At 69.1% G+C, this 54,650-nt stretch carries 55 protein-coding genes (2 of these 55 cut by a window edge); 33 read left to right on the top strand and 22 right to left on the bottom strand.

Annotated elements, in window-relative coordinates:
* Positions 1–102: the 3' end of an adenosylhomocysteinase gene (gene ahcY / locus QOZ99_RS14675; protein WP_306890729.1), read on the top strand. The gene continues 1,320 nt to the left of window position 1, outside the view; 102 of the gene's 1,422 nt are visible here — the last part of the coding sequence; the start codon falls outside the window, past its left edge; it ends in the stop codon at positions 100–102.
* Positions 103–212: 110 nt separating this feature from the next.
* On the opposite strand, the gene QOZ99_RS14670 is transcribed toward ahcY, so the two are convergent.
* Positions 213–368 carry a hypothetical protein gene (locus QOZ99_RS14670; RefSeq protein WP_306890728.1) on the bottom strand — a complete coding sequence of 52 codons (156 nt, stop codon included), beginning with the start codon at positions 366–368 and terminating at the stop codon, positions 213–215.
* 88 nt (positions 369–456) lie between these two features.
* On the bottom strand, positions 457–945 hold the full coding sequence (locus QOZ99_RS14665; protein WP_306890727.1) for a GNAT family N-acetyltransferase: 489 nt from the start codon (positions 943–945) through the stop codon (positions 457–459).
* Between the two features lie 176 nt (positions 946–1,121).
* Between QOZ99_RS14665 and QOZ99_RS14660 the strand changes: the two genes are divergently transcribed.
* Positions 1,122–1,433: a hypothetical protein gene (locus QOZ99_RS14660; protein ID WP_306890726.1), complete on the top strand. Its 312-nt coding sequence runs from the start codon at positions 1,122–1,124 to the stop codon at positions 1,431–1,433.
* 3 nt (positions 1,434–1,436) lie between these two features.
* Here QOZ99_RS14660 and QOZ99_RS14655 read toward each other — a convergent pair whose 3' ends face one another.
* Positions 1,437–2,210: a ferredoxin--NADP reductase gene (locus tag QOZ99_RS14655; RefSeq protein WP_306890725.1), complete on the bottom strand. Its 774-nt coding sequence runs from the start codon at positions 2,208–2,210 to the stop codon at positions 1,437–1,439.
* A 243-nt stretch (positions 2,211–2,453) separates the two neighbouring features.
* Between QOZ99_RS14655 and QOZ99_RS14650 the strand changes: the two genes are divergently transcribed.
* The gene (locus tag QOZ99_RS14650) at positions 2,454–2,879 is read left to right on the top strand and encodes a VOC family protein (RefSeq protein ID WP_306890724.1); all 426 of its coding nucleotides are present in this window, start codon (positions 2,454–2,456) and stop codon (positions 2,877–2,879) included.
* 42 nt (positions 2,880–2,921) lie between these two features.
* Here QOZ99_RS14650 and QOZ99_RS14645 read toward each other — a convergent pair whose 3' ends face one another.
* Together QOZ99_RS14645 and QOZ99_RS14640 are read right to left on the bottom strand one after the other, a co-directional pair.
* Positions 2,922–4,400: a sensor domain-containing diguanylate cyclase gene (locus tag QOZ99_RS14645; protein ID WP_306890723.1), complete on the bottom strand. Its 1,479-nt coding sequence runs from the start codon at positions 4,398–4,400 to the stop codon at positions 2,922–2,924.
* A 187-nt stretch (positions 4,401–4,587) separates the two neighbouring features.
* Positions 4,588–5,871 (bottom strand): Hsp70 family protein, encoded by a 1,284-nt coding sequence (locus QOZ99_RS14640; RefSeq protein WP_306890722.1) that lies wholly within the window; start codon positions 5,869–5,871, stop codon positions 4,588–4,590.
* Positions 5,872–6,225: 354 nt separating this feature from the next.
* On the opposite strand from QOZ99_RS14640, the gene QOZ99_RS14635 reads away from it, so the two are divergent.
* A complete protein-coding gene (locus QOZ99_RS14635; protein ID WP_306890721.1) occupies positions 6,226–6,888 on the top strand; it encodes an exopolysaccharide biosynthesis protein in 663 nt (220 codons plus the stop codon).
* 133 nt (positions 6,889–7,021) lie between these two features.
* Here the strand turns inward: QOZ99_RS14635 and QOZ99_RS14630 are convergent, their stop codons facing one another.
* Positions 7,022–7,240: a hypothetical protein gene (locus tag QOZ99_RS14630; RefSeq protein ID WP_306890720.1), complete on the bottom strand. Its 219-nt coding sequence runs from the start codon at positions 7,238–7,240 to the stop codon at positions 7,022–7,024.
* A gap of 286 nt (positions 7,241–7,526) precedes the next feature.
* Here QOZ99_RS14630 and QOZ99_RS14625 point away from each other — a divergent pair, with 286 nt between their 5' ends.
* Entirely contained in the window at positions 7,527–7,934 is a 408-nt protein-coding gene (locus QOZ99_RS14625) for a DUF983 domain-containing protein (RefSeq protein ID WP_306890719.1), read from the top strand.
* Here the strand turns inward: QOZ99_RS14625 and QOZ99_RS14620 are convergent.
* Complete coding sequence (locus QOZ99_RS14620; RefSeq protein WP_306890779.1) at positions 7,917–8,750, bottom strand: ChbG/HpnK family deacetylase; 834 nt, start codon at positions 8,748–8,750, stop codon at positions 7,917–7,919. The two genes, QOZ99_RS14625 and QOZ99_RS14620, sit on opposite strands and share 18 nt — an antisense overlap.
* Before the next feature lie 190 nt (positions 8,751–8,940).
* Between QOZ99_RS14620 and QOZ99_RS14615 the strand changes: the two genes are divergently transcribed.
* From QOZ99_RS14615 to QOZ99_RS14585, 7 genes are all read left to right on the top strand, one after another.
* On the top strand, positions 8,941–10,023 hold the full coding sequence (locus QOZ99_RS14615) for a glycosyltransferase family 2 protein (RefSeq protein ID WP_306890718.1): 1,083 nt from the start codon (positions 8,941–8,943) through the stop codon (positions 10,021–10,023).
* Positions 10,020–11,831 (top strand): ArnT family glycosyltransferase, encoded by a 1,812-nt coding sequence (locus tag QOZ99_RS14610; RefSeq protein WP_306890717.1) that lies wholly within the window; start codon positions 10,020–10,022, stop codon positions 11,829–11,831. Before QOZ99_RS14615 ends, QOZ99_RS14610 begins: the two co-directional genes overlap by 4 nt.
* Before the next feature lie 29 nt (positions 11,832–11,860).
* Positions 11,861–12,358, top strand: a complete 498-nt coding sequence (locus tag QOZ99_RS14605) for a GtrA family protein (protein WP_306890716.1) — start codon at positions 11,861–11,863, stop codon at positions 12,356–12,358.
* Between the two features lie 96 nt (positions 12,359–12,454).
* The gene (locus tag QOZ99_RS14600; protein WP_306890715.1) at positions 12,455–13,321 is read left to right on the top strand and encodes an ImuA family protein; all 867 of its coding nucleotides are present in this window, start codon (positions 12,455–12,457) and stop codon (positions 13,319–13,321) included.
* Positions 13,254–14,813 carry a Y-family DNA polymerase gene (locus QOZ99_RS14595; RefSeq protein ID WP_306890778.1) on the top strand — a complete coding sequence of 520 codons (1,560 nt, stop codon included), beginning with the start codon at positions 13,254–13,256 and terminating at the stop codon, positions 14,811–14,813. The genes QOZ99_RS14600 and QOZ99_RS14595 overlap by 68 nt, the downstream gene beginning before the upstream one ends.
* A gap of 222 nt (positions 14,814–15,035) precedes the next feature.
* The gene (locus tag QOZ99_RS14590; protein ID WP_370876864.1) at positions 15,036–18,605 is read left to right on the top strand and encodes an error-prone DNA polymerase; all 3,570 of its coding nucleotides are present in this window, start codon (positions 15,036–15,038) and stop codon (positions 18,603–18,605) included.
* Between the two features lie 192 nt (positions 18,606–18,797).
* A complete protein-coding gene (locus QOZ99_RS14585) occupies positions 18,798–19,073 on the top strand; it encodes a hypothetical protein (protein ID WP_306890713.1) in 276 nt (91 codons plus the stop codon).
* Positions 19,074–19,169: 96 nt separating this feature from the next.
* Here QOZ99_RS14585 and QOZ99_RS14580 read toward each other — a convergent pair whose 3' ends face one another.
* Both QOZ99_RS14580 and QOZ99_RS14575 read right to left on the bottom strand, forming a co-directional pair.
* Complete coding sequence (locus tag QOZ99_RS14580) at positions 19,170–20,504, bottom strand: NAD(P)H-dependent oxidoreductase (RefSeq protein WP_306890712.1); 1,335 nt, start codon at positions 20,502–20,504, stop codon at positions 19,170–19,172.
* A 180-nt stretch (positions 20,505–20,684) separates the two neighbouring features.
* Positions 20,685–21,707: a sugar-binding transcriptional regulator gene (locus QOZ99_RS14575; RefSeq protein WP_306890711.1), complete on the bottom strand. Its 1,023-nt coding sequence runs from the start codon at positions 21,705–21,707 to the stop codon at positions 20,685–20,687.
* A 164-nt stretch (positions 21,708–21,871) separates the two neighbouring features.
* On the opposite strand from QOZ99_RS14575, the gene QOZ99_RS14570 reads away from it, so the two are divergent.
* Positions 21,872–22,318: a MarR family winged helix-turn-helix transcriptional regulator gene (locus QOZ99_RS14570; protein ID WP_306890710.1), complete on the top strand. Its 447-nt coding sequence runs from the start codon at positions 21,872–21,874 to the stop codon at positions 22,316–22,318.
* Here QOZ99_RS14570 and QOZ99_RS14565 read toward each other — a convergent pair.
* Positions 22,308–23,288, bottom strand: a complete 981-nt coding sequence (locus QOZ99_RS14565; RefSeq protein ID WP_306890709.1) for a LysR family transcriptional regulator — start codon at positions 23,286–23,288, stop codon at positions 22,308–22,310. The genes QOZ99_RS14570 and QOZ99_RS14565 overlap by 11 nt on opposite strands.
* 248 nt (positions 23,289–23,536) lie before the next feature.
* Here QOZ99_RS14565 and QOZ99_RS14560 point away from each other — a divergent pair, with 248 nt between their 5' ends.
* From QOZ99_RS14560 to moaB, 4 genes are all read left to right on the top strand, one after another.
* Complete coding sequence (locus QOZ99_RS14560) at positions 23,537–24,469, top strand: ring-cleaving dioxygenase (protein WP_306890708.1); 933 nt, start codon at positions 23,537–23,539, stop codon at positions 24,467–24,469.
* Positions 24,470–24,565: 96 nt separating this feature from the next.
* Positions 24,566–25,228 carry an alpha/beta hydrolase gene (locus QOZ99_RS14555; RefSeq protein WP_306890777.1) on the top strand — a complete coding sequence of 221 codons (663 nt, stop codon included), beginning with the start codon at positions 24,566–24,568 and terminating at the stop codon, positions 25,226–25,228.
* A 149-nt stretch (positions 25,229–25,377) separates the two neighbouring features.
* Positions 25,378–26,289, top strand: coding sequence for a KPN_02809 family neutral zinc metallopeptidase (ypfJ, locus tag QOZ99_RS14550; RefSeq protein ID WP_306890707.1), 912 nt, complete (start codon positions 25,378–25,380; stop codon positions 26,287–26,289).
* 70 nt (positions 26,290–26,359) lie between these two features.
* Entirely contained in the window at positions 26,360–26,935 is a 576-nt protein-coding gene (gene moaB / locus QOZ99_RS14545; RefSeq protein ID WP_306890706.1) for a molybdenum cofactor biosynthesis protein B, read from the top strand.
* 7 nt (positions 26,936–26,942) lie between these two features.
* Here the strand turns inward: moaB and QOZ99_RS14540 are convergent, their stop codons facing one another.
* Entirely contained in the window at positions 26,943–27,524 is a 582-nt protein-coding gene (locus QOZ99_RS14540; protein WP_306890705.1) for a glycosyltransferase family protein, read from the bottom strand.
* 332 nt (positions 27,525–27,856) lie between these two features.
* On the opposite strand from QOZ99_RS14540, the gene QOZ99_RS14535 reads away from it, so the two are divergent.
* Together QOZ99_RS14535 and QOZ99_RS14530 are read left to right on the top strand one after the other, a co-directional pair.
* The gene (locus QOZ99_RS14535) at positions 27,857–28,969 is read left to right on the top strand and encodes a PA0069 family radical SAM protein (protein ID WP_306890776.1); all 1,113 of its coding nucleotides are present in this window, start codon (positions 27,857–27,859) and stop codon (positions 28,967–28,969) included.
* Positions 28,966–29,466: a VOC family protein gene (locus QOZ99_RS14530; protein WP_306890704.1), complete on the top strand. Its 501-nt coding sequence runs from the start codon at positions 28,966–28,968 to the stop codon at positions 29,464–29,466. The genes QOZ99_RS14535 and QOZ99_RS14530 overlap by 4 nt, the downstream gene beginning before the upstream one ends.
* A gap of 208 nt (positions 29,467–29,674) precedes the next feature.
* Here the strand turns inward: QOZ99_RS14530 and QOZ99_RS14525 are convergent, their stop codons facing one another.
* Positions 29,675–30,361, bottom strand: a complete 687-nt coding sequence (locus QOZ99_RS14525) for a DsbA family protein (RefSeq protein ID WP_306890703.1) — start codon at positions 30,359–30,361, stop codon at positions 29,675–29,677.
* 103 nt (positions 30,362–30,464) lie between these two features.
* Positions 30,465–31,124, bottom strand: coding sequence for a DUF721 domain-containing protein (locus QOZ99_RS14520; RefSeq protein WP_306890702.1), 660 nt, complete (start codon positions 31,122–31,124; stop codon positions 30,465–30,467).
* A gap of 158 nt (positions 31,125–31,282) precedes the next feature.
* Here QOZ99_RS14520 and mutY point away from each other — a divergent pair, with 158 nt between their 5' ends.
* Positions 31,283–32,380: an A/G-specific adenine glycosylase gene (gene mutY, locus QOZ99_RS14515; protein ID WP_306890701.1), complete on the top strand. Its 1,098-nt coding sequence runs from the start codon at positions 31,283–31,285 to the stop codon at positions 32,378–32,380.
* 88 nt (positions 32,381–32,468) lie between these two features.
* Positions 32,469–32,657, top strand: coding sequence for a CsbD family protein (locus tag QOZ99_RS14510; RefSeq protein ID WP_306890700.1), 189 nt, complete (start codon positions 32,469–32,471; stop codon positions 32,655–32,657).
* 112 nt (positions 32,658–32,769) lie between these two features.
* Here the strand turns inward: QOZ99_RS14510 and QOZ99_RS14505 are convergent, their stop codons facing one another.
* From QOZ99_RS14505 to QOZ99_RS14495, 3 genes are all read right to left on the bottom strand, one after another.
* Positions 32,770–33,957 carry a site-specific DNA-methyltransferase gene (locus QOZ99_RS14505; RefSeq protein ID WP_306890699.1) on the bottom strand — a complete coding sequence of 396 codons (1,188 nt, stop codon included), beginning with the start codon at positions 33,955–33,957 and terminating at the stop codon, positions 32,770–32,772.
* Positions 33,958–34,332: 375 nt separating this feature from the next.
* Entirely contained in the window at positions 34,333–35,322 is a 990-nt protein-coding gene (locus tag QOZ99_RS14500) for a DMT family transporter (RefSeq protein WP_306890698.1), read from the bottom strand.
* A 127-nt stretch (positions 35,323–35,449) separates the two neighbouring features.
* Positions 35,450–36,001 (bottom strand): Lrp/AsnC family transcriptional regulator, encoded by a 552-nt coding sequence (locus QOZ99_RS14495; RefSeq protein WP_306890697.1) that lies wholly within the window; start codon positions 35,999–36,001, stop codon positions 35,450–35,452.
* 218 nt (positions 36,002–36,219) lie between these two features.
* Here QOZ99_RS14495 and QOZ99_RS14490 point away from each other — a divergent pair, with 218 nt between their 5' ends.
* The 6 genes from QOZ99_RS14490 to QOZ99_RS14465 all read left to right on the top strand — a co-directional run bounded on the left by QOZ99_RS14490 (position 36,220) and on the right by QOZ99_RS14465 (position 42,732).
* Positions 36,220–39,672 (top strand): chromosome segregation SMC family protein, encoded by a 3,453-nt coding sequence (locus tag QOZ99_RS14490; protein ID WP_306890775.1) that lies wholly within the window; start codon positions 36,220–36,222, stop codon positions 39,670–39,672.
* A 293-nt stretch (positions 39,673–39,965) separates the two neighbouring features.
* On the top strand, positions 39,966–40,349 hold the full coding sequence (locus tag QOZ99_RS14485) for an AtpZ/AtpI family protein (RefSeq protein ID WP_306890696.1): 384 nt from the start codon (positions 39,966–39,968) through the stop codon (positions 40,347–40,349).
* Between the two features lie 155 nt (positions 40,350–40,504).
* Positions 40,505–41,254 (top strand): F0F1 ATP synthase subunit A, encoded by a 750-nt coding sequence (locus QOZ99_RS14480; RefSeq protein WP_306890774.1) that lies wholly within the window; start codon positions 40,505–40,507, stop codon positions 41,252–41,254.
* Between the two features lie 64 nt (positions 41,255–41,318).
* The gene (locus tag QOZ99_RS14475) at positions 41,319–41,546 is read left to right on the top strand and encodes a F0F1 ATP synthase subunit C (RefSeq protein ID WP_183191323.1); all 228 of its coding nucleotides are present in this window, start codon (positions 41,319–41,321) and stop codon (positions 41,544–41,546) included.
* A 79-nt stretch (positions 41,547–41,625) separates the two neighbouring features.
* On the top strand, positions 41,626–42,240 hold the full coding sequence (locus QOZ99_RS14470; protein ID WP_306890695.1) for a F0F1 ATP synthase subunit B: 615 nt from the start codon (positions 41,626–41,628) through the stop codon (positions 42,238–42,240).
* Between the two features lie 9 nt (positions 42,241–42,249).
* Positions 42,250–42,732 carry a F0F1 ATP synthase subunit B family protein gene (locus QOZ99_RS14465; protein ID WP_183191321.1) on the top strand — a complete coding sequence of 161 codons (483 nt, stop codon included), beginning with the start codon at positions 42,250–42,252 and terminating at the stop codon, positions 42,730–42,732.
* Between the two features lie 788 nt (positions 42,733–43,520).
* Here QOZ99_RS14465 and QOZ99_RS14460 read toward each other — a convergent pair.
* Complete coding sequence (locus QOZ99_RS14460; RefSeq protein ID WP_306890694.1) at positions 43,521–44,843, bottom strand: cell wall hydrolase; 1,323 nt, start codon at positions 44,841–44,843, stop codon at positions 43,521–43,523.
* Positions 44,844–45,023: 180 nt separating this feature from the next.
* Positions 45,024–46,040 (bottom strand): L-threonylcarbamoyladenylate synthase, encoded by a 1,017-nt coding sequence (locus QOZ99_RS14455; protein ID WP_370876861.1) that lies wholly within the window; start codon positions 46,038–46,040, stop codon positions 45,024–45,026.
* A 218-nt stretch (positions 46,041–46,258) separates the two neighbouring features.
* Between QOZ99_RS14455 and QOZ99_RS14450 the strand changes: the two genes are divergently transcribed.
* The 3 genes from QOZ99_RS14450 (at position 46,259) to QOZ99_RS14440 (ending at position 47,945) form a co-directional block, all read left to right on the top strand.
* Positions 46,259–47,188, top strand: coding sequence for a histone deacetylase family protein (locus tag QOZ99_RS14450; RefSeq protein WP_306890693.1), 930 nt, complete (start codon positions 46,259–46,261; stop codon positions 47,186–47,188).
* A gap of 67 nt (positions 47,189–47,255) precedes the next feature.
* Complete coding sequence (locus tag QOZ99_RS14445; protein ID WP_306890692.1) at positions 47,256–47,501, top strand: exodeoxyribonuclease VII small subunit; 246 nt, start codon at positions 47,256–47,258, stop codon at positions 47,499–47,501.
* 21 nt (positions 47,502–47,522) lie between these two features.
* The gene (locus QOZ99_RS14440) at positions 47,523–47,945 is read left to right on the top strand and encodes a DUF1284 domain-containing protein (protein WP_306890691.1); all 423 of its coding nucleotides are present in this window, start codon (positions 47,523–47,525) and stop codon (positions 47,943–47,945) included.
* 6 nt (positions 47,946–47,951) lie between these two features.
* On the opposite strand, the gene QOZ99_RS14435 is transcribed toward QOZ99_RS14440, so the two are convergent.
* The 3 genes from QOZ99_RS14435 to QOZ99_RS14425 form a co-directional block, all read right to left on the bottom strand.
* Positions 47,952–48,200 carry a DUF1272 domain-containing protein gene (locus tag QOZ99_RS14435; RefSeq protein WP_306890690.1) on the bottom strand — a complete coding sequence of 83 codons (249 nt, stop codon included), beginning with the start codon at positions 48,198–48,200 and terminating at the stop codon, positions 47,952–47,954.
* 16 nt (positions 48,201–48,216) lie between these two features.
* Positions 48,217–48,804 (bottom strand): protein-S-isoprenylcysteine O-methyltransferase, encoded by a 588-nt coding sequence (locus QOZ99_RS14430; protein WP_306890689.1) that lies wholly within the window; start codon positions 48,802–48,804, stop codon positions 48,217–48,219.
* A gap of 171 nt (positions 48,805–48,975) precedes the next feature.
* A complete protein-coding gene (locus QOZ99_RS14425) occupies positions 48,976–50,211 on the bottom strand; it encodes a hypothetical protein (RefSeq protein ID WP_306890688.1) in 1,236 nt (411 codons plus the stop codon).
* 254 nt (positions 50,212–50,465) lie between these two features.
* Here QOZ99_RS14425 and dxs point away from each other — a divergent pair, with 254 nt between their 5' ends.
* Positions 50,466–52,406, top strand: a complete 1,941-nt coding sequence (gene dxs / locus QOZ99_RS14420; protein ID WP_306890687.1) for a 1-deoxy-D-xylulose-5-phosphate synthase — start codon at positions 50,466–50,468, stop codon at positions 52,404–52,406.
* 87 nt (positions 52,407–52,493) lie between these two features.
* On the top strand, positions 52,494–53,258 hold the full coding sequence (locus QOZ99_RS14415) for a TlyA family RNA methyltransferase (RefSeq protein ID WP_306890686.1): 765 nt from the start codon (positions 52,494–52,496) through the stop codon (positions 53,256–53,258).
* Positions 53,259–53,291: 33 nt separating this feature from the next.
* Here the strand turns inward: QOZ99_RS14415 and QOZ99_RS14410 are convergent, their stop codons facing one another.
* A complete protein-coding gene (locus QOZ99_RS14410) occupies positions 53,292–53,831 on the bottom strand; it encodes a DUF1097 domain-containing protein (RefSeq protein ID WP_306890685.1) in 540 nt (179 codons plus the stop codon).
* Positions 53,832–54,043: 212 nt separating this feature from the next.
* Here QOZ99_RS14410 and QOZ99_RS14405 point away from each other — a divergent pair, with 212 nt between their 5' ends.
* On the top strand, positions 54,044–54,650 hold the 5' end (the start) of the coding sequence (locus QOZ99_RS14405) for a class I SAM-dependent RNA methyltransferase (protein ID WP_306890684.1). 644 nt of this gene lie beyond the right edge of the window; 607 of the gene's 1,251 nt are visible here — the first part of the coding sequence; its start codon is at positions 54,044–54,046; its stop codon lies off the right edge, out of view.

Raw genomic sequence — 54,650 nt, 5'->3', positions numbered from 1 at the left:
GACAAGCTGGGCGTGAAGCTCACCAAGCTGCGCCCCGAGCAGGCCGACTATATCGGCGTGCCGGTCGAGGGCCCGTTCAAGCCCGATCACTACCGTTATTGAGCGAGGGCCGGCTTGTCTGCCGGCTTTTCCTGCCGATGATGCGCAAAGGCCGGGCATGTGCCCGGCCTTTGTCATTCCCGCGCCGTCGCGCCGCGGCGAAGCCTGTCGCGTCAGTTGCTGGGCGGGTCGACCTTGATGCCGCTCGGGCCGAGCTTGATTTCCAGCGAGTTCTTGTCTTCTTCGTGCTGCTGATAGGCATAGACGCCCACCGCGCCAAGCGCGACGAGCAGCACGGCGACGAGCGCATAGAGCGCATTCCGGTTCATGTCCCACATCCCTCCGAGGTCGTGGGTTAGGAACGTCGGGCGGCGCTCTTTGTTCCGAGCGCGCGCGGGCGCGACGTGCGCGGGCGCCTTACAGGTCCTTCTGCATGAAGACGAGATCGAGCCGCTGGCCGAACTTGGTGCCGATGCCGGGCATGAAGGCGGTCTGCACGAAGCCGAGCCGCGCGTGCAGGGCGATGGAGGCGGCATTGCCCGCCGTGATGCCGCCGATCATCACCTTCTTGCCGAGCGCGCGGGCCGGCTCGAACAGGGCGCCGACCAGCTGGCGGCCGATGCCCCGGCCGCGCGCGGCCTGCGCGACATAGACCGAATGCTCGACGCAGACGCGAAAGCCGTCGAACGGGCGGAAATCGCCGAAGCTCGCATAGCCCAGCACCTGCTCGCCCTCCGTCGCCACCACGATCGGATAGGATTTGGCGCGGCGATCCGTGAGCCAGGCGCGCCGGTTGGCGAGGTCGGTCGGCGTGTCGTTCCAGATCGCCGTCGAATTCAGCACCGCGTCATTGTAGATGGCGAGCACGCCGGGAAGGTCGTCTTCGTTTGCGGGGCGCAGGTCCATGATCATCTCCGTCGTCGCCGTGCGGCGCCTTGTTCGGTCGCGGTTCGGCGCCAGCGCCGTGGCCACGCCGCATTTGGCCTTATAGTCGGATTTGGCGGTGCCGACGCTGGAATGCGGGCGGCGCCTGCCCATATCACATGAAGCGGGATATCCGCCGAGGAGGAAAGACCCAAGAGATGAGTTCGACCGATCCGTTCGATCGCATGCGATTCACCGTTCGCCGGGTGAGCTGGTGGCAGGTGGCGATTGTCGTCGCCGTGGCGCTTGCCGTCGGCACCGCGCTGGCGCTGGTCGCGGCCAGCGTGTTCCTGGTGGTCTTCCCCGTCGTGGCGATCGCGGGGCTGGCCTACCGGCTGTTCGGCCGCCGCCCCGCCGCCCGTCGCGAAGACGGCCCCAACGTCATCGAGGCGGAATACCGTGTGCTCTCCCCCGAGGAGGCCGCGCGCGAGGCCGATCCGCGCTGGAGCCCGGACCGGCGCCTGCGCTGACGCTCACTTCTCGACGAAGGCCTTTTCGATCACGAAGTCGCCCGGCTCCGTGGTCGAGCCCTCCTCGAAGCCGCGCTCCTTGAGAATCACGCGCATGTCGTCGAGCAGCTGCGGTGAGCCGCACAGCATGACGCGGTCATCCTCGCGGGCGAGCGGGGGCAGGCCGAGATCGGCGAACAGCTTGCCCGAGGTGATGAGGTCGGTGATGCGGCCCTGGTTGTGGAAGGGCTCGCGCGTCACGGTCGGGTAATAGACCAACTTTTCCAGCACCAGTTCGCCGAAGAACTCGTTATCGGGCAGTTCCTCCTCGATCAGCTCGCGATAGGCCAGCTCGGCAACCGTGCGCACGCCGTGGACCAGGACGACCTTGTCGTAATTCTCGTAGGTCTCGGGATCCTTGATGAGGCTGAGGAAGGGCGCCAGCCCCGTGCCGGTGGCGAGCAGGTAGAGCCGGCGGCCGGGCACCAGATAATCGACCAGCAGCGTGCCGGTCGGCTTGCGCCCGACAATCACCTCGTCGCCCACCTTCAGGTGCTGCAGCCGCGAGGTCAGCGGGCCGTTGGGCACCTTGATGGAGAAGAATTCCAGCGTTTCCTCGTAATTGGCGCTGGCGATGGAATAGGCGCGCAGCAGCGGCTTTCCCTCCACCTCGAGGCCGATCATCACGAACTGGCCGTTCTTGAAGCGCAAGGCCGGATCGCGCGTGGTCGTGAAGGTGAACAGGTTGTCGGTCCAGTGATGGACGGATAGAACGCGCTCGCGGTGAAGATTGCTCATTTACAATCCATCTAAGTGAAAACTTCCAACATCCCGGAAGTCCATGTAATTCTCGGGCCCCGGTTTACTGCGCATTCACGCCGCTGTCGACCCTTGCTTGCGGGTGCCGGGGGGCGACGCAACATGAACCCTGCGTACCGCTTCGGCCATGAGGCGGGTCAAGTGGGCGGGTCAAGCAGGGGGTCGGGCGGGCGGGTCGGGCTGGCCAGCCCGAGCGGGCGGATCGGTCGAGGGGACGGGACAATGTTCAGCCATATCATGGTCGGCGCGCGCGACATGGCGCGGATGACGGCGTTTTACGAGGCGGTGCTGGCGCCGCTGGGGCTGGTGCGCGACTTCACCTATGAGGATACCGGGCCGGCGGGCGCCACGTGGATCGTGCCCGGCCGGCCGTGGCAGCAATTCTTCGTGCAGTTCCCGTTCAATGGTCTGCCGGCCACCTGGGGCAATGGAGCGCAGGTGAGCTTCGCCGCCCCCACGCCGCAGGCCGCCGCGGCGGCCTGGCGGGCGGCCATGGAGAATGGCGGCTTCGACGAGGGCGCTCCGGGTCTGCGCCCGCATTACGGCGCGGATTATTACGCCGCCTATTGCCGCGACCCCGAAGGCAACAAGCTGTGTTTCGCGCACACGGCGGAGCTGGCGCGTTCGGGGATTGCCGCGGGAACGTGACAGGGCCGCGTGAGCGCTGCTTGAGGGCGCGTGGCGTCAGGTTCAGCTGCCGGAGGCGGCCGCCAAATCCTGCTCGCGCTTGTGGCGGTACATGGCGAAATCCGCGCGCTTGACCACCTGTTCCAGCCGCTCGCCGGCGACGCTGGTCGCCATGCCCATGGAGAGCGAGAGCGTGGTGGCGGAATAGAACTGGTTGTTCACCCCGAGCAGCTGGTCGATATTCTCCATCACCGCGAGGCCGCCGGCCGCGTCGGTGCCCGGCAGCAGCAGGGCGAATTCGTCGCCGCCGATTCGCGCGGCGCAATTGGGCCGGTCGATCGCCTTGGCAAGCACTTCGCCGGCGCGCCGCAGCAGCGTGTCGCCGGCGGCGTGGCCGAGCTGGTCGTTCACCACCTTCAGATCGTTGAGATCGACCATGATGACGGTGACGGGGAAGGGGCCCTTGCGCTCCAGCCGGTTCAGTTCGTCGGCATAGAAAGAGCGGTTGTAGAGTTTGGTGAGCACGTCGTGCTTGCCGAGATATTCGAGATAGGCCTCGGCCTTCTTGCGCGCGGTGATGTCGGTCAGCGACACCTGCACCAGCGACCAGTCCTGTTCGTGGCCAGGCAGAACCGAAAACTGCAGGTGGACGAAAAGTTCGTCCCCCGCCAGCGTGAAATTCACCACTTCGCGCTGGTGGAACAGCTTTCCGTTCCACAGGTCGATCAACTGCTCGCGGAAATGGCGGTGCATGTCCTCGCGGAACACCAGCCCGATATTGGCGATGAGTTCGCCCTTGCTGGTCGCCCCGAACAGTTCCAGCGTGTGGCGGTTCACATCCACCACGCGCACCTCGCTGATGCAGCGCTCGACGAATTCGGGGTGGACATCGGTGAACACCCGGAGGTCGGCGATGCCGCGCTGGCGCAGGTCATCGATGAGATGCTTGACGCTGGAGAAATCCTCCACCCACAGCGATACGGGGGAATGCTCGAACAGGCCGCGGGCATAGATTTCCGCCTGTGCCGCCTGGCGCCGGGCGGTCTCGCGCTCGGTCACGTCCTCGATCGACAGCAAGATCCGACCGAACGTGTTCTCATGGCCGGGCAGTACCGTGCCCTTGAGCTGGATATCGAGGCGCTGGCCGGACAGCGTGTAGTTGACCGTGTTGCTGACGAAGGTCGAGGAGCCGCTCCACAGCTGGCAAAGTTCGTCGACGAAGGTCTTGAGCATGTCGGCGCGGAACACCTGGGGCAGATTGGCGACCAGGTGTTCGAGGCTGTCGGCCTCGTAAAGGGCGAGCGTGCGCTGGTTGACCCTGAGGACGCGGATGCACTCGGCGCATTGCTGCACCTTGTGCGGATGCGCGCGCAGGAAATCGCGCAGCGAGGTCACGCCCTGTTCGCGCCAGGAATCGAACAGCGCCTTCAGCTCCGTGTAGTCCTCCAGCCACAGCGAGATCGGCGCCAGTTCGAACATCAGCGCGTAGTCGCGGCGATCCGTCTCGGTGGGCGTCATGGCCTCGTGGGGAAGATGAAGCATGCTGCAACAAGCCGTTTCTGTCGCGGTTCCCGGCAGGGAGGGGCCGTGAGGTCGGGTGGTTATATGTACAGGTATAACCGATCGCGCTCCGCTTGTGACCGCCTACTCTCGAGGGGCGCCCCCCGAGATTCGGCCCGAGAACGGCAACATGGCACCTTCGATGCCCGGCGCCGTTGCGTGAGCGCTCTCAGGCGGCGGAGACGCGGCCCTCGCTGTGGCGCGGCGCGCCATAGCGCCGGGCGGCCTCGATCGCCAGCCCGGTGCCGACCGAGCCAAACGTGTCGCCATCCACCACGCGCGCGCCCGGCAGCGCGGCGACGATGGCGGTCCGCACATGATTGAGCCGGGTGGAGCCGCCGGTGAGGAACAGCGCGTCGATCGCCTCCGGCTTCAGCCCCGCCTGAGCGAGGCAGATGGTGACCCGCCGGGCGATGCGCGCGGCAAGTTCCGAGGTGTGGCCGACCAGTTCGTCCGGCGTGAGCCCCACCGAGAGGCCCGCTTCCAGCCAGGCGAGGTCGACCTGCGCGCGCGGTGTCTCCGCGAGGGCGATCTTGGCCTCTTCCGATTGCATGGCCAGCGTATGGCCGCGCTGCTCCTCGATGACGCGAATCAGCCGTTCCACCAGCGCCGGCTGGCCCGCCTCGCGCCGCACCTCGTTGAGTTCGCGCACGGTGCGGGAGGTGTAGAGCCGGTTGATGCTCGACCAGGTGGCCAATTCGTGGAAATAGCCGCTGGGCACGTCGCGACCCGGCCGCTTCATCGGGCTGCGGTAGCCCAGCAGCGGCATCAGAGCGCCGAGGCTGAGATGGCGGTCGAAATCCGTGCCGCCGATGCGCACGCCGTCATTGGCGAGGATGTCATCCGCGCGCTCGGTGCGGGCGTGGCGGGCGGGGCCGAGGCGCACGATGGAAAAGTCCGAGGTGCCGCCGCCAATGTCGGCGATGAGCGCGATCTCCTCGCCCGCGACCTGCTGTTCATAATCGAGCGCGGCGGCGATCGGCTCGAACTGGGTCGAGACCTCGCGGAAGCCGATGCTGGCGGCGATGGAGATCAGGGCCTCTTCCGCCCGGGCGTTGGCGGCCACGTCGTCGTCGACGAAGAAGACCGGCCGGCCCATCACCACCTTGTCGAGCGCCGCGCCGGTATCCTGCTCGGCCCGGCGCTTCACCGTGGCGATGAAGTCGCCGATCACCTCGCGGAAGGCCACGGCGCGGCGGCCGATCTGGGTTTTTTCCTCGATCAGCGCGCTGCCCAGCACCGCCTTGAGCGAGCGCATGAGCCGGCCATCCTCGCCGGCGACATAGCGCGCCATGGCGGCCCGGCCGATGGTGAGCTGGCCGCGCGGATCATAGAACACCGCGCTCGGCACCGTGGTCTTGCCGTCTTCCAGCGGGGCGAGCATGGGGGCTCCGCCGCGCCAGATGCCCAGCGTGGTATTGGACGTGCCGAAATCGAGGCCGCAAAACCCCATGGGGACGCTCTCCTGCAAAAGGGGGCCTCGTTAAAGCTTCCCGCGTGATTGTTCAATTGACGTCCGGTTGAGGAGCCGGCACACGGAATGAAACAAGCGGAGGACGCGCCATGACGTTGCACAACTGGACGATGAAGCACTCGATCGCCGTCATCGTGATCACCCTGCTGGCGGTGGGCGCGTTCCTGTTCAGCTGGACCTGAGGCCCCACCGGCCGCCGCGCCTTCTGGCCCGCGCCTTCTGGCCCGCGCCTTCTGGCCAATGTCACATCCACACTCTATCTAGGGCGGATGAAACTGACGTAACGGATGCCGGGCACGTGTGCCGGCGGGCCGTGGGGGAGCAGCGTTCGCCGTGCAGCGCGATCTTTCGTCCGACGAGGACGCACCGGGTGCCGAAGAGGCGCCGCCGGACGATACGACCCGGCTGTCGCAGATCCTGAACCGGATCGCCAGCGACAGCACGCAGGAGCGCATCGCCATCGGCGATTTCCTGCGTGTCATGCAGGAGCGCGCATTTGGACCGCTGCTGCTGATCTTCGCCCTGCCCAATGTCATTCCCACGCCGCCGGGCACTTCCACGGTGCTGGGGGCGCCGCTGGTCTTCCTCACCATCCAGCTGGCTCTCGGCCGCTCGCCCTGGCTGCCGCCGCTGATCTCGCGCCGTTCCATCGCGCGCAAGGATTTCGCCGCCTTTGTCGCCAAGGCGACGCCGTGGCTCGCCCGAGCGGAGCGGCTGCTGCGCCCGCGGCTCGGCCTGTTCGCCCATCCCCCGGCGGAATATGTGGTCGGCTTCATCTGCTTCGTGCTGGCGGTGGTGCTGATTCTGCCGATCCCGCTCGGCAACATGCTGCCGGCGCTGGCCATCTGCATCCTGGCGCTCGGCATATTGGAGCGTGACGGGATCTGGATCCTGATCGGCGCGGTGGTGGCGATCGCCTCGCTCGGGCTGGTGTCCGGCGTGGTCTGGGCCTTCGTGAAGGCCGGGCTGTACCTTCTGCACAGCTTCATCGGTTGAGCGCCGGGCATGGCGCCGTCCCGTGGCGGCCGCTCAGGCGACGGCGCGCGCGGTCGTGCGGCCGCGCCGGGCATGGCGGGCCGATCGACGATCGGGAGTGCGCCGGGGGAGCTGCCGCCCGCCCGAGGAGCGTCTAGCCCCAGGCGCTGGAATTCTCCAGCGCGCGGCACAGCATGGTGAGGCATTCCTGGGCCTGCGCCTTGCCGGCGTCGTCGGCGTGCAGCCGCTCGGCGAGATCGCGCAGATCGCGAATCGCGACATCGACGGCGGTGAAGATGTCGAGATCGCCATAGGCGTCGGCCTCCGTATCGGAAGGCTCGGGCCGGGCGGGAAAGGGAATGACGTTACTCATTACCGGGAACTCGTGGTCGGAACTGCGGCGGGGGGCGAGGTGGGCGCCGGCACGCGCACGCGGGAATCGCCTGGCTGCCGGTCTGACGACCTTGCGCGGAATAGGTTAACGCCGTCCTCCCGACGGGCAATACCGGATCTGCATTCAATTTTCTAAGTGAATGCATATTGACTGCATATTTATATGCATTGATTTCTTGACATTGTATGCATTCCTGACCATTTTCCGGGGTGGCGGAGCCTCCGCCAGTGCCGGGCCGCACAAGGCTCAGATGCGGGAGACCCAGATGGCGACGTCGGATTGGCCGAAGCTTTCGCCCTTTGAATGCGGCGTGCGCGGCTGCTGCCCGCGCTGCGGACAGGGCAAGCTGTTTCGCGGCTTCCTGACGCTGGCGCCGAGCTGCGAGGTGTGCGGGCTCGATTATTCCTTCGCCGATCCGGCGGATGGCCCGGCCTTCTTCGTCATCTGTTTCGGCTGCGTGCCGTCGGTCGTGTTCGGCCTGTGGATCGAGATGGCCTATCAGGCGCCCTATTGGGTGCATCTGGTGACGACGGTGCCGTTCATGCTGCTGACCTGCATACCCCCGCTGCGGCCGCTGAAGGGCTGGCTGGTGGCAAGCCAGTATTATTACAAGGCGGAGGAGGGGCGTCTGGTCGCCCCCGAGGCGCCTCCGCCCTCAGTCCTGCGCGGCTGAGATTGCCGGAGCGCCGGTGGCGGCGAATCGGGACGGGCGCATGCTCGCGGCCCGCAGATCCTCGCCGCAGGCCTCCGAGGCGAGATAGGCGAGTTCGCGCTCGCGCGGCTCCAGCAGCGGATCGAGGCGGCGCAGTTCCTCGTCGACCGTGCCGGGGTGGCAATGCACCAGGATGCGTGCGCCCGGCCCCGCGAGGCTGGCGCGAAACACCTCGCGATAGGCCGGCACGGGCCCGAAATCATACAGGCCGCGAAAACTGTCATTGACGGCGAAGCCCGCCCGCGTGGCCGCGCGCGCGCTGCCCAGGCCGAGCGTGCCGATGATCATCGCCTTGCGCCAACCGAGGCGGCGCCGGCGCGCCCAGGTGGCCGGCTCGGTGCAGTTGCGCAGCCAGAGGGCATGGCCGGGATAGCGCGTGGCCAGTTCCGCGATCACGATATCCCTTATGCCCGGCAAGACGTGGGCATGCTGATGGCCGTCGAGAAAGTCCGGCGGGGCGTTCCAGGCATCCTCGAACGCGTCGAGCTGGGCGCGCAATTCGTCGCGGATCGCGGCGCGGGGCAGCGCTCCCGCCAGCGCGCGCGCAATCAGCCCGCCGATTTCCGGGAGACGCCCGTCGCGGGCGAGGCCGCGCGCCGGTGACAGCGCGCGCTGGCCGGTCAGGGTGAAGTGAAGGCCGACATCGGCGGGGTGGGCGCGCACCAGCGCCTTGAAGTCGCCAGCCCGCCGGCGCCAGCTGGGCAGTCCGCTCATCGCGCCGGTTGCCGAAAGCCGTCCGCGCTCGATCAGGGCTTCGATTGCATCGCAAATACCCATGCTCAAGCCGTAATCATCGGCGCAAACTACTATCGCCTTCAGGTCGTCATCCATGCGTATTAGGAAGCCAAACAAATATCACAATCGGACTATACGTGATCATGGGCTTCGATAAAGCAAAAATTGCCCTAGAAATTTCGACGGTCGCCTGTCGCCTCGGCAGGTATCAAGTAAAGATGGCCTTGCCATTATGTCGAGCGCTGCCCAAAGGTCGCCCCATCTTATTTCGGTGGTTGTGCCTGTATATAATGAGGCTGCCTGCCTGGAATCTTTGCATGCGCGCCTCTCGGCAGTGCTGGATTGTTATCCCGGGATGCAGCGTGAGTTCGTCTTTATTGACGACGGCAGCCGGGATGGCAGTTTCGATGCGTTGACCGATCTGGGTCGGCGCGATCCTGCCGTTAAGGCACTGCGTTTTGCCCGCAACTTCGGCAAGGAATCGGCCATGGCGGCTGGCCTCAGGGCCGCGGCCGGCGATATCGTCGTGCTGATGGATGCCGACCTGCAGCATCCGCCCGAGGTCATTCCCGAGATGATCGAGCGCTGGAAGGCCGGCGCCCAGATGGTCATCGCGGTACGCCGGTCGCGCAGTACCGATCCCTTGCCGCGCCGGCTGTTCTCGCGTGGCTTCTACCATTTCTTCCACGCCCTCAGCGAAGTGAACATCCCCGAGGGCGCCGGTGATTTCCGCCTGTTCGACCGTCGCGTGGTCGACGCCATCAATGCCCTGCCGGAGCGTAACCGCTTCATGAAGGGCATCACCAGCTGGGTCGGCTTCCGTCAGGAGGAGATCGAGTTCGAGGTGGCCGAGCGCGTCGGCGGGGTCAGCTCGTTCAACATGATCGGGCTGCTGCGCTACGCGATCGACGGCCTGTCGTCCTTCTCGATGGTGCCGCTGCGCGTGTGGTCCTTCGTGGGCGTCGTCCTCGCCCTTCTGTCCGGCCTTTACGGCGTTTACCTCATCGGCGAGGCGCTGTTCTTCGGCGTGCGCACGCCGGGCTTTCCGACGATCATGGTCAGCATGCTGTTCGTCTCCGGCGTGCAACTCATCAGCCTCGGCGTGATCGGCGAATATGTCGGCCGCATCTTCACCGAGGTGAAGCGGCGCCCGCTCTATCTTGTCGCGGACGAGATCGGCTTCGCGGCGCCCGCTGCGGTTTCTTCTGCGTTCGTCTCCTCCTCCGCCGTCTCTTCCGCCGCCGTCTCCCCGGTTGCCGCCCCTGCCGCCGATCGGCGCGTCCCCTCGCTCGTGCCGGATGGACTTGTCTCGTGAGCCTTCACAGTTCGCAATTTCCCGCCGTGGCGGCAGCCCGGCCCGCTCCGCTCGCGGCGCGTGCCGTGGCGCGGGCCTGGCGGTCGGTCACGCTCACGCGCGCCGTGAGCCTTGCCGTGTTCGCGGCGGTGGCGGCGTTCATTCTCCTCACCTTCCGCGATTACGGCATCAGCAATGACGAACTGGTGCAGCATACCTATGGCGAACTGCTGATCGCCTGGTACGCCAGCGGCTTCACCGACGACCGGGCGTTCCACTACATCAACCTGTTCCTCTATGGCGGCCTGTTCGACATGATCGCGGCCGGCCTGCAGCACCATGTGCCGCTGCCGGTCTATGAATGGCGTCATCTGCTCTCGGCCGGGTTCGGCTTCATGGGGCTGATCGGCGTGTGGCGGCTCGGCAAGCTGCTCGGCGGCGAGAAGGCGGGCATCGTTGCCCTGCTGCTGCTGGCCTTTACCGGCATGTATGGCGGGGCGATGTTCACCCACACCAAGGACGTGCCCTTCGCGGCGGCGATGGTGTGGAGCCTGTATTTCATCACCGTGCTGGTGGCGCGGCTGCCGGATCTGCCGAGCTGGCGCGTCATCGTCGGGCTGGGCGCGGCGGTGGGCTGCGCGCTCGGCCTCCGGGTCGGCGGCGTGTTCGCGGTGTTCTACCTGCTGGTGACGGTCGGCGCGGGCGCGCTGGTGTTCCGCAGCGTGTGGCTGCCATTCCGGCTGCTGCCGCGGCTCATCGTCTCGGGCCTCGTCGCCCTCGCCATCATGGCGGTCACCTGGCCGTGGTCGGTGCTGCCGCCCAGCAACCTGTTCAAGGCCATGGGCGCCTTCAACAATTTCTCCTTCGACCTGTCGACGCTGATCAATGGCAAGCTGGTGCCGATCGACCAGATCCCGTCGACCTACATGACGGAATATCTCCTTATCAAGCTGCCGGAGCTGACGCTGTTCGGCATCGTCGTGGCGCTGGTCGCGGCGGCGTTCGCGCTGGTGCGGCTGCTGCGCCAGGGGGCGGTCGCGGAGGCGGTGGTGGAGGCGACCGCCCTGCATCCGCGCCGGCTCGTCGCCTTCCTGCCGCTGCTGCTGGCGATCGGCACGCCGGTCGTCTTCACCCTGCTCGACGGGCCTCCGCTCTATAACGGCATCCGGCATTTCCTCTTCGTGATCCCGCCGGTGACGGTGCTGGCGGCGCTCGGCCTCACCGCCGGCTGGCGCCTCCTGTGGCCGCGCTCGCGGGCGCTGGGCGTGGGCTTCGCGGCGGTGGCGGCGGCGCTGTTCGCGCTCAATGCGGCGAGCCTTGTCCGGCTGCACCCTTACGAATATGTCGCCTATAACCAGCTGGTCGGCGGCACACCCGGTGCCTGGGGCCGTTTCGAGGGCGACTACTGGTCGTCGAGCCTGCGCGAAGCGGCGCTGGACCTGCGCAAGGGGCTGGACCACGAGGAAGCCATCGCCGCCGTGCACATGCCCCACCGCTACAAGGTGGCGGTATGCGCGGAGGACCTGCAGGTCTCCTCCTATCTCGGCCCCAATGTCGACATGGTGGATGACTGGGACGAGGCGGACTTCCTGCTGACCGCCACCAATATCGGCTGCGACGACGCCAAGGGCATGCCCTATGCGACGGTGAGCCGGATGGGCATTCCCTTCGCGACGGTGACGGACATGCGGGCGGGGCACAAGCCGGTGGGGCAGGAACTGCCGGCGGACGAGGATGGCGATGACGACATCTTCGCGCCTTCTCCCAACGCGCCTCTGGTTTCCTCGCTTGGGGAAGCCGGCCCGCAGGTGGCGAAGGCCAAGCCCTGACAGGGCGGTGTGCCGGAGATGTGACCCAGATGGAGCACGCTGTGGATAGCCGGGCCCACGGGATGCCGGAGACGAAGCCGCCGAAGCCTTCGGGCCTCGACCGGGCCGCTCTTCTGGCACGGCTGCGCCATATCCTGCTGTTCGCGGCGCTCGGGGGTGTCGGCACGGCGGCGCATTACGCGGTGCTGATCACGCTGGTACAGGGCGGCCTGGCCGGCCCGGTCGCCGGCTCGACAGCGGGCTTTCTCGTCGGTGCCCTCGTGAACTATCAGTTCAGCCGCCATGTCGTGTTCCGCTCCGCGAAGCCGCATCGCGAAGCGATGACCAAGTTCTTCCTGGTCGCCGGCGTCGGTCTCCTGCTGAATGCCGGGCTGATGGCGCTCATCGCCGGCCGGCTGGGCGTGCCCTATCTCCTCGCGCAGGTCGGCGTCACCGGGCTGCTGGTGCTCTGGCATTACGGCGCCAATGCCGTCTGGACCTTCCGCGAGAAGGGCGTGCCGGCCGCGCCGACCAATGGTGGACGCTGATACCGCGGCCCCGCGCGGGCGACTGGCGGCTTGACTCTTGGGCTGGAACGAGTCGTTTTAGCAGGAACAAAACATGAACAATCAGGAGCGCGCAGCATGGACACCGTCCGCGATATCGCCGCGCTGAGGCAGATGCTCGCCGGATTGGAGGCGGCGCGCCTGCCCGGCATGGCCGATGGTTTTTCCCTCGGTGCCGGCGGGCCGGAGCGGGCGGGCGTGACGCTGGCGCGCGGGGCGCTGCATGAAGTGCAGGCGGCACGCGGGGCCGACCTGCCGGCGGCGGCCGGCTTCACCCTGGCGCTGGCGCTGCGGGCGAGCTTTGCCGGCACGGATATGGGTACGCGGCCGCTTCTGTGGATAAGGCAGGACGCGGCCGAGGCCGAATTCGGCCGTCCCGAGGCGCGGGGCCTCCAGGCGCTCGGCCTCGATCCGGCGCGGCTCGTGCTGGTGCGCGCGCCCGATGCCACCGAGGTGCTGCGCGCGGCCGGCGACAGCGTGCGCTGCGCCGGGCTCGGCGCCCTCATCATCGAACCTTTCGGCGAGCCTCGGGCGCTCGACCTCACCGCCACGCGGCGCCTGTCGCTGCGGGCGGCCGCGTCGGGGGTGACGAGCTTCCTCCTGCGCATGAGCGCGCGCGCCCTGCCCACGGCGGTGGCGACGCGCTGGCAGGTGGCGCCGGCCGCTTCCACGCCCGGGGAGGCCAATGCGCCGGGCGCGCCGGCCTTCACCGCCACGCTGCTGCGCCATCGCGGCGGGGAGGGCGCGCGGCCGGTGGAGGGCGGCACCTGGAATCTGGAGTGGGACCATGAGACATGTTCCTTCCGCGACCTCGCCGCGCTATCTCGCGCTGTGGTTCCCGTTCCTGCCGGCCGACCGGCTGGAGCGGGTGCAGCGGATGCGGAGCGGGGGACGCGGCGCGGGGTCGGGGATGGCCTTATCGCCGCGTTCCGCCGCACCGGCTGAAGGCGCACGGGCGCCGGATCCCCTTGCCCCGCCGCCGCGCGTCTTCGTCGAGAAGGCGAAGAATGCGCTGCGTCTCGCCGCTGTCGACCGTGCGGCGGCGCGGCGCGGGCTCGCCCCCGGCCTGACGCTGGCGGATGCCCGCGCGCGCCTTCCCGATCTGGCGGTGGTCGATCACGATCCGGTGGCCGATGCCGCCTTTCTCGAGACGGTGGCCGATGATTGCGACCGCTGGACCCCGCTGGTGGCGCTCGACGCGCCGGACGGGCTGGTGCTCGACATTACCGGCTGCGCGCATCTGTTCGGTGGCGAGGCGGCGATGCGCGTGCGGCTGCTGGCGCATCTGCACCGGCACGGGCTCGGCGCCGGCGCCGTGGTCGCCGGCACGCCCGATGCCGCGCGGGCGCTGGTGCGGGCGGGGCGGGGCGGCATCGTCGCGCCGGGCGGGGAGGCGCGCGCGGTGGCGCCGCTGCCCGTCCTGCGGCTCGGCGTCGACGAAGCCGTGGTGACGGGGCTGTCGCGCGCGGGGCTGAAGACCATCGGCGACCTTGCCGAGCGCCCGGCCACGCCGCTCGCGGCGCGCTTCGGCGCGGAATTGCTGACCCGGCTCAACCGCACGCTGGGCCATGAGGATATCCGCATCGTGCCGCGCCGGCCGCTGCCGGCGGCCATTGCCGAGCGGCGCTTTGCCGAGCCGATCGCCCGGGCGGAGGATATCGAGGCGACGCTGGCGCTGCTGGTCGACGACCTCGCCTTGATGCTGGAAGCGCGCGGGGAGGGCGGGCGGGCCTTCGAGGCCGCGTTCTTCCGCGCCGACGGGGCGGTGCGCCGGCTGACCATCGAGACGGCGCGACCCTCGCGCGATGGTGCCGCGCTGGCCCGGCTGTGGCACGAGAAGATCGAGGCGCTGGCCGATCCCATCGATCCAGGCTTCGGCTTCGATCTGGTGCGCCTCGCGGTGCTGCGCGCCGAGCCGCTCACCCCCGCCCAGGTGAGCCTGGACGGGCGCGCGGTCGAGGAGGAGGAGGTGGCCGCGCTCATCGACCGGCTCGCCGTGCGGCTCGGACGCGAACGGGTGCTGCGCGTGCTGATGCGCGACACGCATGATCCCGGCCGGGCGAGCGCGCTGATCCCCGCCGCGCAGGCATCGGCCACGTCACCCACCCTCTCGCTCGCCCTCCCGGCGGATCTGCCGCCGCGCCCGCTCAGCCTGTTCGACCCGCCCCAGCCGATCGAGGCGCTGGCCGAGGTGCCGGATGGCCCGCCCTTGCGCTTCCGCTGGCGGCGCGTGGTGCACGAGGTGGCCCGCGCGGAGGGGCCCGAGCGCATCGCCCCGGAATGGTGGCGCCTGCCGGAGGGCACCGCGCTGCCCGCGACGCGCGACTATTACCGTGTCGAGAACCGCGAGGGCCGTCGCTTCTGGCTGTTCCGCGCCGGGCTCTACGGGCGTGAGAGCGGGGAGCCGCGCTGGTTCCTGCACGGTCTGTTCCCATGAAGGCACGTCCCAGGATGCCGGTCCCATGAAGGCAGGTCCCATGAAGGAACGTCCCAGGATGCCGGTCCGCGCGCGCCAGGCCTTGGCCATGTCCGCCCTCGCGCATCGTCGCCGGCCGGCCCGCGATGGCGCGCGCGGACGATCCCGGCCGCACGGCGGGGGCGGGGAGGACGCGAACCTCCCGGCAAGGAGCCGGCCGTGAGCGCCGCCTTCTTCGCGGAGATGGTTTGCGCCTCCAATTTCTCCTTCCTGCGCGGGGCGTCGAAGGCGTCGGATCTGGTCGCGCAGGCGCTGCTGCTCGGCCATGGCGGCCTCGGCATTGCCGACCGCAACACGGTGGCGGGCGTGGTGCGCGCCCATGCGGCGCTGAAGGAGGCGCGGGGGCTCTATGCCGGCTTCTGGAAAGCCCGGCGGGAGGCGCCTGAGGCAGAACGGGAGCGCGGCGAGAGCGCCCTGCGCGAGACGCCGCCCGCCGCCGGTCCGAAAAGACCCCGGGTGCCGCCCTCTCCCGGGCGGGCCGGCAGCGACCGGAAGGCGGCTGGGCAGGAGGCTGGGCAGGAGGCTGGGCAGGAGGCCGGGGAAGAGGCCGGGGAAGAGGCCGGGGAAGAGGCTTTCCCGCGCTGCCTGCGGCTCTCGGCGGAAGCGGCGGCCGATGCCGGCCTTCACCCCGCGCTGCCCTTCACCCTGGCGGTCGGGGCGCGGCTCGCCTTTGCCGATGGCACGCCCGACATCCTCGCCCATGCGCAGACGCGCGCCGGCTGGGCCCGGCTCTGCCGCCTGCTCACGACGGGAAACCTGCGCGGCGCCAAGGGCGAATGCATCCTGCGTCTCGAGGACCTGCTCGGCGATGCCGGCGGCCTCTCGCTCATCCTCCTGCCGCCCCATGACATGCCGGCCGGCGGGGTCTCGGGCCTGCGCCCCGTGCTCGGCGCTCTCGCGCAGGCCGCGCCCGGCGCGCTCTGGCTCGGCGCGACGATGGCGCGACGAGGCGACGACCGCCGGCGTCTCGCCCGGCTGAAGGCACTGGCGGCGGAGGAGGGCGTGCCGCTGCTCGCCACCAATGACGTGCTCTACCACCACCCGAATGAGCGCGACCTGCAGGACGTGCTCACCTGCATTCGCGAGGGGGTGAGCCTGGAGGCGGCCGGGCGCCGGCTGCACGCCAATGCCGAGCGCCATCTGAAGCCGCCGGCCGAGATGGCCCGCCTGTTCCGCGACGCGCCGGAGGCGGTGGCGGAGACGCAGAACTTCCTCGCGCGCATCGATTTCTCGCTGGACGAACTGAAATACGAATATCCGGAAGAGCCCGTGCCGCCCGGCCACACGCCGCAGCAATGGCTGGAGACGATGACCTGGCAGCGCGCCGGGTTGCGCTATCCCGAGGGCGTGCCGGCAAAGGTGGAGCGCCAGCTCGCCACCGAACTCGCCCTCATCGATGAACTCGGCTATGCGCCCTATTTCCTCACCATTCGCGACATCGTGGATTTTGCCGAGCGCCGGCGCATCCTCTGCCAGGGGCGGGGTTCCGCCGCCAATTCCGCCGTCTGCTATGTGCTGGACATCACGGCGGTCGATCCATTCGACAATGAGCTTCTCTTCTCCCGCTTCATCTCCAAGGAGCGCGAGGAACCGCCGGATATCGACGTCGATTTCGAACATGAGCGGCGCGAGGAGGTGATCCAGTACATCTACCAGCGCTATGGCCGCGACCGTGCCGGCATTGTCGCCACGGTCATCTCCTATCGCCCGCGCAGCGCCATCCGCGATGTCGGCAAGGCGCTGGGCCTCACCGAGGACGTCACCGCGCGTCTGGCCGGCACGGTGTGGGGCAGCTGGGGCGCGGACATCCAGGACAGCCAGGCGCGCGAGGCGGGGCTCGACCCCGGCAACCCGATGGTGGCGCGCGCGGTCCGCTTCGCCACCCGCCTCATCGGCTTTCCGCGCCATCTCTCCCAGCATGTCGGCGGCTTCGTGCTGACGCAGCACCGGCTCGACGAGACGGTGCCGATCGGCAATGCCGCCATGAAGGATCGAACCTTCATCGAATGGGACAAGGACGACATCGACACGCTCGGCCTGCTCAAGGTCGACGTGCTGGCGCTCGGCATGCTCACCTGTATCCGCAAGGCGCTGGACCTCCTGCAGGCGCATGAAGCCACCGACTGGGGGCTCGCCGAGGTGCCGAAGGAGCAGGCGGATGTCTACGCCATGCTGCAGAGGGGCGATTCCATCGGCGTGTTCCAGGTGGAGAGCCGGGCGCAGATCAACATGCTGCCGCGCATGAAGCCGCGATCGCTGTACGACCTCGTCATCCAGGTGGCGATCGTGCGGCCCGGCCCGATCCAGGGCAACATGGTGCACCCCTATCTGCGGCGGCGGGACGGCACGGACCCCGTCGCCTATCCCTCGCCCGGCCCGGCTCATCCCCGCGATGAGCTGAAGGACGTGCTCAAGCGCACGCTGGGGGTGCCGCTGTTCCAGGAACAGGCGATGAAGCTCGCCATGGTGGCCGCCGAGTTCACGCCGGAGGAGGCGAACCGGCTGCGCCGGGCGATGGCGACCTTCCGGCATCACGGCACCATCGGCAAATTCCAGCACATGCTGGTCGAGCGCATGGTGGCGCGCGGCTATGAGCGTGCCTTCGCCGCGCGCTGCTTCGAGCAGATCCGGGGCTTTGGCGAATATGGCTTTCCCGAGAGCCATGCCGCCTCGTTCGCCAAGCTGGTCTATATCTCCGCCTTTCTCAAGTGCCGCTACCCCGCCATCTTCGCGGCGGCGCTGCTCAATTCGCAGCCCATGGGCTTCTATGCGCCGGCGCAGATCGTGCGGGATGCCGGCGAGCATGGCGTCGAGCTGCGCGCCGTCGACGTCAATTACAGCGTGCACGACAATACGCTGGAACGCGACGCGCCCGGCGTGCCGCTGGCGCTCAGGCTCGGTTTCCGCCAGATCGACGGGTTCAGCGCGGCGTGGTCGGAGCAGCTCGCGCAGGCGCGGGCGGGGGGCTTCTTTGCCGATGTCGAGACGTTGGCCCACCGCACCCGCCTGCCGAACGCGGCGCTGCGCAAATTGGCCGATGCCGATGCTTTCCGCTCGATGGATATTGACCGGCGGGAGGCTGCCTGGGCGGTGCGCCGCCTGCCGGACGACGCGCCGCTGCCGCTCTTCGCCGCCGCCGATGCGCGCGAGCTTGGCGCGGATCTCGATGCGCGGCTGCCGCTCATGCCGCTGCCCGAGCAGATCGCGGTCGACTACCAGACGACGCGGCTCTCCCTCAAGGGCCATCCGATGGGCATGCTGCGCGACCTCTTCGCCGCCGAGGGCGTGTTGTCGAGCACGGGTGTGGCGGGCGCGCGCGACGGGGCGCTGGTGCGCGCCGCCGGCGTGGTGCTGGTGCGCCAGCGGCCGGGCAAGGGCAATGCCATCTTCATGACGCTGGAGGACGAGACTGGTATCGTCAACGTGCTGCTCTGGGCGCGCCAGTTCGAGCGCTACCGCGCGCAGGTGATGGGCGCGCGCCTCGTCGTGGTGGAAGGGCGGGTGCAGAAGAGCAAGGAGGGCGTCGTCCATGTCATGGGCGAGCGGGTGATCGACCGCTCGGTGGAACTCGCCCGGCTGTTCGAGGATGTGCGCGATCTGCCGCGCCCGCAGGTCGATCCGGGCCGGGATGAGCGGGTGGATGAGCGGGAGCGGGGAAGGTCGGGGGAGGGCCATCTTCTGGCCGGCCGGCGCTCCGGCCATGGCCATCCGCGCCAGGTGCGCATCCTGCCGAAATCGCGCGACTTCCATTGATGGCGCCGGGAGTGTGGACCCGACGTCCTCGCCGTCGATCTGTCGCGCGCGGTGCAATCGATGCTAGAGCATGTCCGGTGAATGCGGGTTCGCCAAAATGCTCCAGCCATCTCGGCGCGTTTCGTCCCGCGGGTTCACGATGGTGGATGATCGGGCGCGGTGGCGCCCCACGGGATTGATGAGGAGACTTCCATGGCCGGCCGTTTCGACGATTGGGAAAAGGACGACAATGGCCATCTGAAAGTGTGGCCGATGCTGGCCTTCACCACCGCGCTGTTCGGCACGGAAAAGGTGGGGCTGCGCCTTGAGATCGGCACGCAGGCCCCCAAGCCCGGCGAGCCGGTGCCCGCGCTCCAGCTGGTGCTCGATCCCGCGCAGGTGCGCCAGCTCGCCGATGCGCTGGCCGAGGCCGAGGCGCGCCTCGCCAATGCGCATTTCGCTGGGCTCGGCACGCCGGGCCACGGCTGAAGGCCGCCCGCTCGCGAATGTCCAGCGATCCCGGATCGGCGTCATGGCCGTCCGGGAGGCGCTATGGGAGAAATCAGGGTTCCGAGAGAGGTCCGCTCACGCCGCCAGATATTGCGCGTCGGCCTGGTCGAGCCGCCGGCGGATCTGGGTGACGATCAGCTGCTCGTCCGGCACGCAATTGTCATAGGTCAGCCGCTCGCCCTTGGCGACCGGCTTCACCACGCGCGCCCGCTCGGCGAGGCCCAGCGGCAGGGCGAAGCTGTCGCGGGCATCGCGCCAGCTCATCGTGTAGCCGCGATAATCATATTCGCCGATGCGGCCCAGCGTCTGGCCCGGCGCGAGGTCGCGCTTGGCGACGGCCGTGCACTCCGCCACCGGATGGTCCAGCACCTCCATGTCGGGTGTGCCGTGCAGCACCGCGCGCGCCGCCGAGAGCGGCACTTCGAGGCTGGTGAGGTGATAGGGGCGGATCAGCGCGAAACAGGGGCCCGGCCCGACCTTGAGGTCCGCCATGCGCTCGATCACGCGCGGATGGCGCGGCTTGACGATGCAGAACACGCCGGGCGCCACGCCCTTGCCGAGGGTGAAGTCGACCACGCCGGAGCGCGAGAGGATGCCGCCATCCTCCTTGGTGCACAGAACCTGCGCCAGCACGTCGCGGTCGGCATGGGGGCCGTGCATGCCCGGCACGTCCGGCACCAGCCCGGTGGCGTTGGCGAGCGCGGTCATCTCCACCATGGTCTTGGAGCCGTCGACGAACTCGACCAGCATGCGCGGGTTCATGTTGCGCGCCCGCGCCTCCTCCTCGAACTCGTCGGGAATGGCGTCCGGCTTGAAGGCGTTGTTCTTGGCCTTGCCGGCGCAGACGATCTCGAAGCCGAGCGCCTGGGCGAAGCCGATCAGTTCCACCGTGGCGGCCGGCTCGTCGCCGGCGGCTCCGGTCAGCACCACGCCGGCGGCGCGGGCTTCCTGCTTGAGGTAGCGACCGATGGTGATGTCGGCCTCCACGCTCAGCAGCACGACATGCTTGCCGTTGCGGATCGCCTCCAGCGACACCAGCGTGCCGATATTCGGGCTGCCGGTGGCGTCGATCACCACATCGATATGCCCGGCCGCGCACATGGCGCGGTAATCGTCGGTGATGGCGAAGCGGCCGCTCTCGATGGCGCGGTCGATCGCGCTGGCCGAGCCGACGGATATGATGTCCTCGCGGGCGTGGCCGGCCATCAGCGCGGCGTCGACGGCGAGTTGCGCGTTAAGCTCGACCACGGCGCCGATCCGCACGCCGGGCATCAGCGCGGCCTGCACGATGAGATCGGTGCCCATCTGGCCGGCCCCGGCGAGGCCGATGGTGATGGGCCCGTGCGTCTCGACGTGCCTGGCCAGCTCGGCGGCGATGCCGGTGCGCACAATCCCGTTCTGGACGAACATCGCTGAAATCCTTCCCCCGGCCGTCGGCACGGGCCCGTCGCCCCGCGTCCTGTCTCTCGGTACTCAACAATCCGGCCGCGCACAAATGTTCCTTGCGGAACCTCGTCTTCCCTAATGCATTTCCCGGGCGGATGGAAAGGCCGGTCGGGCGCCGCGCCGGTGCCCGAATGCGCGCGCCGTTCAGGCGCCGGCCGCCACCTGCTGCAGCACCGCCGCGGCGGTGATCTCGTCGGTGATGAACAAGGTGGGGCGCAGGAGCCGCAGCGCGCCGATCACCGCCTGCGTCTTGCCCGGTCCGCCGGACGTGAGGATGCGCTCCGGGGTGGCCTGCAGGGTCTCGACCGGGATCGACATGACGCGGCGGTTGATCGGGTGGTCGACCGGCCGGCCCTCGATGTCGATGAAATTGTAGATCACGTCGCCCACCGCGCCGGCGGCGATCAGCGAGGCCCAGTCGGCGTCGGAAAAGAAGCCGAAGCGCAGCGAGGTGCTCTCCGCGTCCATCTCGCCGACGCTGAGCACCACGGCGTCCATTTCGCGCGCGAGGCTGTAGACCGTGCCGAGGCCGCAGCGCTCGATCAGCGCCTGCTTGGTCTCGACGCTGTCGACGATGGCGGGGGCGGCGATGAGGTGGCAATCGGCCTGGAAGATGCGCGAGAGCTGCCAGGCGAATTCGGCCGGGTTGTACTGGCGGGCCTTGGTGATGCCGCCGAGCAGCGAGATGACCGAGACATTCGCCACCGCCTTCTCGTCGATGAAGCCGAGCGCGCGCATCAGCGTGCGCCCCCAGCCGAAGCCGATCTTCATGTCCGCGCGGATGAGGTCGGAAATGACCTGGCCGGTGGCCGCGCCGATGGCGCTGGTGGGGTCGGCCAGCGGGCCGGAGACCGGCGCCACCACCGCCTCGCGCAGGCCGAAGGCCTTCTGCAGCTCCATTTCCAACCGGGGCAGTTCGGCAATCTCGCGCGAGAGCGAGATCTTCACTTCATTGAGCGCCCGTGCATCGGCGAGCAGGCGCACCACGGTGACGCGGCCGATGTCCAGCGCCTCGGCGATGGCGCTCTGCGTCATGCCCTCGACATAGTACATCCAGGCGGCCCTGAGGCGCAGCCGCGCCGAGCGGCGGCCGGTCGCGCTCAGCTCGGCGAGGGGCGCGGGCTCGGCAAAGCTGTCCGGCTTCGTCGTGGCGACCTTGCCCGACATTGGCGCTGTTCCTCGAAATGGCGGTTTTCACGATCCTATAGAGGAGTGCGGCGGCTTCATCAAATCGTCATCGCCGCCCGGCGCGGCGCCGCTTACGCAAAATCCCGCTTGTGGTGGCGATGGGCACAAGGCAGGCTGCGGGGAACAAGCCAGCTGCGGTCGCCATGTCTGAAGACGAACTACTGAAGCTCGACACGTTCCTGTGCTTTGCCGTCTATTCGGCCAATCACGCTTTCAATCGCGTCTACAAGCCCCTGCTGGACCGGCTTGGACTCACCTATCCGCAATATCTCGCGATGGTGACGCTGTGGACGCAGGACGGCGTGACCGTGGGCCAGATCGGCGAGCGGCTCATGCTTGAGACCAACACGCTCACTCCCCTGCTCAAGCGCATGGAAGCGGCGGGGCTGGTGCGGCGCGTGCGCGACGCCGTCGACGAGCGGCAGGTGCGCATCCATCTCACCGACAAGGGCCGCGCGCTGCGTGGCGAGGCGGAAGGCATCCCGGCCCGGATCGGGGCCTGTATCGAGCGGGACGGTCCGGCCATTCACGCCCTGACCGACGATCTGACACGCGTCCGCGACACGCTGATCGCCCGGGTCAAGTCATAGTCTCGCGCGCGGATGATGCCTCGTGCGGCGGATCGATGAGCGGCACATCGCGCTGATGGCCGGCTTCTCCCTCGATGAAGCGGCGGTGCCGGGCGATCTCCACCGCGAGAAAATCCAGAAAGGCGCGCACGCGCGGCGAATGCCGCAGGTCCGGGTGGGTCAGCAGCCACAGATCGGCGGCATAATCGTCGTCGGGCGGCGCCAGCCGCACCAGCGAGGGGCGTGAATCACCGATGAGGCAGGGAATGTGGCCGATGCCCAGGCCCGCCTCCACCGCCTCGGCAAGGCCCAGCACGCTGTTGATCTTGTAGGCGACGCGTTCGGGCGCGACATTCTCCTGCACGAATTTCACGGCTTTGAGCGCGCCGAGCGTGTCGCCGAGCGAGACCCAGTTGCGGGCATCCAGCTGGTCCTTGGTCACATCGCCCGGCGTGGGGAAGTCCTGCGCCCGCCCGTACAGCGCCCAGGCGATGCGCGCGACCCGGCGGCCGACCAGATTTTCCGGGGGATGATCGGTGGCGCGCACCGCCACGTCGGCATCGCGCTTGGAGAGGTTCAGCGCCTGGTTGCTCAGAACGATATCGAGCCGCACCTCGGGGTAGCGCTCGCGGAAGGTGGCGAGCATTGGCATCAGCAAATGGATGAGCAGCGAATCCGGCGTTGTCACGCGCAGTTCGCCTGATGGAGCGGGCTCGCGTCCGGCCAGCTTGCGCGCCGCCGCGGTGATCTCCTCGTCCAGCCGGTTGGCCAGCGCCACCATTTCCTCGCCGGCGGGGGTGAGCGCATAGCCGGTGCGGTGGCGCTCGAACAGCGCGGACCCCAGCGATTCCTCGATCTGCTTGAGGCGGCGGAACACGGTGGAATGATTGACGCCGATGGCGGCGGCGGCGGCAGGCAGCCCGCGCGCATCCGCGACCGCCTTGATCAGGCGGAAATCGTCCCAGCCGAGATTCTTGAAGGGCTCCGCCACGCTCGTTCTCCCAAGATGTCGATAAGCTTTTGCGGTGTCTCGTGAATTCCAGGATTTTGGACGTTCCTCACCATAGCAGCAGGAGTGAGATTGCGTCAACGCAATTGATAGGCCATGGCATTGCGTGTGTGCCGGGTTATCTTCTGCCCATGACGAGCGCGGCGACGTGCTCACCACCAAATCAGGGCGCAGACCGCGCTCAACCGCACCAACCGAGCGCGGATCGCGCTCCACCCGAGGGCCGCATCATGAACCGCAATGGCATCCATCACGTGACGGCGATCGCCGGCAACGCCCGCCGCAATGTCGAGTTCTACACCCGCGCGCTGGGTCTGCGTCTGGTCAAGAAGACCGTCAATTTCGACGATCCGGGCACCTATCACTTCTATTACGGTGATGAGGCCGGAGCGCCCGGCACCATTCTCACCTTCTTCCCGTGGGACCATGTGGCGCCCGGCCGCCTCGGCATCGGCGAGACGCAGGAGACCGCCTTCCGCGTGCCGGCGGGCTCCATCGGCTACTGGACGCAGCGCTTCATCGAGAAGGGCATCGTCCACCAGCCGATCGTGCACCGCTTCGGCGAGACGGTCCTTGCCTTCAAGGACCCGCACGGCATGCGCCTCTCGCTGATCGGCGTTCCCGGCATCGAGAACGAGGCGGCCTGGATCGGCACCGACGTGCCGGCCGAGCATGCGATTCGCGGCTTCCACAGCGTGAATCTGCTGCTCGCCGAGGCCGCGCCCACCGGCGCCATCCTCACCGACATATTCGGCTTCAAGGAAATCGGCCGCGAGGGCTCGCTGGTGCGCTTCAAGGCCGAGGGCACGGATATTGGCGGTATTGTCGACATCCATGAGGCCGGCGGCTTCCTGCCGGCCCGCATGGGCGGCGGCTCGGTGCACCACATCGCCTTCCGCGCGGCCGACGACGCGGCGCAGGAGGAGATGGTGCGCAAGCTGGTCGAGAATCACGGCATCCACACCACGGAGCAGAAGGACCGCAACTATTTCCGCTCGGTCTATTTCCGCGAACCCGGCCACGTCCTGTTCGAGATCGCCACCGACGTTCCCGGCTTCGATGCCGACGAGCCGCGCACCACGCTCGGCGAAGCGCTGAAGCTGCCGGATTTCCTGGAAGGCCGCCGCCGCCAGATCGAGGCGGTGCTCCCCGAGATCGCCTGAGCCTGATTGCTCCAGCGCCCCGCCGCGCCTTCGTGCGGCGGGGCGCATGCCGCCACCATCATCCGACAGGAGGGTGCCATGAGTGTTCCCGATTCGATGAGTGTTACCGATTCGACTGCGACCGGCCGCGCGTCGGCGGTCGCCAGCTTCATCCATCGCTATGTGCCGGCCTCCGCCCCGGGGCGCCCGCCGCTCCTGCTGCTGCACGGCACCGGCGGCAGCGAGGACGACCTCATCGGCCTCGGCCAGCGTGTGGCGCCGGGCGCGGCGCTGCTCTCGCCGCGCGGCAAGGTGAGCGAGGGTGGCGCGAACCGCTTCTTCCGCCGTTTCGCGGAAGGGGTGTTCGATGAGGAGGACCTTGCGCGGCGCACGCATGAACTCGCCGATTTCGTCGAGGCCGCGCGGGCCGAGCATGGTCTGGCGGCACCGGTGGCGCTCGGCTTCTCCAACGGCGCCAACATCGCCGCCGCCCTGCTCATGCTGCGGCCGGGGGTGCTCTCGGGCGCGGTGCTGCTGCGCGCCATGTCGCCCTTCCGCCAGCCGCCTGCGGCGGTGATCGACGCCGTGCCGGTGCTCATGCTGTCCGGCGACAGCGATCCGATCGTGCCGGCGGAGAATGCCGCCCGCCTCGCCGCAGCCCTTGAGGCGGCCGGCGCGCGGGTGACGCACCGGATTCTGCCGGCCGGTCACGGGCTCTCCTCGCCCGATCTCAGCCTGACGCACCAGTTCATCGAAGGGCTTTCCGCCCCGACCCGGTGAGGCCAATGTCCCTCGGGCGCCGCCGCACCATGGAACCGGCGGCGCCCGAGCGCATTGCCGCTGTGGTGCGGCTGGATCACGGCCGCGCTGGCCAGTATGGTCGGTGGGGATCGTGATGGCGGGCGTCCGTGCCGGCCGAGGAGGCGACGATGCGGTGGGAAGACTTCCGGCGCAGCGACAATGTCGAGGATCGGCGCGGTGACGGCGGCTCGGGCGGCGGCTTCGGCGGGCGCATGCCGGGCGGGCGCGGCGGTCTCGGCATTGGCGGGCTCATCGTCGTCGGGCTGATCGCCTGGGCGACCGGCATCAATCCGGCCGTGCTGATCGGTGGTGCCGAGATTCTCATGGGCGGCGGCGATCAAGCCAGCACCAGCCAGCCGCAGCGTCAGGCGCCCGCGCCTTCCTCGCGCGCCGCGCCGCAGGACCAGCTCGGCCAGTTCGCGGCCGCCGTGCTGGCGCAGACCGAGGATGTGTGGACGCCTATCTTCAAGGCGCAGGGCGCCACCTACAAGGATCCCGGCCTCGTGCTGTTCACCGGTGGCACGCGCTCGGCCTGCGGCGCCGCCCAGTCGGCCATGGGGCCGTTCTATTGCCCGCTTGACGAGAAGATCTATCTCGACACGTCTTTCTTCAACGAGATGAAACAGCGCTTCAACGCGCCGGGCGATTTCGCCGCCGCCTATGTCATTGCCCATGAGGTCGGCCATCACGTCGAGAACCAGATCGGCCTGCTCGCCAAGGTGCAGGCGCGCCAGCGCGAGGTCTCCCGCACGGAGGCCAACGCGCTGTCCGTGCGGGTTGAACTGATGGCCGATTGCCTCGCCGGCGTCTGGGCGCACCATGCCGATGCCAAGTGGAAGGTTCTCGAGGAAGGCGACATCGAGGAGGCGCTCAACGCCGCCTCCGCCATCGGCGACGATCGGCTGCAGAAGCAGCAGCAGGGCCAGGTGGTGCCGGACAGCTTCACCCATGGCACGTCGGCCCAGCGCGTGCGATGGTTCCGCACGGGGCTGGAAAGCGGGTCCATGAAGCAGTGCAACACCTTCCAGGGGCGGAGCTGACGCGCGTTTTTCGTGCGACGCGCTTCGCCGCGCGAGGTGTCCGCGACGTCTTCCATCCGCGAGGTCTTCCATGAGTGCCGGTTCGACGCGTGCCGATTCGACCGACAAGCCCTTCGTCCCGCTGGCCATCGCGGTGCTGACCATTTCCGACACCCGCACATCTGCCGATGATCGCTCGGGCAACACGCTGGTGGAGCGGCTGGAGGCGGCGGGTCATCGGCTGGCGGAGCGCGCCATCGTGCCGGACGAGGTGGATGACATCCGCGCCCGCGTCGCCGGCTGGATCGCCGATACCTCGGTTGATGTCGTCATCACCACCGGCGGCACCGGCTTCACCGGCCGCGATGTCACGCCGGAAGCGGTGGAGCCTTTGTTCGAGAAGCGCATGGAAGGCTTCTCGACTATTTTCCACCTGATCTCCTTCCAGAAGATCGGCACGTCCACGCTGCAGAGCCGCGCGACGGCGGGGGTGGCCAATTCCACCTACATCTTCTGCCTGCCGGGCTCGCCCGGCGCCTGTCGCGACGGCTGGGACGGCATTCTGGCCCAGCAACTCGACATCCGTCACGGGCCCTGCAATTTCGTGGAAATCCTGCCGCGGCTCGACGAGCACCTGAAGCGCGGCAAGCTGCGCGCGCCGGCCTGACGCCGCGCTATTGTGGCAGCAGGATCTGCGAGCGCAGCAGCACGAGGCGCCCCCGGCCGGTCTTCGCCATCAGGCGCCGCATGGATTGCGGGCCGGGCCGGTGGCCGCCCAACTCGTCATAGAAGCGGCGGTGGATCAGCAGGCCCTGCTCGGGGCGCGGCCGCCCGGTGAGCGCGTGGCGGCCCACCGCCAGCGCTTCACGAAGGCGGGGCGTGACGCCGAACCCGTCGAGAGCGAGGCGGAACGTGGCGGCGCGGCGCCCGCTGGCATCCATCCGTTCGCTCTGCTCGGCGAAGGTGTGCACCTCGCGCGTCCAGCCATCCTGCAGCAGCGCGGCGGGCGAGAGGAACATCAGCCAGGGCGAGGACGCGGCTTCGGCGCCCTGCCGCAGCCGCGCGCCCATGTCGGCGGTGCCACGCAGATATTCGCAGCCCGCCGCGTCGGCAATCTCCTCGACATCGGCGGAGGCGCTGGCGTCAACGAGCAGCACCTCGCGCACCACGCCGGCGGCGGCGCCGGGGACCAGCGCGGCGAGGGTGGGCACCAGCAGTCTGTGGCTCTCGCCCGTGGGAATGACCACCGAGATCACGCGTTGAGCCACTCCTTGGACGTAACGGTTCGGAATCATGCAGGAAACCGGCGGACGAAAACCGGTGGGCGAAACCGGCGGCGCGTCTCAACCTGCCTATCGCACCCGACTGCTGGCGTATAGCGCCATGTGACATAGATCGATATGTGTTCTTGATATGTTCCTGTGTCCGGTTTAAAACCGTGGGCATGGAACGTCGCACCCTCGATATCCCTTCTGCCGCCGGCGCGCGCGTGCCGCCAAAGCATCTCGGCCGGCTGGCGCAGGAGCGCCGGGCGCGCCGCGAGGAAGAGAGCCGCGCGGCGGCGCGCGACCTTTCCACCGTGTCGGAAATGGACGTGCTGCCCGAGGCGATGGCGCCGGCGGTCATCGATGGCGAGCGCCGGCGCGGGCGCGGCGCGGTCTCCAACGCGGCGGGCCGGTTCGAGCCGCACGCGCGCGAGGCGTTCGACGATGGCTGGCAGAGCCTCGACGAGCTGCCGCCCTTCCGCACCAGCGTGACGGTGGAGAAGCCGCGCACCATCATCAACCGCAACGATTCCCCCGATGTCGGCTTCGACCGTTCGATCAACCCCTATCGCGGCTGCGAGCATGGCTGCGTCTACTGTTTCGCGCGGCCGACCCATGCCTATCAGGGCCTGTCCGCCGGGCTCGATTTCGAGACCAAGCTGTTCGCCAAGCCGGACGCGCCGGAACTGCTCGCCAAGGAACTGGCCAAGCCCGGCTATGAGCCGCGCACCATCGCGCTCGGCATCAACACGGACGGCTACCAGCCGATCGAGCGCGAGTGGCGGCTGACGCGGCGCATTCTGGAAGTGCTGAGCGATTTCGGCCATCCGGTCGGCATCGTCACCAAGTCCGCGCTGGTGCTGCGCGACCTCGACATCCTCGCCCCCATGGCCGCGCGCGGCCTCGCCAAGGTGGCGCTTTCCGTCACCTCGCTCGACCCCAAGCTCGCCCGCATCATGGAGCCGCGCGCCGCGACGCCCGCGCGGCGGATCGACACGATCCGCCGGCTCAGCGAGGCGGGCGTGCCGACCGCCGTGCTGGTGGCGCCGGTGATTCCGGCGGTGACCGACGCGGAAATGGAGCGCATCCTGGACGCCGCCGTCGCGGCCGGGGCGAGCGAGGCCGGCTATGTCATGCTGCGCGTGCCGCTGGAGATCCGCGACCTGTTCAAGGAATGGCTGCTCGCGCATTTCCCGGACCGCTACCGCCATGTGCTCTCGCTGCTGAAGGATCTGCATGGCGGCAAGGAATATGATTCGACCTTCGGCCAGCGCATGACCGGCACGGGTCCCTATGCCTGGACCATGGCCCGCCGTTTCGAGATCGCGACGGAGCGGCTCGGGCTCAACAAGCGCCATCTGCGGCTGACGACACGCCATTTCCGCCGCCCGCCGCAGAAGGGTGAGCAATTGTCGCTGTTCGGGGAGGCTACATGAGCACGGCAGCCATCATGAATGACGGGCTGAATGAGGGGAGCGTACCGGTGCCGGCACGGCGTGCCATCGCGCCGCTGCACGTTTCCCTGGTCACGCTGGGCGTGGTCGATCTGGCGCGCTCGATCGCCTTCTACGAGGCGCTCGGCCTCGCGCGCCGGCTGCGCGAGGCCGATGGCGTGGCCTTCTTCGCGGCCGGGGCGGTGGTGCTCTCGCTTTACCCGCGCCACGAACTGGCCGCCGAGGCCGGGGTGGTGCCGGGACGGCCGGGCGCGTTCGGCGGGATGGCGCTGGCCTGCAACCGGATGAGCCCGGCGGAGGTCGACGCCACGCTCATTCGCGCCGTGGCCGCCGGCGGGCGGGCGCTGCGACCGGCCCAGCCGACCTTCTGGGGCGGCTATAGCGGCTATGTCGCCGATCCCGACGGTTATCCCTGGGAGATCGCCCATAATCCCGGCTTCGCGCTCGGGCCGGACGGCCGGCTCACCCTGCCGGACTGAGCCGGCGCATAGGGCGGATATGACAATGCCCGGCCGGGGCCGGGCATTGCGATGGGACGCTTCGGCTGGCGGCGCGCATATCCCGGCGCGTATCCGGGAACTGGCCGCCGCCGACGTATGGGCACCCGCCGGCCGACGAGCCGCGCGTGCCGGGAAGGGCACGGCCGGCGCGGCCTATCCCCGTGCGACGCGACGGTGCGCCGCCGGTTCAGTTCGCGCCGAGCAGCGGGGCCAGTTCCTTGTCCAGCTCTTCCGGGGTCATGGCGCCGGAAATCTTCTTGCCGTTGACGAAGAAGGTCGGCGTCGAATCGATGCCGAATTCCTTGGCGCCGCGCTGGGCAACCTCGTCGATCTGGCCGGCGAGCTTGGCATCGTTCAGACAGGCGTTGAACTGCTGTTCGGTCATGCCGCTCTGCTTGGCGATGGCGAGCAGGGCCTGGGCGGGGTTGTTGTTGAAGGCCCAGGCCTTCTGGTTGTCGAACAGCGTGTCGGTCAGGGGATAGTATTTCCCCTCGCCAGCGCAGCGGGCCAGCATGAAGGCGGCCTTGGCGACGATATCGAGCGGGAATTCGCGCAGGATGAAGCGCACCTTGCCGGTGTCGATGTATTTTTCCTTCAGCACCGGAAAGGTGGTGGCATGGAAATGCGCGCAGTGGCCGCAGGTCATCGAGGCATATTCGATGATGGTGACGGGCGCATCGGCCTTGCCCAGCACCTGGTCGGGCAGCGGGCCCGGTTCCAGCAGCTTGGCGGCATCGACCGTCTGCGCCTCGGCGGCGCCGATGAACGACATCTTGCCGAAATTCAGCGCGTCCGGCCCGGAAAGCGCGACGAGCGCGGCGGTGGTAAGGGCCGCGGTGCCGAGCCCTTCGATAAAGCGACGGCGGTCGATCATGGTCGGTCTCCAGGGGAAGGCCGGACGGACGCCGGCGTCAGACTATCAAAGCGCGTACAGGCAGCGCGCGAACATGGCAACGGTACGGCAGCTGCCGTCCACGTCACCGCTGCGTGAACGAATCGGGGCGCTTTGTCACGCCGGACGGTGCCGTGTCGCCGCGCGCGCGCGGCGACGGCGCCCCCAGGTCGCCGCGTTCGCGCGCGACTGACGCCCCGAGGTCGCCGCGTTCGCGCGCGACCAGCGCCCCGAGCCGGGCCAGCGCCCCTGCGAGCGCATCATCCTCGAAGGCGCCGAGCCGGCGGGCGACCGCGCCGCATTCGGCGGCATCGGGCTCGATGAAACGGCGCCGAACGGGGCGCAGCGCGGCCACCGGACCCTGGCGCAGCGCCAGCCGCCCGATGCAGCGCCAGCCGAAATAGCGGTTCACCCGCTCGATCACCACAGGCGCGTCGTGCTGCAATTCGATGGCGTAACCGCCCTCCACCCGCACATGCAGCACGCCCGGTTCCACATTCTCCGCGCGCGTCGGCCAGGCGAGCTTGATCGGCAGCGCGCGCGCGGCCAGCGTCTCGCCGACAATGTCCGCCCAGCGCGTGACGATCTCGACCGAGGCGATGCCGCGCTGGCGGCAGCTCTCGGCGATGGTCGCGTCGATCAGGTCGGCGAGAGGGGCCGGCCCCCGGCGCCCGCGGGCGTATGGCTTCGCGTGCGGCTTGCGAATGGGAGCGTCTCGGGACGGAATGGTCGGAAGGCGGGACATGCGGGCGGGGATATTCCGGTTGGTGAGGCCCGGCCGGGTAAGGTTCGGGCGGCATGCGCGGCGCGGGCAGGCCGGTAAGGACCAAGTCTGTTGCGGATAAGCCTTGCCGGCGCAAGGCAGGCGAACCACTTTAGGCGGATCCCAAGCTAGAAGATGGCATGCCGCGCCCCGCCGATCCAGCCATTCCCCCGCGACCCGATCCCTCCCGCCCGGCCGCGATGTCGGCACCGGATCCCGGCGCGCTGCTCGCCTGGTATGACCGGCACCAGCGGCGGCTGCCCTGGCGCGCCGAGCCGGGCACGCGGCAGGATCCCTACCGCGTCTTCCTCTCCGAGATCATGTTGCAGCAGACCACGGTCGTGACGGTCGCGCCCTATTACGCGGCCTTCCTCGCGCGCTGGCCGAGCGTCAAGGCGCTGGCCGCCGCGCCCCTGGAAGAAGTGCTCTCGGCCTGGGCGGGGCTCGGCTATTACGCCCGCGCCCGCAACCTGCACGCCTGCGCCCGCGCCGTGGTGGAGCGCCATGGCGGGGCATTCCCTGACACCGAGGCGGCGCTGCTCGAACTACCGGGCATCGGCCCCTATACCGCGGCAGCCATCGCCTCCATCGCCTTCGAGCGCCGGGCGGCGGCGGTCGATGGCAATTGGGAGCGTGTTCTCGCGCGGTTGTTCGCGGTGGAGGAGGCGCTTCCCAGGGCGAAGGCACGGCTGCGCGCGCTGGCGCTCACCTTGCTGCCGGAGACCCGCCACGGCGATTTCGCGCAGGCGATGATGGATCTCGGCGCTACCCTGTGCACGCCGCGCAAGCCGGCCTGCGCGCTCTGCCCGTGGCAGGGGAGTTGCGCTGCCCATGCGGCCGGCGCGCCCGAGCGCTACCCGGTGAAGGCGGCGAAGTCCGTGCGCCCGACCCGGCAAGGCGTCGCCTTCCTCGCGGTGCGGGCCGATGGGGCGGTGCTGGTGCGCTCGCGCCCGCCGCGCGGGCTGCTCGGCGGCATGAGCGAGGTGCCCTCCACGGACTGGGTCGAAGGCGGCCCGGCCGATCCCGCCCTCGCGGCGCCGATGGCGCTGGAATGGCAGCCGCTCAATGCCGCGGTCGGTCACGTGTTCAGCCATTTCGCGCTGGAACTCGCCATCTGGCGGGCGCGTGCGCCGGCCCTCACGCCCGCGCCCAAGGGGCATCGATGGGTGCGGCCGGAGGGCTTCGATGCCGAGGCCTTTCCCTCGGTCATGCGTAAGGTATTGGAGTATATCGGTTAAGTTGCCGCCGTTCGATTGAACTTCGCTGGGGGTCGCGCGTTATTCCGGCAGGCCGCTGATGAAGGCGGCAGACATGGAGAATGCAACGATGGGTAGCGCCGCGGATAAGGCCAAGGGTCTCGCCAACGAGGCCATCGGCAATGTGAAGCAGGGCGTCGGCAAGATGACCGGCTCCGAGAAGCTGGAAGCCGAAGGCAAGGTCCAGGAGCTGAAGGGCGAGGGCCAGCAGGCCGTCGGCAAGGCCAAGGATGCGGTCAAGAAGGCCGCCAATCTCTGACCTCCCTGCAGGTTCGGGCCGCTTGACGGCGAAGGTCCGACCCACCGGACAAAGGCCGCCGCGAGGCGGCCTTTTTCATGTGAGCCGGTTCGCCCGGCACCTCATCCCCCACTCACTCGGCGGCGAGCGCCATTTCCGAGCGGACCCGCGCGCGCAGCGAATCGATCGGTCTCAGCCCTTCGCGCGTGTCCATGTGCCAGTAGGTCCAGCCATTGCAGGCATCCAGCCCCTGGGCGATGGCACCGGCGCGATGGATGGAACCGATCTGGCCAAGGCCCGGCGCGGTCTCCAGCGACAGCATGCCGTCGGCCCGCACCAGCGCGCGCACCCGCGACTTGGCATCGGTCAGCAGCGTGCCGGGCATGAGCAGGCCACGCTCGATCAGCGCGTTGAAGGCAATGCGTGGCGCCTCGCGCGCGGTCGGGGCGGTGGCGAGGGCGAGGTCGGGCAGCGTCTCGACCGCATCGATGCGGGCCTGCGCGGCATCGGCATAGGTCGCGTCGCGCTCGATGCCGATGAAACGGCGGCCGAGCCGCTTGGCCACCGCCGCCGTGGTGCCGGAGCCGAGGAAGGGATCGAGCACCACATCACCCGCCTTGGAGGCGGAGAGGATGACACGGGCCAGCAGGGCCTCGGGCTTCTGCGTCGGGTGCACCTTGTGGCCGGTCTCGTCCTTCAGGCGCTCATGGCCCGAGCAGATGGGGAACAGCCAGTCGGAGCGCATCTGCACATCCTCATTGGCCGCCTTCAGCGCCTCGTAATTGAAGGTGTAGCCCTTGGCGCCCGGTTCGCGCGCGGCCCAGATCATCGTCTCATGCGCATTGGTGAAGCGCCGGCCGCGGAAATTCGGCATCGGGTTGGTCTTGCGCCAGACGATGTCGTTGAGGATCCAGAAATCGAGATCCTGCAGCATCGCGCCGACGCGGAAGATGTTGTGATAGGAGCCGATCACCCACAGCGTGCCGGTGGGCTTGAGCACGCGGCGCACGGCCAGCAGCCAGGCGCGGGTGAACGCGTCATAGGCCTCGAAGCTCTCGAATTTGTCCCACGCGTCGTCCACCGCGTCGACCCGGCTGTCGTCGGGCCGCTTCAGCTCGCCCTGCAGCTGGAGATTATAGGGGGGGTCGGCGAAGACGAGGTCGACCGAGCGCGCCGGCAGGCGCGACAGTTGGGCGACACAATCCCCACGCAGGATGGTGTCGAGCGGCAGGCCGTCCGGCGACGTGGACGCATCGATTCCGGCATTACGGGACCCGGTCCGGGATGCCCGACGGGCTCCCCCGCTATGAACCACCTTCATGGACGGCTACCTGACTCTGGTGACGCAACAGAACTCGAACGCAACGGAACGCGCATCCACAATCTCCGCCGGTCAGGGTAAAGACCGGGTAAACCGCCATCACCAAACTCAGGGAAATCCCCGCCGGCGCAATGTCATGCCGCGTCTCGCGGGCGGATCACGTTTGCGTCCGTGCCGTCCGAGGCGGGAGCGTTCACGCGTGGGCGGCGTGACAGGTGGAGCGGAGAGGGCGATCCGCCTCATGCGGGGGGGGGGGATCGCCGGCCGGCATTGCCGGCGGATCGATTTGCGGCGGATCAACGCCGTGTTCATCGCCATTCCCGGTTTCCCGCGGCGGATGGCCGTTCGGGCGTCGTCGCCGAAGGGGCGCGCGCGTCAGCCGCGGGCGGGCTGGGGCAGGCGGCGGTCGCACAAAGCGAGGCCGGCGAGCACGAGAGCGAAGCCGAGCGCATGGTGCAGGCTCAGCGCCTCGCCCAGAACGCCCACGGCCAGCGCGGTGCCGAAGACCGGCACGAGTTGCAGGAACTGGCCGGCGCGGGTCGGGCCGAGCACGGCGACGCCGCGTCCCCACAGCACGAAGCCGAGCGTGGGCAGGCTCGCGACATAGACCACGATCAGCGCGGCGTGGCCGAGATCGGCCGGGCTCAGCCCGCCGGTGGCGAGGCCGCCGGCGGCGATCTCCCACGCCGCGATGGGGGCGAGCGCGATGAGCCCGAAGGGAATGGAGACGGTGAGCGCGGCGGCGGCCGAGAGGCGGGTGGGAAAGCGCTTCAGCAGCACCGCATAAAGTGCGAAGGCGGCGATGCCGAGGAACAGCATCAGGTCGCCGAAATGCAGGTCGAGGCGGGCGAGATTGCCGATATCGCCGCGCAGCACGATCAGCGCGACGCCGGCGGTGGAAATGGCGAGCGCGAGGCGGGTGCGCAGGCCCGTGCGCTCGGCGAGGATGAGCCAGCCGAACAGCCCCACCACGATGGGCGCCGCCGAGCCGATAATGGAGCCGTTGACCAGGCTGGTATGGGCGAGGCCCATATAGATGAGCACCGTGAACACGGCGATGTTGAGCACGCCCGCGGCGATCCAGAGCGGCCAGCGGCGGGCGATTTCCGCCCGCTGGGCACGGATTTCGCGCCAGGTGAAGGGCAGGAGCAGAAGGAGCGCCAGCAGCCAGCGGGCGGCGGAGAGCGTCGCCGGCGGGATGAGGCCGGAGGCGAGATGGCCGGCCAGGAAATTGCCGGACCAGAGCAGCGCCGCCCCCGACAGCGCCAGCACGGCCAGCGCGGCCGGCGAGCGCGCGAGGCCTTCGCGTGCCGTGCCGGCGGTGCGCGACACGAACGGCGTCAACATGTCTGCGACGAATGCCATGACGCGCCTCCCGGGATGTCCCGTGTCCGTGAAGGATGATGTCGATATAGGTCAGTGTAGTTGACCTAACTCGGCATGTCCTTGCGTTCTCGGGAGGCGAAAAAGGCCGGCAAGGCAGATTCTGCCGTCAGGGCCGCCTTTTTGGGCTCGGGCTGTCGTTGCCCAGCTTTTCAGCAGCGGATTCGGGGGCGGCGGGCCCGGCACGCAGGTGGTCGAGCGGCAGGCGCTGGCTCTCCTTTACCCGCTTCAGCGCCAGCGAGGAGCGCACCCCGCGCACGCCCGGCAGGCCCATCAAGATGTCATGGGCGAAATGCGCGAAGCCCTCCAGATCCTCGCAGACCACATGCAGGAGGTAATCGCTGTCGCCGGTCACGCTATGGCAGGCAATGACCTGCGGCAGCGCCAGCACCGCCGCCTCGAAGTCGCGCGCGGCCGCGTCGACCTGCCGCTCCAGATGCACATGGATGAAGGCGAGCACGCCAAGCCCGAGCCGCGGGGCGCCCAGCCGCGCCTGGTAGCCGGCGATCAGCCCTTCCTCCTCCAGCCGGCGGGTGCGCCGCAGGCAGGGCGAGGGCGAGAGGCCGATGCGCTCGGAGAGTTCCGCGTTGGTGAGGCGGCCATCCTCCTGCAATTCGCGCAGGATGCGCAGATCGAACATGTCGAGCACGGGTGGGCGCATGTTCTGCCTCCATGTCGGGATTCAAGGGCAGGATGGTTCGTCGACGCCCAATCTGCCGGCAGAAGCCGCCTTCCGGCAATTCGTCTTTGGTCAGCCTTTCTGACCGGCCGCGCGATCCGCCATCACAGGAGGCGCGGAGCCGTGCGCCACGCAACATGTCGTGGATCGTCCCCTCGATGCCACTTGAACTTGTGGTCGCGGAGCGGCACCCTCGGGACATGAAATTCACCCGCCTGCGTCTCACCGGCTTCAAGACCTTCGTCGAGCCGACCGACATGCTGATCGAGCCCGGCCTCACCGGCGTGGTGGGCCCGAATGGCTGCGGCAAGTCGAATCTGGTCGAGGCGCTGCGCTGGGTGATGGGCGAGAATTCCTACAAGGCGATGCGCGCCGAGGGGATGGACGACGTCATTTTCGGCGGCACCACCACGCGCCCCTCGCGCAATACCGCGGAAGTGGTGCTCGTCGTCGACAATGGCGATCGCTCGGCGCCGGCGGTGTTCAACGATGCCGACCTGCTGGAAATCTCCCGGCGCATCGAGCGCGAGCAGGGCTCCGCCTATCGCATCAATGGGCGCGAGGCGCGCGCGCGCGACGTGCAGATGCTGTTCGCCGATGCCTCCTCGGGCTCGCGCTCGCCGTCCATGGTGCGACAGGGGCAGATCGGCGAGATCGTCGGGGCCAAGCCCACGGCTCGCCGGCGGCTGCTGGAAGAGGCGGCGGGCGTTGCCGGCCTGCATGCCCGCCGGCACGAGGCGGAAATGCGCCTGCGCGCCGCCGAAGCCAATCTCACCCGGCTCGACGACGTGATCGGCCAGATCACCAGCCAGCTCGACGCGCTGCGCCGCCAGGCGCGCCAGGCGGCGCGCTACCGCGCGGTCTCCACCGATATTCGCACGGCGGAGGCGACGCTGTTCTGGCTGCGCTGGCTGGAGGCCTCCGGGGCACTGAACGAGGCGAGCCGCGCGCTCGACCTCGCGGTGCGGTCCGTCGCGGAGTGCACCGTGCAACAGGGCGACAGCGCCCGGCTTGCCGCCATCGCCGCCCATGGGTTGCCGGCGCTGCGCGAGGCCGATGCCGCGAGCGCGGCCGCCCTGCAGCGTCTGACGCTGGCGCAGGGCGAGCTTGACCGGGAGGAGGCGCGCGCCGGCGCCCGCCGCGCCGAGCTGGATCGCCGCCTGTCCCAGCTTGCCGGCGACATGGAGCGCGAGCGCGCGCTCGCCGCCGATGCCGGCAGCGTGCTGGGCCGGCTGGCCGAGGAAGCCGAGGAACTCGCCGCCCATCAGGAAGAAGCGGCGGAAGCCGAGGGAGAGGCGGGCGAGGCGCGCGAGGACGCCGCGCAGGCGCTGGCCGAATCGGAGCGCGCCTTCACCGAGGCCACCGCCACCCATGCCGAACGCACCGCCCGGCGCGGGGCGCTGGAGCGCTCGGTGCGCGAGGCGGGCGAGCGCCATGCCCGGCTGGAGCGCGATGTCGCCCAGCTCGCCGAGGAGCGGCGCCGGCTGGAGGCGGGCGTCGACGGCGTGCGCCTTGAGGAGCGCCGCGCCAGCGCCGAAATCACCCGCGAGGCGTTCGAGGCCGCCGAGGCGGCGGCGCAGGAGGCGGAAGCCGCCCATGTGGAAGCCCGCGCCGCGCTCGATCACGCCCGCCGTCCGCTCGCCGAGGCCGAGCGCGTGGCCCAGCGGCTCGACACCGAGGCCCGCACCCTCGCCAAGCTGCTCGATGTCGGCGCGCCGCGCCGCTGGGCGCCGGTGATCGACCAGATCCGCGTGGCGCGCGGCTTCGAGACCGCGCTCGGCGCGGCGCTGGGCGATGATCTCGACGCCCCGGCCGAGGTCGAGGCGCCCGTGCACTGGGCGCTGACCTGCGATGACGGCGATGCGCCGCTGCCTGCGGGCGCCGAGACGCTCGCCCGTCATGTCGAGGCGCCGGCCGAACTGGCGCGCCGCCTCGCGCAGATCGGAGTGGTCGAACGGAGCGAGGGCGCGCGCCTTGCGGCCCAGTTGCGCCCGGGCCAGCGGCTGGTCTCGCGCGAGGGCGACCTGTGGCGCTGGGACGGGCTGACCGCCGCGGCCGATGCGCCGACCGCCGCCGCGCGCCGCCTCGCCGAGCGCAACCGGCTGGCCGATATCGAGGCGGAGCGAATCGCGGCGCGCGCCGAGGTGGGAAATCACCGCCGCGTGCTGGAAAGTGCCGAGGCGGCCCTGCGCGCGGCCGGCTCGCGCGAGAATGCTGCCCGCGAGGCGAGGCGCGCGGCGCTGCGCGCCATGGAGGCGGCGCGTGACGATCTCGCCCGCGCCGAGCGCCAGGCGGCCGAGCAGGAGGCCAAGCTTTCCGCGCTGGCGGCGAGCCTCGATCGGCTGGAGACGGAGCGCACCGCCAGCGCCGCCGGTCTCGCGGCTGCGCAGGCGCAGCTGGCCGAACTGCCGGCTGGAATGGAGAGCGAGGCGCATCTGGTCGAGGCGCGCAGCCGCGTGGCACAGGATCGTGCGGCGCTGGCGGAAGCGAGAGCCCGCGCCGAGGGGCTCACCCGCGAGCGCGAGCAGCGCGTGCGCCGCCTGCAGGCGATCGCCGGCGAGCGGGCCTCGTGGCAGGCCCGCGCCAGCGGCACCGGCGAGCGGGTGGCTGCGCTGGAGGCGCGCGTCGAGGAAGCCGCCGAGGAGCGTGCGGCGTTCGACGAGGCCCCGGCGGCCTTTGCCGCCCGCCGCCGCGCCCTGCTCGACGAGATCGCCCGGGCCGAGGCCGCGCGACGCGAATCAGCTGATCGCCTCGCCAGCAGTGAGGGCGCGCAGGTCGAGGCCGAGCGGGCGGCCCGCGCCGCGCTCGACGCGCTCGCGGTGGCGCGCGAGGAGCGCGCGCGGGGCGAGGCGCGGCTGGATGCCGCACGCGAGCGCCGCGAGCAGCTGCTGCGTGAGATTTCCGACAGTCTCGACGGCCCGCCGGACAGCGCGCGCGCCATTGCCGGGCTGGAGGCCGACGCGCCGCTGCCCGACGCCGCGACGGTCGAGACCGATCTCGACCGGCTGAAGCGCGAGCGCGAGCGGCTGGGCGCGGTCAATCTGCGCGCCGAGGAGGAACTGGCCGAGGTCGAGGGCCAGCAGCAGGGCCTCTCGGCCGAGCGCGAGGACCTGACGGAAGCGATCAAGCGGCTGCGCCAGGGCATTTACAGCCTCAATCGTGAGGCACGCGAACGGCTGCAGGCCAGTTTCACCGTGGTCGACGGGCATTTCCAGCAATTGTTCGGTACGCTGTTCGGGGGTGGCGAGGCACGGCTCGTGCTGACCGATTCGGACGACCCGCTGGAGGCGGGGCTCGACATCATCGCCAAGCCGCCGGGCAAGAAGCCGCAATCGCTCTCGCTGCTTTCAGGGGGCGAGCAGGCGCTCACCGCCATGGCACTCATCTTCGCGGTATTCCTCACCAATCCGGCGCCGATCTGCGTGCTCGACGAGGTGGATGCGCCGCTCGACGACTCGAATGTCGAGCGATTTTGCAACCTTCTGGACGAGATGCGCCGCCTCACCGAGACGCGTTTCATCACGATTACGCATAACCCCATCACCATGAGCCGCATGAACCGGTTGTTCGGCGTGACCATGGCCGAGCGCGGCGTGTCCAAGCTCGTCTCGGTCGATCTCGCCACAGCCGAGACCTATCGTGAGGCGAGCTGAACGCGCCATGCCGGCGGCGGCAGGCCGGGGACGAGGCGCAGGGGGGTGTTCGGCGTATTCCTCAGGCGCCGCTGGCATGCCAAAAACACGGCGATCCTCCGCCCTCTGCCTTCCCTTGGTGCGAGGCGGTGTGGCGCAATGCCTGCGACAGAGCGTCCCCTGTTGCTTTTCTCCATATTTTTCAAATGCTTAAAACATGAGTTCACGTTCTTGACACCCCTTGGGCCGATCACTATGGTGCGCCCGGTTTCGGGGATGGGAAATCCTTCTCCGGCAAGGACTGAGCATAGATCATGGGCGACCGGGACAGAACGGACGGCCAAAAGGACTCAGGCCGGCCGGAGGTTTCCGACACCGAGCTCTCGGGCCGGCTAAGCGGGCTGGGCAGCGCGCTGGACAAGGTGCGTGCCGAGCGGCAAGCGGAAGAGAAGGCGTCAAAGGTCCCGGACCGGACGTCCTCTTCGGCCGGCATGGCGCTCGCTTTCCGTTTGGGAAGCGAGTTTGTCGCGGGGGTCCTGGTGGGCGCCGGCCTCGGCTGGGCGATCGACCGGCTCCTTGGCATCACGCCGTGGGGGATGATCGGGTTCATGCTTCTGGGCTTCGGCGCGGGAATCATGAATATGCTGCGCGCTGCCGGGGAAACCGGGCCGAAGACGCCGCCGAAGGGCGGGGCGTGACGCGAGCGTGACGTGGGGATGCGACGGCCGGCCTTGCGGCGGGTCCGTCAACGAAATTTCGAGCGATGCCGGCCTCGGGGCGGGTGTCTGAGACAGGGGCGGGCGCCCTGCGGCGCCACGTTTGAGGGCAACGACCGGCGATGGCCAGCGGAACCGTGATCGATCCGATCCACCAGTTCCAGATCCACAAGATCGTGGACCTGGGAGCTCCGGGGGGCGTCGAGCTCGCCTTCACCAATTCCGCCGCCTTCATGTTCGGCATCGTGGCGCTGGTGTTCTTCTTCCTCACCTTCGCGACGCGCGGCCGCACGCTGGTGCCCAACCGCCTGCAGTCGCTTGCCGAGCTGTCCTACGAGTTCGTCGCCTCGACCGTGCGCAGCACGGCCGGCAATGAGGGGATGAAGTTCTTCCCCCTCGTGTTCTCGCTCTTCATCTTCGTGCTGACGGCGAATTTCGTCGGCATGATCCCGTATTCGTTCACCGTCACCAGCCATCTCATCGTCACCGCCGCGCTGGCGCTGCTGGTGATCCTGACGGTCATCATTTACGGCTTCGTCCGCCACGGCACCCATTTCCTGCACCTGTTCGTGCCCTCGGGCGTGCCGGCCTTCCTGTTGCCCTTCATGGTCGTGATCGAGCTGATCTCGTTCCTCTCGCGGCCCATCAGCCTGTCGCTGCGCCTGTTCGCCAACATGCTCGCCGGCCACATCGCCATGAAGGTGTTCGCGGGCTTCATCGTGATGATGACCAGCGCGGGCATTGCCGGCTGGCTCGGCGCCGTGCTGCCGCTTGCCATGGTCGTGGCGCTCACCGCGCTCGAATTCCTTGTCGCTTTCCTGCAGGCCTACGTCTTCGCGGTGCTGACCTGCATCTATCTCAACGACGCTCTGCATCCGGGCCACTGATCGGCGCGTCGCGGGACCTCATCCAGCCTTCAACTCACTCAGCGAATTCAAATAGGAGAAGACCATGGATCCGATTGCCGCCAAGTTCCTCGGCGCCGGTCTCGCTTGTCTCGGCATGGGCCTTGCCGCTATCGGCGTGGGTAACATCTTCGGCAGCTTCCTCTCGGGCGCGCTGCGCAACCCGTCGGCGGCCGATGGCCAGTTCGCCCGCGCCTTCATCGGTGCGGCGCTCGCGGAAGGTCTCGGCATCTTCGCGCTGGTCGTCGCGCTGGTTCTGCTGTTCGTGGTCTGACGCCCTGCCGCGAGGGCATGGCGCTCGCGACATGCCCTCGTGCCGCACGACGTCCCCATTGACTGAGGAAGCCTGAACCATGTCCGAGGCCCAAGGTCCGGCCGGTACATTCGTCATAGCCCAGGCGGGAACGCCTGCGCCGGGCACGTTGCCGGCGGAGAGCGGCGTGGAGATTGCAGTGCCTCCAGCGGAAGCGCATGGCGGCGGGTTTCCGCCCTTTGACGTCCATACCTTTCCCTCGCAGCTTGTCTGGCTGGCGATCGCGTTCGGCGCGCTCTACCTGCTGATGAGCCGCATCGCCCTGCCGCGCATCGCCAATATTCTCGAGGAACGGCATGATCGCATCGCCGACGACCTCGAGGAGGCCGGCAAGCTGAAGGCCGAGAGCGAGGCGGCGGCGGTGGCCTATGAGAAGGCGCTCGCCGGTGCCCGCAACAAGGCACATGGCATCGCCACCGAGACGCGCGACAAGCTCACGGCGGATGCCGAGGCGAGCCGCAAGTCGCTGGAGGCCGAGCTGTCGGCCAAACTGGCGGCCGCCGAGCAGCAGATCGCGGCGACCAAGACGGCGGCCATGTCCAATGTGCGCGGCATCGCCGTGGACGCGGCCGGCGCCATCGTGGGTGAGCTGATCGGCACCGTGCCCGCCCCGGGCGCGGTCGAGGCGGCGGTCGACACCGCCATCAAGAGCTGAGGACGCGCCATGGGTAGCGATACTTTCTGGGTCGCCGTGGCCTTCATCGTCTTCATGGCGATCGTCGTCCGGGCCGGCGGCTTTTCGAGCATGGCGGCCAAGCTTGACTCGCGTGGCGACCGTATCCGGCAGGAGCTGGAAGAGGCCCGCCGGCTGAAGGACGAGGCGCACAAGCTGGTGGCTGAATACAAGCGCCGCCAGCGTGAGGCCGAGGCCGAAGCCGAGGCCATCATCACCACCGCGAAGGCCGAGGCGGAGCGGCTGGCGTCGGAAGCGAAGCAGAAGCTCGACGATCTCATCGTCCGCCGCACCAAGATGGCCGAGCAGAAGATCGCTCAGGCCGAGCAGCAGGCGGTGGCCGATGTCAAGGCCGCGGCCGCCGAGGCCGCCGTCAAGGCGGCCGAGACGCTGCTGACCGCCAATGTGGTGGGCGCGACGGCGGACCGGATCCTGACCTCCGCGGTTTCCGAGGTGAAGTCGAAGCTCAACTGAGCCAGGCGCGCACCTTCGCCTTTCTCGATCGGATCCCGAAAGGCCCGGCTCACGCCGGGCCTTTTCGTTTGGCGATCCGGCGTCTTGCGTGCCTTGATCGGAAGGGCGCCGGGCTGCGCCATGGGGAGGATCGCCATCGGCGACCGGATCCGTCGCCAGCGGCGATCGAGCAAGGCATGCGGCGACTGTGGGGATCGCGGGTGATCGGATCTCGCGCGGCCCTATCCGGCCAGCGGAGGCGAGGCGGTTGGCCGGAGAGCCTCGCCGAGGCGGTCCGCGCGGGACCGGACGACGCTCGGGCTCAAGACCTGCGCCCACTCAAGACCTGCGCCCACTCAAGACCTGCGCCCACTCAAGACCTGCGCGCCGCGGGCGCGCCGGACCAACGGACCGGCAACGGTGGGTCACGGCTGTCCTGTGCCTGCCGATGTTCAACACAGCGCCGCAGGCATTTTCGCCAGAGTGTATGCAACCGATGCCTCGCGCGCGGCGATGCCTCGCGCGCGGCCGGAGCCGAGGGCCGTTGGAAGGGCATTGGCCGGCTCCAGATGCGCCGCGCCGAACGCGTGACAAGCCCTCCCGGGAACCGGCCGCCCACTTTGGAGGGGTGGCTGACCCGCCATTCGGCTTTTCACCCGTGCAGCCCCATAGGCTTCGGGCCGGCTCTGGGCCTCCCGCCGGGATCGGGCGCCGGCAGAAGCGTCGGAATGTCCCGGAATTCAGCCGGCGTTCAGCCGGCAGTCGGCGCGGCCGCGGACCGCGAATGGACGGCGGCGTCCGCCCGCGCCTCATCCTGTCCAGCGGCGGGGACGGTAGAAGGTGTGCTCGCCGATCTGGTCGAGCTGGCGCATCTCGCGGATCCATCTCGGGTGCACCGACTGTGCATGATAATGCGTCGCGCGCCCCACCTTCTCGTCCCAGATCAGGCCGTCGAGCATGTCCGCGGCGATCTGCCGGGCCTGTTTCCACAGGCGCGGCTCCGTGACGAGGTCGCGCACATTGTCGCAGGCAAAGGTGAACTGGCAGGCGAACTTGCGGTTGGCGTTCTGGTACACGGCGCGGCAGATATCGGCGGGGTAATAGCCGGAGAATACCCGGTTCATCACCACCTGCGCGACGGCGACCTGCCCGCGCACGGGTTCGCCGCGGCTCTCGAAATAGACGGCCTCGGCCAGGCATTTCTCCGAGCGCTCGCGGCGCTTGCCGTCAAGGCCGAGGCGTTCGGCCGGGCTCGGGCCGCTGGACACGCGGGCGGTGGCATCCGCCTCGCCCCGCGCCAGCGTGCCGGAGCCGCCCTCCTCGCCCTCGCCACCATCGAGATGGAGAAAGGGCTGCGGCGGCAGGGCAGAACTGTCATAGCCGAAGATGAAGGCTGACTGGCGATAGAGGGGGAGATGGTCGTCGGCCGCCGCAGCGGTTCCGGTCTCGGCGCCCTCGCTGCGCCCCGTCGTGCCGATCGTGGCATCCTCGGCATCCGTGTCCCCGCCCAGCGCCACGGCGGGGCCGTCGGCTTCCAACTGGGTGGGGTCGCCGGTCGGGTCGCCGGCGGACAACGAATAGATGCCCTCGTTATGTCGGGCGGCAATATCCGGCGTGTCCTCCTCGCCGCCCTCCGATTCCTCGATTTCCGTACCGATGCCGGCCATGTCCGGCTGATCGGTGGTGCCCGCGCCCGCGGTGCCGAGCCCGGCCTTTCCGGTGCCGGCGGTCCCGGTTCCACCGGTGCTGCTGCCCGAGCCGACAAGGCTTACACCGCCGGTGCCGGCACCGGTCGAGCGGCCGGCGAGCCCGAGCGGGCCGGCGCCCGATCGCGTGCCCTCGTCGAGGGGCAAGAGGTTGGTCTTGTCGCGGTGGTTGGCGTCGGCGCGCTGCAGCGACGCGGCGGGCGGTTCGCCGATGACGGATCCGGAAATCAGGGAAGGGCCGGCCGGCCAGGCGAAGCTAGCCAATTTCAGGGTGTGCAGCGAATTGGACAGAATGGTGAGGCGGGCACGCTCGGCGATGCCGGGATGGCGAGCCATGCGGCCGGTGATGTCCTGCGGTCCGATGGCGCTGCTGCCGCCCACGAGAAGGGCAATCAGCACGGCCGCCCTTGCGCTCTGGCTATCCATCGGTGCCCCAGCCCACATTCAAAACGCCTGTACAACATCGCCGCCCCGCTGCGTGGCCTGCCGGTGACGGGCAAGCCTCAGCAGGTGACGCCTTATGGTTATCGCGCATTAACCTTGCCCGCCGGTTAATGGCCGGCGCGGGCGGCGGGAGCATGTCGGGGGCGGGGAGGGGCTGTGGCGTCAGCGTGGCGCGGCGGCGCGGGACAGCCGGTCGGCGATCGCCTCGCCGAGACCCTCATGGGGCAGGGCAATGACGGCGATGGCCTGCGCGCCGCTGCGGTCCAGCCGGCGCAGATGGTCGAACAGATTCGCCGCCGCCTCGACGAGATCACCGGTGGGACTTAGGTCGAGAATGGCCAGGGCCCGCTCTGCTCCCGGCGGGCGGGCATCGGCAAAGGTGAGTAGCGCTTCGCCCGGGCGCACCTCGCGCGCATCGAGCCGCACCGGTATGGCGGGCGCATAGTGCGAGGCCAGCATGCCGGGCGCGAGCGGGGCCGCGTCCTCCCCCCCATTGCCGGTCGCCCGTGGCGTGGGACTGGCGGGGGCAAAGCCCAGCGCGGCTGCGATCGCCTCGCGTGGCAGGCCACCCGGCCGCAACAGCACCGGCACGTCGCCGGTGCAGTCGAGAATGGTGGATTCGACGCCCACACGCGAGGGACCGGCATCGAGCACGAGGTCGATCCGCCCGTCGAGATCGGCCAGAACATGCTCGGCCCGCGTCGGCGAGACATGGCCGGAGCGGTTGGCGCTGGGCGCGGCGATGGGCCGGCCGGCCGCCGCCAGCACAGCCTGCGCGACCGGATGGGCCGGCACACGGATGGCGATACTCAGGAGCCCCGCGCGCGCAAGGTCGCTTGTCGCAGCCTCGATCGCCGGCACCACCAGCGTCAGCGGGCCGGGCCAGAAGCGGGTGGCAAGCGCCTCGGCCGCCGCAGTCAGCCGGCCGACCCGGCGGGCGGCGGCGATATCGGGCACATGGGCGATCAGCGGGTTGAAGTGCGGTCGACCCTTGGCGGCATAGAGGCTGGCCACGGCGCGCGGGTTTGTGGCGTCGCAGGCGAGGCCATAGACCGTCTCCGTCGGAAGGGCGACCAGACCGCCGGCCACCAGCGCGCGCGCGGCCTCATCGATGCCGGCCGCATCCGCCGCCATCCGCCGTGTCGCGCGTTCGGACGCCTGGCCGCCTGCGCTCATCATTCCTCCGGGGTCCCGCGCTCGGATAGGGTGTCCGCTCGCGTCGGTCAACCGGCGGGCTGACGATGGAGCGACGGCGAAATTCGTGGGCCACAGGCTTGCCGCGCTGGCTCGCCGTTCCCACGTGGCATATCGTCTACAATCAATCGTCGTTGGAACAATGAAAAGCCTGTTCCGACCAAGAACCCCACCGACAGATCGGTCAAATCCCAAGGAACGCCATGACGACGCTGCTTGTTGCGCACGACGCCTGCCTGGAACATCTCACGCCGGCCGGCCATCCCGAGCGGCCGGATCGGGTGCGCGTGCTCAATCGCGTGTTCGAGGCCGAGGCGTTCGCCACGCTGGCCCGCGAGCAGGCCCCGATCGCCAGCCGCGAGGATATCGTGCGCGTGCACCCGGAGGATTTCGTCGCCGCGCTCGACGCCGCCATGCCAGAGGAGGGGCTGGTGCGGATCGACGGCGACACGGTGATGTCGCCGGGCACCGGCGAGGCGATCTGGCGCGGGGTCGGTGGCGCGGTGATGGCGGTCGACGAGGTGCTCTTGGGCAAGGTGAGCAACGCTTTCGTTTCCATGCGCCCGCCCGGCCACCATGCCGAGACGCGCACGCCCATGGGCTTCTGCCTGTTCAACAATGTGGCCATCGCCGCCCGGCATGCGCAGGCGGTCCATGGTCTCGATCGCGTCGCCATCGTCGATTTCGACGTGCATCACGGCAATGGCACGCAGGAGATCTTCTGGTCCGACCCGAGCGTGCTCTATGCCTCGACCCACCAGATGCCGCTCTTCCCTGGCACCGGTGCGGTGGGCGAGCGGGGCACCACGGACAATGTGGTCAATGCACCGCTGCGCTCGGGCGACGGGGGCGAGGCGTTCCGCGAGGCGTTCGAGAGCCGCATCCTGCCGCGGCTGGAGGCGTTCGGGGCCGAACTCATCATCATCTCGGCCGGCTTCGATGCGCATACGCGCGACCCGCTCGCCAACATCAATCTGTTGGAAGATGATTTCAGCTGGGTCACCAAGAAACTGATGGACGTGGCCGACCGCCGCTGCGGCGGCCGGCTCGTCTCGGTGCTGGAAGGCGGTTACGACCTGGAGGGGCTCGCCCGCTCCGCCTCGGCCCATGTCATGGCGCTGATGCGCGGGTGACGGCAGGGGGATGAGCGCGCGCCCGCGAGCCTGTATAAGGGGCGCGACTCACGGCGAGGAGAACGCGATGACCGATGCGGCGACTGTGGACACGCTGAGCTTCGAGACGGCGCTCGTCGAGCTTGAGGCGATCGTCGGCAAGCTTGAGGGCGGCAATGTTCCGCTGGAGGAATCCATCACCCTCTATGCGCGCGGCGAGGCCTTGAAGGCCCGCTGCGACGCGCTCCTGAAGGATGCCGAGGCGCGGGTCGAGCGGATCACGCTCGGGCTCGACGGCAAGCCGTCGGGAACCGTGCCGCTGGATGGCGAATAGAGCGCGCGCGGGCGGGCGGGGATGACGATCCGGCTGCGCGCCCATCATCTCCTGTGCCTGCTCACCTATGTCGGGCGGGGCTACACGCCCGCCTTCGTCGCGCATTACGAGCGCGTCGTCTACCGGCTGAATGCCGGCGAGGAGGCGGTTCTCGTGGAGGGGCCGGACGAGATCTGCGCGCCGATGCTGGAAGGCGGGCACCATTGCCTGAAACCGCGCATCGCTGCCCGCGATGCGCAGGCGCTCGCCGCGCTGTCGGTGTTGATCGGGAGCGAACTCGTGCCGGGCGCGCCCATCCCCCTCACCACGGCAAGCGTGGCGCGGCTGCGCGCGGCCTTCGCCGCCGGCACGATCCGCCGCGCCTGCGAGGCCTGCCAGTGGTCGCCGCTCTGCAGCGATGTCGCCGCGTCGGGTTTCACCGCGGCCCGCTTCACCGGCGGATAAGGCGGCTCAACCGGCGGCGCGGCGGCAGTCGGGGTTGAACACCCGTTCCGTCGAGGCCGGATTGCGGGCCAGGGCCGTGGCCGGGCGGATGGGGCGGCGAACCAGTTCGCCGCCGCAATTGGGGCAGATGCCGCCGAGCACGTCCCGCGCGCAATCCGCGCAGAAGGTGCATTCGAAGGTGCAGATCACCGCCTCCCGCGTCGCCGGCGGGAGGTCGCGGTCGCAGCATTCGCAGTTCGGCCTCAGTTCCAGCATGGCCCGCTCCGCAGGTTCAGTAGATGCCGGGCAGCAGCCGCGCCGTGCGGGCGCTGTAGACGCGGTACTCTTCCCCGAACGTGTCGAGCATCATCCGCTCTTCCTTGCCGATGCGGAAGGCATAGAGAATGCCGAAGCCGATGATGCCGGCCGGCCCGGCGATCCAGTTGGGAACCAGGATCAGCTGGGCCACCGCCCACAGGAAGAAGGCCGAGTACATCGGGTGGCGCACGTAGCGATAGACGCCGCCGGTGATCAGCTTGTGCTCGTCCTTGATCTCCAGCGTGACCGACCAGTTGCGCCCGAGATCCTCGTGCGTGCGGCGGAACAGCCACAGGGCGAAGGCGAACAGCGCCGTGCCGAGGCCGAACTGCACCACCGAATAGGGATAATCGGCAAAGCTGAACAGCGGCGAGGTGGCCCAGAACATCGGGATGATGCCGAGGCCGAGCGTGGAGCAGGACAGGAGGATCAATTCACGGAGCCGGTGGCGGGCGTCGATCACGCGCTCGCGCTTCACCTTCTGTTCGAAGGGGATGCGGATGACGTACCAACCTACCACGCCGACGGCCCAGACGATTTTTGCAGCGATAATGAGGTCCATGAAGCGTCCGTTCAGGCGATGGGGAAAATATCCAGGCGGGAAATGACGTGGAATAATACGTCTGGAGCGGTCTCCGCGACAGTTGATCGTCTCTCGCGGAGACCGCTCCAGTCTATCGAATCCAGAGCGCTTTCTTGCCGATCCGGCGATTTCACCGGATCGGAATCGGCACTAGGTGATGAGGGACCCGTCCGGCGCGAAGCGGCCGATCGGCCCCTCAGGCCGCGACGTGATGTCGGCAAAGGCCAGCGGCCCCAGCGCGAACATGAAATAGTCGTAAGGAGCTTTGCGTTCGTTCGCCAGCAGGAACTGGTAATGCAGGCGAAGCGCGTTGAGGCGGATGCGCGCGTATTTCTCCTCGGAGAGCATCAGCTTGATATTGGCATCGCGCAGCATCGGCGCGCCGTCGGTGTCGACGTCGAAGGCGACGTCGCGCAGCGTGACCGGGTGGTACTCGAAGAAATTGATCACGTCGTGCCGCGACTGGAACTCGACCCAGGTCAGGCCGGGCGTGTCCGCCACGCGCCGGGCCTGCCGGCGCACCTTGTCGCCCTTGGCATGGAGGGCGAATTTGGGAATCGTCGCGCCGCAGGTCAGCAGGGCCAGGCGCGCCGGCCCCTCGGCGAGGGCCGGCTCGCGGTCCAGCGCGCGGTCGAGCACGCCCAGCATCAGCGTCGCGCCGAGGCTGTGGCCGACCAGCAGCACCTCGTCATAGCGCTTCGACCGCACGGCTTCGACGAGTTCGTCGGCGAACTGGTCGAGGCGCGCATTCAGCTCCGGCGTCCTGTCGTGCAGGTAATTGCGCGCCAGGTCCCAGTCGTCGAGCGCCTGGTGCAGGCGCCAGTAGCGCCCGGGTTGCCGGAACAGGCCGAAGAAGACGGCGATGGCGGCCATGATGCCGATGAGCCAGGCGACCGGCGAGGGCACGATCTCCGCGAGAAGATGATCGGCGAACCAGCCCGCCAGCAGCCCGCCGGCCGCGAACAGGCCAACCAGCACGAAGGGAAACAGGAAGAAGCCGACATACTGGATGCTGGCCTCGACATAGCGGCTGGTCGCCCCGCCGGCCCAGAAATCGAACAGGCCGCCGAAACCGCCCCACAGACGCACCGGGTCCGGGCGTTCGTCGAGCGCGACGACGATGTCATCCCAGCGCAGGATCCAGTAATCGACCTCCTCGCGCCAGTTCGGCCCGCCGCATTCCACGTTCCAGCGGGCGAGATGCTGCTGCTCGTCATCATGCCGCGCGGACACGGCAACGTGAAAGGACCAGAGTTTGCTGAAACGCGCCGCCTGATTAGCGAACCGGCCGTGATGGTACTCCATGTCGGTCGGGTCGTGGCCGGGGAGAAAAAGCACCAACCGGCGCCCGGCAGCCGGGATTTCCGGCTCCAGCGTTACGTCCACCAATGGCCAGCTCCCGAAACGACTCTGCATGGATACGCCGTGGTTCTAGCGGAACGCCGCCGCGCGATCCAACCTTTGTCTTCGTGCGCATTGAAGTCTTCGTGGAGTGTTGCTGAATTCCTTCTAGCGCGCGCGCGCGGCGGGCGCGGGCGCGCGGCGAGCCCGCGTTGCGCGTCCCGATGCCATTGTGTATGCCGTTGTGTTCCGCTGGCGGCACGGCCATTGCCTCGGCGGCCGCGTAACCGGAGAAGTCCTTGACCCGCCCCTCCACGCCGCTTCTGGACAGGATTCGACAGCCCGCCGATCTGCGGCTGCTGCCGGAGGACCAGCTTCCGCAGCTTGCGGCGGAGCTGCGCGAGGAAACCATCGATGCCGTCTCCGTCACCGGCGGGCATCTGGGCGCGGGCCTCGGCGTGGTCGAACTGACCGTCGCCCTGCACCATGTTTTCAATACGCCCGATGACAGGCTGATCTGGGACGTCGGCCATCAATGCTACCCTCACAAGATCCTGACCGGCCGCCGCGAGCGCATCCGCACGCTGCGCCAGGGGGGCGGGCTGTCCGGCTTCACCAACCGCACCGAAAGCGTCTACGACCCGTTCGGCGCCGGCCATTCCTCGACCTCGATCTCCGCCGGCCTCGGCATGGCCGTGGCGCGCGATTTCGAGGCGGCGAAGGACCCGACGATCGCCCGCCGCAATGTCATATGCGTGATCGGCGACGGGGCGATGTCGGCCGGCATGGCCTATGAGGCGATGAACAATGCGGGGGCGATGGATTCCCGCCTCATCGTCATCCTCAACGACAATGACATGTCGATCGCCCCGCCGGTGGGTGCCATGTCGGCCTATCTGGCGCGGCTGATCTCGGGGCGGACCTACCGCTCCCTGCGCGAGACCGCCAAGCAGCTGGCCGGCAGCCTGCCGAAATTCTTCGGCCGCCAGGCGGCGCGGGCGGAGGAATTCGCGCGCGGCTTCTGGACCGGCGGCACGCTGTTCGAGGAACTGGGCTTCTACTATGTCGGCCCGATCGACGGTCACAATCTCGACCATCTGCTGCCGGTGCTGCGCAATGTGCGCGACACCGACACCGGGCCGATCCTGGTCCATGTCGTCACCCAGAAGGGCAAGGGCTACGCGCCGGCCGAAGCCTCGGCCGACAAGTATCACGGCGTGCAGCGCTTCGATGTCGCCACCGGCGCGCAGACCAAGGCGGTCTCCAATGCCCCTTCCTATACGCGCGTTTTCGCCGACAGCCTGATCGACGAGGCCCGCCGCGACGACCGGATCGTCGCCATCAACGCCGCCATGCCGGCCGGTACGGGGCTCGACCTGTTCGGCCGCGAATTCCCCGCGCGCAGCTTCGATGTCGGGATTGCCGAGCAGCATGCGGTGACCTTCGCGGCCGGGCTGGCGACCGAGGGCTACAAGCCGTTCTGCGCGCTCTATTCCACCTTCCTGCAGCGCGCCTATGATCAGATCGTGCATGATGTCGCGATCCAGAAGCTGCCGGTGCGCTTCGCCATTGATCGCGCCGGGCTGGTCGGCGCGGATGGGGCGACGCATGTCGGCGCCTTCGATGTGCCCATGCTGGCCTGCCTGCCGGGTATGGTGGTGATGGCGCCCGCCGACGAGGCTGAACTGGTGCACATGGTGGCGACCGCCGCCGCCTATGACGAAGGGCCGATCGCCTTCCGCTATCCGCGCGGGGAGGGCGTCGGCGTGGAACGCCCGGTTCGCGGCATCCCGCTGGAAATCGGACGTGGGCGGGTGGTGCGCGAAGGCTCCAAGATCGCCCTGCTGTCCTTCGGCACGCGGCTCGCGCCCGCTCTCGCGGCGGCGGACCAACTGGCCGGCTTCGGCCTGTCCACCACGGTGGCGGATGCGCGCTTCGCCAAGCCGATCGACCGCGATCTGGTTCTGCGCCTCGCCCGCGAGCACGAGGTATTGGTCATTGTCGAGGAGGGCGCCACAGGCGGCTTCGGCAGCCATGTGCTGACCCTGCTGGCGGAAGCCGGCGCGCTCGACCGCGGTTTGAAGGTGCGCAGCCTCGCGCTGCCGGACCGTTTCATCGACCATGACGCCCCCGCCGTGCAGCTTGGCGAGGCGGGGCTGGACACGGATGGCATCGTGCGGGGCGTGTTCGCCGCGCTCGGGCGGGCGGAAGACGATGCGCGCGCCCTGTTGCGCGGCTAGCGCTTTTTCGATCCGTGTGGATGCGGGCCCCGTTCGCGGTGGGCCGGCATGTGCCGCGCCGCTGCGGCGTCTTGCCGGGTGGCTGCCATGAACGGGGATGACGAGCACGCCGCGGCCGGTGTGCGGCGTGCGCGGGCCGATCGCGTGCTGGTGGAGCGCGGCCTGTTCGACAGCCGTGCCCGCGCGCAGGCGGCCATCCAGGCGGGGCTGGTGAGCGTTGGCGGACGGGTGGTGGCCAGGCCGTCCGAAACCATCACCCTCAATGCCGAGATCGAGGCGCGCGAGGCCTATGAATGGGTGTCGCGGGCTGGCCTCAAGCTGGAAGCCGCGCTCGATGCGGCCGCGCTGGACGTGTCCGGCGCCGAGGCGCTCGATGTCGGTGCGTCCACCGGCGGGTTCAGCGAGGTGCTGCTGGCGCGCGGCGCACGGCGCGTTCACGCCATCGATGTCGGGCGCGACCAGCTGCATGCCCGGCTGCGCGCCGATCCGCGCGTGGTCTCGCGCGAGGCGACCGACATTCGCGACCTGGCTCCCGGCGCGCTGCCGCCGGTCGACATCATCACCATCGATGTCAGCTTCATCTCGCTGGAGCCGGTTTTGCCCGCGGCGCTGGCGCATGCCGGGGCGAGGGCGCATCTGGTGGCGCTGGTGAAGCCGCAATTCGAGGTCGGGCGCGACAAGCTCGCCAAGGGCGGCATCGTCAAGGATGCGCCGGCGCGGGCCGCCGCGGCGGACAGGATCGCGGCGCGGATCGCGGCGCTCGGCTGGCGGGTGACGCATCGCCTCGCGTCGCCCATTCTGGGCGGCGACGGCAATGAGGAGTTCCTGCTGGTGGCGGCGCGGGCGGAATAGGAGCCGTCCGCGCCGATGTTGTCCCGCTTCCCGTCAGGCGGCGCGGCGCGCCGGGCCGCTGCTGGCGACGAGCGCCCCGGCGACCTTTTCCGAGACATAGCCGAAGATGGCGCCGACGATCATCGAGACGATGATGGTCGGCAGCGGGTTGGCGAGGCTCGCCGCCGTCAGGTTGGCCAGCCCGTCCGTCACCAGCAGCGCGAAGCCGGCGGTGGCGGCGAAGCCGTAGACCAGGGCCGGAATCGCGGCGAAGGCCGGCAGGTTGGCGAGCAGGATCATCACCAGCACGCCGACGCCGACGCAGATGCCCGCCCATACCGGCAGGCCGAGGCTCTCACCCATCCCGCCACGGGTGACGGCGAGCAGTGTGAGCCACGCCATGACGGCACCGGCGATGTTGGCGAGGATGGTGGCCTTCAGTCCGGCCTCCTTGCCTCCGCAGTGGAAGAAGCAGGCCCAGGCGATGAAGGCGGCCCATATCTGCAGGCCGCCGGCGAGTGGTCCGAGGAAAAGCCAGGTGGCGACGCCCCCCAATACCCCGATCGTGATTGCAAGTGCGGAGATTATCGACATATTTCCCCCTTTGCGTGCGCTTCGAGGCTTATTATTATGTGCGCTTGCTAAGTAAAGTGGGCTGTCCTTTTGAAAAATGGGAATCAGCCTCGGTTAGAATACAGACATTATATGCCGGTGCCATGTTGTTGTGCAGAAGGTGATGGTTTGAAATCAATGATCATTTCGTCAATACATAATATCGCATGGTTCATATCAGGAGCCCTCCCGCGATGAGTGCCGTACGGCTCCAGATCGACCATATCGGCCATCGCGGCGACGGTGTCGCCCAGACACCCGACGGTGCGGTCTATGTGCCCCTCACCTTGCCGGGCGAGACGGTGGAGGTGGAGCGCGCGCATGACCGCGCCCGGCTGATCGAGGTGGCGACGCCGAGCGTTGACCGCATCGCGCCGATCTGCCGCCATGTCGGCGCCTGCGGCGGCTGCTCGCTGCAGCACTGGCGGGCCGCGCCCTATGAGGCGTGGAAGCGGGAGATGGTGGTGGATGCGCTGGCCCGCGCCGGGCTGCACGCGCCGGTTGCGCCGCTGGTGCCCGCTCACGGCAAGGGCCGGCGCCGCGCGGTGTTCCATGCCCGCTCGACCGGGGGCAATCCGCGCCGGGGCGAGGATGTGCTGACGGTGGGGTTCGCCGGCCGGCGCAGCCATGCGATCGTCGCCATCGACACCTGCCCCATCCTCGCGCCCGAACTCGACGGCGCGCTGGCCGCCGCCTGGGCGGTGGCGCAGGCGCTGGTGCCGCTGATGAAGCCGCTCGACCTGCAGGTGACGGCGACGTCGACCGGGCTCGACATGGATGTGCGCGGCTCGGGGCCGCTTC

Source organism: Ancylobacter amanitiformis, from assembly GCF_030814815.1.
In the GTDB taxonomy this organism is placed as follows: Bacteria; Pseudomonadota; Alphaproteobacteria; order Rhizobiales; family Xanthobacteraceae; genus Ancylobacter; species Ancylobacter amanitiformis.
This window is presented reverse-complemented; position numbering and strand designations above follow the sequence as displayed.

What these genes read in the sequence shown, in the direction of transcription:
- QOZ99_RS14430 (WP_306890689.1), bottom strand. Translation starts at nt 48,804, where the DNA reads ATGGACCTCATTATCGCTGCAAAAATCGTCTGGGCCGTCGGCGTGGTA.
- QOZ99_RS14650 (WP_306890724.1), top strand. Translation starts at nt 2,454, where the DNA reads ATGTTCAGCCATATCATGGTCGGCGCGCGCGACATGGCGCGGATGACG.
- QOZ99_RS14505 (WP_306890699.1), bottom strand. Translation starts at nt 33,957, where the DNA reads ATGAAGGTGGTTCATAGCGGGGGAGCCCGTCGGGCATCCCGGACCGGG.
- QOZ99_RS14655 (WP_306890725.1), bottom strand. Translation starts at nt 2,210, where the DNA reads ATGAGCAATCTTCACCGCGAGCGCGTTCTATCCGTCCATCACTGGACC.
- QOZ99_RS14440 (WP_306890691.1), top strand. Translation starts at nt 47,523, where the DNA reads ATGACGATCCGGCTGCGCGCCCATCATCTCCTGTGCCTGCTCACCTAT.
- QOZ99_RS14460 (WP_306890694.1), bottom strand. Translation starts at nt 44,843, where the DNA reads ATGGATAGCCAGAGCGCAAGGGCGGCCGTGCTGATTGCCCTTCTCGTG.
- QOZ99_RS14465 (WP_183191321.1), top strand. Translation starts at nt 42,250, where the DNA reads ATGGGTAGCGATACTTTCTGGGTCGCCGTGGCCTTCATCGTCTTCATG.
- QOZ99_RS14555 (WP_306890777.1), top strand. Translation starts at nt 24,566, where the DNA reads ATGAGTGTTACCGATTCGACTGCGACCGGCCGCGCGTCGGCGGTCGCC.
- mutY (WP_306890701.1), top strand. Translation starts at nt 31,283, where the DNA reads ATGCCGCGCCCCGCCGATCCAGCCATTCCCCCGCGACCCGATCCCTCC.
- QOZ99_RS14415 (WP_306890686.1), top strand. Translation starts at nt 52,494, where the DNA reads ATGAACGGGGATGACGAGCACGCCGCGGCCGGTGTGCGGCGTGCGCGG.
- QOZ99_RS14590 (WP_370876864.1), top strand. Translation starts at nt 15,036, where the DNA reads ATGGTTTGCGCCTCCAATTTCTCCTTCCTGCGCGGGGCGTCGAAGGCG.
- QOZ99_RS14640 (WP_306890722.1), bottom strand. Translation starts at nt 5,871, where the DNA reads ATGGGGTTTTGCGGCCTCGATTTCGGCACGTCCAATACCACGCTGGGC.
- QOZ99_RS14435 (WP_306890690.1), bottom strand. Translation starts at nt 48,200, where the DNA reads ATGCTGGAACTGAGGCCGAACTGCGAATGCTGCGACCGCGACCTCCCG.
- QOZ99_RS14470 (WP_306890695.1), top strand. Translation starts at nt 41,626, where the DNA reads ATGTCCGAGGCCCAAGGTCCGGCCGGTACATTCGTCATAGCCCAGGCG.
- QOZ99_RS14485 (WP_306890696.1), top strand. Translation starts at nt 39,966, where the DNA reads ATGGGCGACCGGGACAGAACGGACGGCCAAAAGGACTCAGGCCGGCCG.
- moaB (WP_306890706.1), top strand. Translation starts at nt 26,360, where the DNA reads ATGAGTGCCGGTTCGACGCGTGCCGATTCGACCGACAAGCCCTTCGTC.
- QOZ99_RS14595 (WP_306890778.1), top strand. Translation starts at nt 13,254, where the DNA reads ATGCGGAGCGGGGGACGCGGCGCGGGGTCGGGGATGGCCTTATCGCCG.
- QOZ99_RS14665 (WP_306890727.1), bottom strand. Translation starts at nt 945, where the DNA reads ATGGACCTGCGCCCCGCAAACGAAGACGACCTTCCCGGCGTGCTCGCC.
- QOZ99_RS14630 (WP_306890720.1), bottom strand. Translation starts at nt 7,240, where the DNA reads ATGAGTAACGTCATTCCCTTTCCCGCCCGGCCCGAGCCTTCCGATACG.
- ypfJ (WP_306890707.1), top strand. Translation starts at nt 25,378, where the DNA reads ATGCGGTGGGAAGACTTCCGGCGCAGCGACAATGTCGAGGATCGGCGC.
- QOZ99_RS14410 (WP_306890685.1), bottom strand. Translation starts at nt 53,831, where the DNA reads ATGTCGATAATCTCCGCACTTGCAATCACGATCGGGGTATTGGGGGGC.
- QOZ99_RS14500 (WP_306890698.1), bottom strand. Translation starts at nt 35,322, where the DNA reads ATGGCATTCGTCGCAGACATGTTGACGCCGTTCGTGTCGCGCACCGCC.
- QOZ99_RS14495 (WP_306890697.1), bottom strand. Translation starts at nt 36,001, where the DNA reads ATGCGCCCACCCGTGCTCGACATGTTCGATCTGCGCATCCTGCGCGAA.
- QOZ99_RS14490 (WP_306890775.1), top strand. Translation starts at nt 36,220, where the DNA reads ATGAAATTCACCCGCCTGCGTCTCACCGGCTTCAAGACCTTCGTCGAG.
- QOZ99_RS14670 (WP_306890728.1), bottom strand. Translation starts at nt 368, where the DNA reads ATGAACCGGAATGCGCTCTATGCGCTCGTCGCCGTGCTGCTCGTCGCG.
- QOZ99_RS14600 (WP_306890715.1), top strand. Translation starts at nt 12,455, where the DNA reads ATGGACACCGTCCGCGATATCGCCGCGCTGAGGCAGATGCTCGCCGGA.
- QOZ99_RS14530 (WP_306890704.1), top strand. Translation starts at nt 28,966, where the DNA reads ATGAGCACGGCAGCCATCATGAATGACGGGCTGAATGAGGGGAGCGTA.
- QOZ99_RS14645 (WP_306890723.1), bottom strand. Translation starts at nt 4,400, where the DNA reads ATGCTTCATCTTCCCCACGAGGCCATGACGCCCACCGAGACGGATCGC.
- QOZ99_RS14520 (WP_306890702.1), bottom strand. Translation starts at nt 31,124, where the DNA reads ATGTCCCGCCTTCCGACCATTCCGTCCCGAGACGCTCCCATTCGCAAG.
- QOZ99_RS14625 (WP_306890719.1), top strand. Translation starts at nt 7,527, where the DNA reads ATGGCGACGTCGGATTGGCCGAAGCTTTCGCCCTTTGAATGCGGCGTG.
- QOZ99_RS14660 (WP_306890726.1), top strand. Translation starts at nt 1,122, where the DNA reads ATGAGTTCGACCGATCCGTTCGATCGCATGCGATTCACCGTTCGCCGG.
- QOZ99_RS14525 (WP_306890703.1), bottom strand. Translation starts at nt 30,361, where the DNA reads ATGATCGACCGCCGTCGCTTTATCGAAGGGCTCGGCACCGCGGCCCTT.
- QOZ99_RS14535 (WP_306890776.1), top strand. Translation starts at nt 27,857, where the DNA reads ATGGACGTGCTGCCCGAGGCGATGGCGCCGGCGGTCATCGATGGCGAG.
- QOZ99_RS14450 (WP_306890693.1), top strand. Translation starts at nt 46,259, where the DNA reads ATGACGACGCTGCTTGTTGCGCACGACGCCTGCCTGGAACATCTCACG.
- QOZ99_RS14570 (WP_306890710.1), top strand. Translation starts at nt 21,872, where the DNA reads ATGTCTGAAGACGAACTACTGAAGCTCGACACGTTCCTGTGCTTTGCC.
- QOZ99_RS14575 (WP_306890711.1), bottom strand. Translation starts at nt 21,707, where the DNA reads ATGTCGGGCAAGGTCGCCACGACGAAGCCGGACAGCTTTGCCGAGCCC.
- QOZ99_RS14510 (WP_306890700.1), top strand. Translation starts at nt 32,469, where the DNA reads ATGGGTAGCGCCGCGGATAAGGCCAAGGGTCTCGCCAACGAGGCCATC.
- QOZ99_RS14585 (WP_306890713.1), top strand. Translation starts at nt 18,798, where the DNA reads ATGGCCGGCCGTTTCGACGATTGGGAAAAGGACGACAATGGCCATCTG.
- QOZ99_RS14455 (WP_370876861.1), bottom strand. Translation starts at nt 46,040, where the DNA reads ATGATGAGCGCAGGCGGCCAGGCGTCCGAACGCGCGACACGGCGGATG.
- QOZ99_RS14560 (WP_306890708.1), top strand. Translation starts at nt 23,537, where the DNA reads ATGAACCGCAATGGCATCCATCACGTGACGGCGATCGCCGGCAACGCC.
- QOZ99_RS14615 (WP_306890718.1), top strand. Translation starts at nt 8,941, where the DNA reads ATGTCGAGCGCTGCCCAAAGGTCGCCCCATCTTATTTCGGTGGTTGTG.
- QOZ99_RS14580 (WP_306890712.1), bottom strand. Translation starts at nt 20,504, where the DNA reads ATGTTCGTCCAGAACGGGATTGTGCGCACCGGCATCGCCGCCGAGCTG.
- QOZ99_RS14620 (WP_306890779.1), bottom strand. Translation starts at nt 8,750, where the DNA reads ATGGGTATTTGCGATGCAATCGAAGCCCTGATCGAGCGCGGACGGCTT.
- QOZ99_RS14445 (WP_306890692.1), top strand. Translation starts at nt 47,256, where the DNA reads ATGACCGATGCGGCGACTGTGGACACGCTGAGCTTCGAGACGGCGCTC.
- QOZ99_RS14605 (WP_306890716.1), top strand. Translation starts at nt 11,861, where the DNA reads ATGGAGCACGCTGTGGATAGCCGGGCCCACGGGATGCCGGAGACGAAG.
- QOZ99_RS14475 (WP_183191323.1), top strand. Translation starts at nt 41,319, where the DNA reads ATGGATCCGATTGCCGCCAAGTTCCTCGGCGCCGGTCTCGCTTGTCTC.